Genomic DNA, 46951 nt, shown 5'->3' with positions numbered 1-46951 from the left:
CCCGCTCCCACAGGTACGGTGCTTGCCCCTGAAATAGCAAAGGATGAAACATGAGTGATTCCGCCCGCGCAGATGCGCTGTTGGCTAACCTCCCGCGCACCGGCCGGGGCCGGCTGAAGGTGTTTCTTGGCGCCGCGCCCGGCGTGGGCAAGACCTTCGCCATGCTCCAGGCCGCCCACGCCCAGCAACGCCAGGGCGTGCAGGTACTGGCAGGCGTTGTCGAAACCCACGGCCGCGCGGAAACCGAAGCGCTGCTTGCAGGTCTCCAGCAGCAACCTCTGCTGCGCAGCCAGTACCGCGACGTCACCCTTGAAGAAATGGACCTCGACGGCCTGCTCAAGGCCGCGCCAAAACTGGCCCTGGTGGACGAACTGGCCCACACCAATGCCCCCGGCAGCCGCCACGCCAAGCGCTGGCAGGACGTACAGGAACTGCTGGCCGCTGGCATCGACGTGTACACCACGGTCAACGTCCAGCATCTGGAAAGCCTCAACGACAAGGTGCGTGACATCACTGGCGTACAGGTGCGTGAAACCCTGCCGGACTGGGTGCTGCAGGAAGCCTTCGAACTGGTGCTGATCGACCTGCCACCCCGCGAACTGCTCGAACGCCTGCGTGAAGGCAAGGTTTACGTGCCCGAGCAAGCGCGGGCGGCCATCGATGCGTACTTCTCGCAAACCAACCTCACCGCCTTGCGCGAACTGGCCATGCAAACTGCCGCCGCACAGGTCGATGCCGACCTCGCCGACGGCTATCGCCAGCGTGGCCAAGAGGCCCCGGCCTTGCGCGGGCGGCTTCTGGTAGGCGTGGACGGCGACGACCAGGCCGAACGCCTGGTGCGCCATGCCAGCCGCGTGGCGCAACGCCGTCACCTGCCCTGGAGCCTGGTGCATGTGGACAACGGCCGCTTGCGCGACGAAACCGCGCGTCACCGCTTGCAGGCCGCGCAGCAGCTGGCCGAGCGCCTGGGCGGCGAGGTGGTGCTGCTAAGGGCTGGCGAAGTGGCGCGCACGTTGATCCAGCATGCCGCCGAACGGCGGGCCAGCCTGGTGCTGGTGGGGCAGTCCCGTGACCGCCTGCGTCGTCGCCTGTTCGGTGCCGGTGTGGCTGCGCGGCTGCTGCGCGAAAGCCATGGGCTGGAAATCAACGTGCTGGACCGCGACGTGCAGCCGCAAGCACCGCGGTCGGCGGTGCGGCGGGTGTGGGTGTGGCGCCACTACCTGCTGGCGCTGCTGGCCACGGTCATGGCGGCGGGGCTGGCCTGGGCGGTGTCGAGTGTGTTGGCGCTGCCCAACATCTCGCTGGTGTTTCTGGCTGCGGTGTTGCTGGTGGCGGTGCGCAGCAGCCTGGGGCCTGCGCTGGCGTGCGCCGCGCTATCGTTCCTGACATACGATTTTTTGTTCATTCCACCCAATTTCTCGTTCAGCATCCAGCGCGAAGAAGACGTGCTGACCCTGGTGTTCTTCCTGCTGATGGCCGCGCTTACCGGCAATCTGGCTGCACGCCAGCGCCGGCAGTTGCAGGCGCTACGCGAAACCCAGGCGCAGACCAGCCAGTTGCTCGACCTGTCGCGCCGACTGACCGTGGCCACCGACCGCCAGGCCGTGTTCAGCGCTGCGGGCCAGCACCTGGACGGCTGGCAGGACATGCAGGTGTGCCTGCTGGAGCGCAACCCCGAAGGCCAGCTGCAGGTGGCCAGCGGCGAAGCCCACGCCTTCAGCGACACCGAACGGGCTGCCGCCGATTGGGCCTGGCAGCACGGCCAGGCCGCTGGCCATGGCAGCGACACCTTGCCCAATGGCCGCTGGTGGTGGTGGCCGCTGGCGGTGGACGAACAGCCTTTGGCACTGCTGGGGGTGCGCCCGCGCAACGGGCAGCCGCTCAACGACCCACGCCGGCGCCTGCTGACGGCCCTTGGCCAGCCACTGGCTCAGGCCCTGGCCCGCGCCCGCCTGGCCGAGCAGTTGGAGGCTGCGCGCCTGCATGGCGAAACCGAGCAGCTGCGCAGCGCCTTGCTGGCGTCTGTCTCCCACGACCTGCGCACGCCGTTGACCGCCATGCGCGGCAGTATCGACAGCCTGCTGGCGTTGGGCGAAGCGATCCCGCCTGAAGACCGCCGTGAGCTGTTGGAGGGCACACGCAACGAGGCCGAACGCCTCGACCGCTATATCCAGAACCTGCTGGACATGACCCGCCTGGGCCATGGTGGCCTCAAGCTTGCACGCGACTGGGTAGCCCCGGCCGACATCGTTGGCAGTGCGCTCAACCGCTTGCGCGTGGTGCTGGCGCCGCTGCGGGTGCACACCGACGTGCCGGCCGAGCTGCCCTTGCTGTTCGTGCATGCGGCACTGATCGAACAGGCGCTGGTCAACGTGCTGGAAAACGCCGCACGCTTCTCCCCGGGCAATGGTCGGCTTGAGCTGCAAGTGGCCGTGCATGAAGACCAGTTGCGCTTTACCGTCAGCGACCAGGGCCCTGGCATTCCGGTCGCCGACCGCGAGAAGATCTTCGACATGTTCTATACCGCTGCCCGTGGTGACCGCGGCGGGCAGGGCACAGGCCTGGGCCTGGCAATCTGCCAGGGCATGATCGGCGCCCATGGCGGGCAGATTCTGGTGGGCGAAGGCATCGATGGCCAGGGCACCGGCATCACTTTATGCTTGCCGCTACCCCCTCAACCTGAAGCCGAAAGCGAAACCCCATGAGCCAGTCCGCCACGCTGTTGGTCATCGACGATGAACCGCAGATCCGCAAGTTCCTGCGCATCAGCCTGGCCTCGCAGGGCTACAAGGTGCTCGAAGCTGCTACCGGCCAGGAAGGGCTGGCCCAGGCTGCTCTGGGCAAGCCGGACCTGGTGGTGCTCGACCTGGGCCTGCCGGACATGGACGGCCAGCAGGTGCTGCGAGAGCTGCGCGAATGGAGCGCGGTGCCGGTGATGGTGCTGTCGGTGCGCGCCAGTGAGGTGCAGAAGGTGGATGCGCTGGACGGCGGGGCCAACGATTACGTGACCAAGCCGTTTGGCATCCAGGAATTTTTGGCGCGGGTGCGGGCCTTGCTACGCCAGGTGCCACAGGCCGGGGGCTCGGAAGTGGCAGCCAGCTTTGGGCCGTTGACCGTGGATTTTGCCTTTCGCCGGGTAACCCTCGACGGTGTGGAGGTGGCGTTGACGCGCAAGGAGTATGCCTTGCTGGCGCTATTGGCCGGGCACCCAGGGCGGGTGATTACCCAGCAGCAACTGCTCAAGGATGTCTGGGGGCCTACCCATGTGGAGAATACCCACTACCTTCGGATCGTGGTCGGGCATCTGCGGCAGAAGCTGGGCGATGACCCCACGGCGCCACGGTTTATCATCACCGAGGCAGGGGTGGGGTACAGGTTGGTGGCGCCGCCCATCTAACTCCCCCTTGCGGCAGCATACTGGCTGTGCCGTTGATCGCGGGCAGTTACGTCCGCAAGGGGCGTCAGGCTCTGGGTGGCTCCTTCTCGAAGAGCTGGCGCGTGACCTCCAGGTAACGCCTGGCACCGAGGCCCAGCGGCCGTGACTTGATCCAGATGATGTCCACCCATAAGCGCAGGCGGCTGGCCATGTTGTCGAACCTCACTTCTGCCAGTGCACCCGAAGCAATCAGCGGTTCAACCAACGGCTGCGGCAGGTAGGCCCAGCCCAGCCCGGACTGCACCAGGTCCAACGTGGCCAGGTAGCTGTCGGTCAGCCAGATGCGCCGCGACAGCACCATGCGTGGGTCCGAGCCGGTGGCCTTGCCTGAGGCTACGATGATCTGCCGTTGTTCGGCAAAGGCCTCCTCAGGCAATGGCGTGCCGCTATTCTGCCCGGCCGGATGGCGTGGTGAAGCGACGGCCACCAGCAGTTGGCTACCGGCTTCGAGGAACGACTCACGTTCGTCGATGCCAGGCCGCTCGAACACCAGTGCCAGTTGCACACTGCCGTCATGCAAAAGGCGAATGGCTTCGGTCTGGGTGGCCGAACGTACCTCGATTTCCAGGCTGGGAAACGCTTGGGCGAGGGTCTCCAGTGGCTGGCTCCAGCGGCCGGTCTGCAGCTCGGGCGCCATGGCGATGGTCAGGCGCTTTTCCAGGCCTTGGTGCAATTGCAGGGCTTGGGCATCCAGCAGGTTGAGCTGGCAGATCACCTGCCTGGCCTGGGGCTCCAGCGCCAGGGCGGCGCTGGTGGGCAAGGCTTTGCGTGTGGCCCGGTCGAACAGCGGCAGGTCCAGCTCGGCTTCCAGTTGGGCGATTGCCATGCTCACGGCCGAAGGCACACGGCCCAGCTTGCGCGCTGCGGCGGAGAACGAGCCGGCATCCAGCACCGCGAGGAAAGTTGCCAGGGAGTCGCTGGAGAAGGCCATGGTCGGTGAACCTGATGTTGGGGCGCTGTGAGCGAATAGTAATGGATGGAATTGCCAAGGGTAGGGCTTGAAGTATTCGGTGTTTGTGAGATCGAGCGCCGCCCGCGCGGCGCATCGCGAGCTGCGCTCGCTCCTACGTTTGTTTCGGGCCAATAATACCTGGGGCACTTGCGCGCGAACGCTTTGGTGTATGACTCAGTATTGCGTCGTACGAGCAAGGCGGTCGCGCGCGCTTGTCACAAGCGTTACTGGCCAGAAACTAATGTAGGAGCGAGCACAGCTCGCGATGCGCCGCGCGGGCGGCGCTCGATCTCACAGGCGACGAACTTCCAAGGGCCAACGCTCCAGCCTCACCCAGATCTCTACAGCCCTTCGCCCAGCACCCGGTCAATGCTGTCGACAAAGTAGTCCACGCTCGCCCGGGTGGTGCACATTGGTGGCTTGATCTTGAGGATGTTCAGGTAGTCGCCGGTCGGCTGCATGAAGATGCCCAGGTCACGCAGGCGATTGCACAGCGTCATGGTTTCTGCGGTGGCCGGCTCCAGGGTTGTGCGATCGCGCACCAGCTCCAGCCCCAGGTAGAAGCCCGAGCCATGTGCCGCGCCAGCCAGCGGGTGCTTGTCGACCAGCGCCTGCAGGCGGGCCTTGAAGTAGCGGCCGGTGTCGCGGGCGTTGTCCCACAGGCCTTCTTCCTGCATCACATCCAGCACCGCCATGCCAATGCGGCAGCTGACGGGGCTGCCACCGGCCGAGGAGAAGAAGTAGCCCTCGGCTTCCAGCGCCTCGGCGATTTCACGGCGGGTGATGACCACGCCCAGTGGCTGGCCGTTGCCCATGCCCTTGGCCATGGTGATGATGTCGGGCACCACACCCTGTTCCTCGAAACCCCAGAAGTATTCGCCCAGGCGACCATAACCCACCTGTACTTCGTCGGCGATGCACACCCCGCCACGGGCGCGGACCTTGGCGTAGGCATCGCGCAAGTAGCCGGCCGGTAACGAGATGCCCCCGGCATTGCCGTACACCGGCTCGCAGATGATACCCGCCAGCTGGCGGTTACGGGCATCGAGGTCAGCCAGTTTGGCGTCGACGTCCTGCAGGTAGTCGGCGGCGCTATCGGGCCCGCGGAAGCGGCCGCGGAAGGTGTTCGGCGCTTCGACCGGGTGTACCCAGTCCGGGCGGGTTTCCAGGGCTTGCGGGTTGTCGGCGATCGACGTGGAGATGGCATCGGTGGCCACCGACCAGCCGTGGTAGGCCTCCAGCACACTGAGCAGGTCACGCCCGCCGCTGTAGGCCCAGGCCAGGCGGATGGCCAGGTCGTTGGCTTCGGTACCGCTGTTGACCATGAACACCCGGTCGAAACCTTCGGGGGCCAAGTCCAGCAGCCGTTCGGAGAACTCGGTGATGGCTGCGTAGTGAAACCGCGAGTTGGTGTTCAGCAGTGACCACTGTCGTGCCGACTCGGCGACCATGCGGGGGTGGCCATGGCCCAGTACCGCGACGTTGTTCAGCATGTCGAGGTAAGAGCGGCCCTGCATGTCGATGAGGTAGTTGCGCCAGCCGCGTTCGATGTGGGGTGGCTGCGCGTAGTAGTGCTTCTGCGAACGGGCGAAGCTGGCATCGCGGCGTGCCAGCAGGGCCTGCGGATCAGGCAGCGGATCGGCATCGCAATCGAAGCCCAGCAGTGCGGCTGGTGACGGGCACAGCGCCAGCCAGGCGGCAGCCTGGGACGGGGTGGCGAAGAATGGCGGCTGAATGCTGTTGTCCAGGCACAGCTGCACGCTGAGGAAACCGCAGCTGATGCCCAGCGACTGGCCTTGTTCAACGGCCAGGCCATTTGCCGGGGCATTTTCCAGACCCTGCAGCCACAAGGCCCAGTGCGCGGTGCGCAGGCAGCCACGGCCATCCCCATGGCGATGCCAGGTGCCCGCTGCCGGCGCTTGCACCGCGCTACCGTTGGCTACATGCAGCTCTACGCCAAGGGCGCAGGTGGCTGGCTCCTCGGGGCGGTCGATATGGGTTTGCGACAGGCGATACTGCCCGTGCAGGCTGCAGGCCGGGGCAGGGTGCAGGGTTAGCAGGCGTTGGTCGAAGCCGGGTTGCTCCCAGTTGCCCGCTTCACAATGCTTGCTGAGCACACCGAGGTCGATGCGCGTCACAGGTTGCCCCGCCAGTTCGGGCAGCAGGGGCGTGCAGCCGTTCAGGTCTGGCGTGGCGGGTTGCACGCCGGCAGCCTGCAGGATGGCCGCTTGCATGAGTGCGAAAGGCACGGCGGTAGCGGTGTCGAAAATTTCCCACTCATGGGCCACGTTGTCGCGGGTGTACTGGTTACCCGGGTCCACGGCCAGTTGCTGCGCGCTGCTCAGCACCAACACTGCCGCGCGGTTTAGTACCAGAGGCCACAGGGCACGCAGCTCGGCGTCGGTCAGCGGGTTGAGCGCCTGGTAGGCGCTGACCGCCGGCAGGACCCGCAGCGGGTCGCCTTCGGCGTGGTGCAGCAGTGCTGCACAGGTCACTGACAGGTCGGCGATGCGCCAGGTGCGCAGCAGGTCGCCGAAGTCGATCACCCCTTGCAACTGCCACTGGCGCTCGCCGTCAAGGGCCCACACGGTGTTGTCGTCGGTGATGTCCAGATGCACGGCCTGGCTTGGCAGTTGCTCGGCAAGCGGGGCGAGGTGTTGGGCGGCGACGCCGGTGGCGTGTTCGATGCGGGCGCGTTGCTCGCTGTTGTCCAGTACGGGCAGCAGGTGCTGGATCAACGCCTGGGCGTGTTGCGGGTCCCATTGCAGGGTGCGCGCAAGGCCGGGGTGGTCGAAGTCGGCCAGGGTGCTGTCGAGCCGCGCACACAGCCTGCCCATTTCGGCCATCAGCTGCGCCGGCATGTGCTTGAGGCGCGTCAACGGTTGACCTTCGATGTAGTCGAGCAGGCGCACGCGCAGTGGTTGGCCATCAAGCTCCACGGCCAGCAAGTTTTCGCCGCTGTGCGCCGCACGTACGGCAGGCACCGACAGGCCGTGTTCACGCAAATAGGCGAGGGCGGCATGCTGCGCCTCCAGCTCCAGCTTTGCGTAGCTGCCATGGCAGGCCTTGAGTACGAACTGCCCTTGGGCCGTATCGACCCGGAAGTTCAGGTCCTGCTGGCTGCCCAGTGCCGACAACCCACCGGCAACGCCGTAGTGCATCTGCAACAAGGCATGTGCCTGGGTTTCGCTGAGCGTGGGGCCGGGCAGGCTGGCGCGCTGGATCATCTGCTCAAGGGCAGGGGAGACGTTCTTTTGTGGATGACTGGGCATGGGCTCTACCGTTGAAGCAGGAGTGACAGCAGCGACTGTATGCCCGATCTGACTGATGATGAAAGACGATCGTGATCAGAAATCCTGATAAGTGGCGGCCCTTTGCCACAGCCGCAGGTTGATGTTTGTGTTTGGTAAGCATTACCATTTGCGTTCTGTTTCACATCCTCCGCGCTGTCAGGAATTATCCCATGCCTTCCCGTGTCCCCTCGCGTCCCGCATTACTGGCGATCTGCTGTTCCGTAACCCTGATGGCGCAGGCTGCCGAACCGATCCAGCTGGAGGCGACCGATGTCAGCGCCGATGCCCTGAAAGCGCTCCCCGACGCATTGCCCGACGAGTTTGCCGGCGGCCAGGTGGCCCGTGGCGGGCGAATGGGCGTGCTGGGTAACCAGGACTACATGGATGTGCCCTTTACCATGACCAGCTATACCGCCAAGGTGATCGAAGACCAGCAGGCGGAAGACATCGGTGACGTCCTGGCCAACGACCCCTCGGTGCGTGAATCATTCGGCTTCGGTAACCAGTCCAAGGTCTTCGTGATCCGGGGGTTGCCGCTGGCCGGCGATGATATTTCCTTCAATGGCCTGTACGGCATCTTGCCGCGGCAGATCATGTCCACCGACGGCGTCGAGCGGGTCGAAGTGTTCAAGGGGCCCAATGCCTTCCTCAATGGCGTGAGCCCGACCGGCACGGGCCTGGGCGGCAACGTCAACCTGCAGCCCAAGCGCGCCGGTGATGAGCCGACCCGCCGCTACACCCAGGACATCAGCGCCGATGGCCGTATTGGCGAGCACCTGGATATCGGCCAGCGCTTCGGTGAGGACAACCGTTTCGGCGCGCGCCTGAACCTCAGCCAGCGCGAAGGTGAAACTGCCGTGGATGACCAGGACCAGCGCACCAAGCTGTTCACCGCTGGCCTGGACTACCGTGGCGACAACTTCCGCGTGGCGACTGACATCGGCTACCAGAAACAGCGCATCAACCATTTGCGCAATTCCGTGCGCCTGGGCAGTACCACGACCAAGGCCCCGACCGCGCCGGACGCCAGCCACAACTATGGCCAGAGCTGGAGCTACAGCGAGTCGGAAGATACCTTCGGCATGGTCCGTGGCGAATGGGACCTGAGCGACAACTGGACCGCCTACCTCGCCGGCGGCGCCCGGCACACGCGCGAGCAGGGCACCTACGGTACCCCGGTACTGGTCGGCAACAGCGGTGCAGCGACGATGACCCCTTCGGACATCGTGCACGGTGAAGACAACACCAGCTTCAGTACTGGCCTGAATGGGCGTCTGCAGACCGGGCCGATCAGCCACCAGATCGCCTTGGGGGCCAATACCATGTGGACCCAGGCGGAAAACGCCTACACCTTCTATTCGCCGGTCAGCACCAACATCTACGACGGCGTGCAAAAGGCCAAGCCGGGCACTGTCACCAGCACGGGTGGCGAAATGGGTGACCCCGGTGTTACCGGCAAGACCCGCGCGCGGAGCATCGCCATTTCCGACACCATTGGCGTCTTCGATGATCGCCTGTTGCTGACTTACGGCTTGCGACGGCAGCAGCTGCGGGTGGAAAGCTATACTTACGATGGCACGACCTCTCAAGGGCAGGCCAACCTGGCGAATGACGGCAGCCGCAAAGGCGACCCGTACGAGGAGTCGATCACCACACCGGTGTATGGCATCGTGTTCAAGGCCACCGACAGCATTTCCTTGTATGCCAACCGCATCGAAGGCCTGGCTCAGGGGCCAACGGCGCCAGCCAATGTGTCCAATGCCAACGAGATGTTCCCGCCAGGCCGCACCAAGCAGCTTGAGGCTGGTATCAAGTTCGACCGACAGACCTTTGGTGCGAACCTGGGCGTATTCCGTATCGAGAAGCCTTCAGACGGCTATACGTTGAACAATGTCTTCATTCGCGACGGTGAACAGGTCAACAAAGGCCTGGAGTTGAGCCTGTTCGGCGAGCCGGTCCAGGGTCTGCGCCTGATGGCTGGCGGCACGCGCATGACCTCGGAGCAGAAAAAAACAGCCAACGGCAGCAACGATGGCAACCATGCCATTGGCGTGCCGACGTTCCAGCTCAATGCCAGCGTCGACTGGGACGTGCCTGGTGTACCTGGGCTGGCGCTGAATGCGAGGATGCTGCGCACCGGTGGCCAGTTCGTCGATGCGGCGAACAACGTCAGTTTGCCGACCTGGAACCGTTTCGATGCCGGTGCCCGTTACAAGTTGAAGGTAGCGGAGAAAGACCTGACCCTGCGGGTGAATGTGGAAAACCTGACCAACAAGAACTACTGGGCCTCGGCTAACGGTGGTTACCTGACCCAGGGTGATCCGCGACTGGTGAAGTTCTCCGGCACCATTGACTTCTGATAATCCGGCCGGTGGTGGTGCGGTGTCGCGTAAATCGAGCGCCGCCCGCGCGGCGCTGGATCTGCAACGTGCAACAAGGAGCGAGGCAAACACGCACCCCTACGAAACTTCAACCTCTAAAAACGCCGCCTCCAGCAACTGTCGCGTGTACGGGTGCTGCGGCGCATGGAAGATCGCCTGCGCATCCCCTTGTTCAACCACCTGCCCATGCTTGATCACCATCAACTGGTGGCTCAGCGCCTTGACCACCGCCAGGTCATGGCTGATGAACAGGTAGGTCAGGTTGTACTTCTGCTGCAGACTGCGCAGCAACTCGACCACCTGCCGCTGCACGGTACGGTCCAGCGCTGACGTGGGTTCATCCAGCAGAATCAGTGCTGGTTTCAACACCAGCGCCCGGGCAATGGCGATGCGCTGGCGCTGGCCGCCGGAAAACTCATGGGGGTAGCGGTGGCGTGTGCGGGGGTCCAGGCCTACCTCCTCCAGGGCCGCGATAATCGCTGCTTCCTGTTCCTGCGCGGTGCCAATGCCGTGAATGCGCAGCCCTTCGCCCACAATGTCCGCCACGCACATACGCGGGCTCAGGCTGCCAAACGGATCCTGGAACACCACCTGCATTTCCCGCCGCAGCGGCCGTACGGCCTTCTGGTTCAGCCCTTGCAAGTCCTGCCCATGGAAACGGATGCCTCCCTGGCTGGAAATCAGCCGCAGGATCGCCAGACCGAGCGTTGACTTGCCCGACCCGGACTCCCCGACAATCCCCAGCGTTTGCCCTTGGGGCAAGCTGAAGTTGACCCCGTCCACGGCCTTTACATGGTCAACCGTGCGCCGCAGCAGCCCCTTCTTGATCGGGAACCACACCTTGAGATCATCCACCTCCAGCAGTGGCGCGCCGACCGGGTTGTGGGCCGGCAGCCCGCTGGGCTCAGCATTGATCAGCATCTGTGTGTAGTGGTGCTGTGGCGCGCTGAACAGCGTGGCACATTCGGCTTGCTCGACAATTTTCCCGCGCTGCATCACGCACACGCGGTGGGCGATGCGACGCACCAGGTTCAGGTCATGGCTGATCAGCAGCAGCGCCATGCCCAGGCGCGCCTGCAGTTCCTTGAGCAGGTCGAGAATTTTCAACTGCACGGTCACGTCGAGCGCCGTGGTCGGCTCATCTGCAATCAGCAGTTCAGGCTCGTTGGCCAGTGCCATGGCGATCATCACCCGTTGGCGTTGCCCGCCCGACAGCTCATGGGGCAGGGCCTTCAAGCGCTTGTGCGGCTCGGGAATGCCGACCAGATCCAGTAGCTCCAGGGTGCGAGCGGTCGCTTCCTTGCCGCTCAGGCCCTTGTGCAGCAAAAGGATTTCGTTGATCTGCTTCTCGATGCAGTGCAGCGGGTTGAGCGAGGTCATCGGCTCCTGGAAGATCATCGCGATGCGGTTGCCTCGGATTCGCTGCAAGGTCTTCTCGTTCTGCTGCAGCAGGTCCTTGTCCTGGTAACGGATGCTGCCGCTGGGGTGGCGGGCCAAGGGGTAGGGCAGCAGGCGCAGGATCGAGTGCGCGGTGACCGATTTGCCCGAGCCGCTTTCGCCCACCAGCGCCAGTGTCTCGCCTTTGCGGATATCGAAGCTGATGCCGTCTACCACCCGGTTGATCTGGTCCCCGGTCACGAACTCCACTGCCAGGTCCCGCACTTCGATCAGGTTCTGTTCACTCATGTCACTTCCTCGGGTCGAAGGCATCGCGGGCGGATTCGCCGATGAACACCAGCAGGCTCAGCATCAGCGCCAGCACCGCAAAGGCGCTGATGCCCAGCCATGGCGCTTGCAGGTTGGACTTGCCCTGGGCTACCAGTTCGCCCAGCGATGGCGAACCGGCGGGCAGGCCGAAGCCGAGGAAGTCCAGGGCAGTGAGGGTGCCGATAGCGCCGGTGAGAATGAACGGCATGAAGGTCATGGTCGAGATCATGGCGTTGGGCAGGATATGGCGGTACATGATTGCGCCGTTGCGCATGCCCAGGGCACGGGCGGCGCGCACGTATTCCAGGTTGCGCCCGCGCAGGAACTCGGCGCGGACCACATCCACCAGGCTCATCCACGAGAACAGCAGCATGATACCCAGCAGCCACCAGAAGTTAGGCTGCACAAAGCTGGCCAGGATGATCAGCAGGTACAGCACCGGCAGGCCCGACCAGATTTCCAGGAAGCGCTGCCCGGCCAGGTCGACCCAGCCGCCATAGAAGCCCTGCAAGGCGCCGGCGATGACGCCGACGATGGAGCTGGCCACCGTCAAGATGAGGGCGAACAGTACCGAAATGCGAAAGCCGTAGATTACCCGCGCCAGCACGTCTCGGCCCTGGTCGTCGGTACCCAGCCAGTTATCGGTCGAGGGCGGAGCGGGGGCGGGCACGCGCAGGTCGTAGTTGATGCTTTGATAGCTGAACGGGATTGGCGCCCACAGCACGAAGCTGTCTTTCTTCGCCAGCAGTTCGCGGATGTACGGGCTTTTGTAGTTGGCCTCCAGCGGGAATTCGCCGCCGAAGGTGGTTTCCGGGTAGCGCTTGAACGCCGGGAAGTACCATTCACCGTCGTAACGCACGGCAACGGGCTTGTCATTGGCGATCAGCTCAGCGCCCAGGCTCAGGCCGAACAGGATCAGGAACAGCCACAGCGACCACCAGCCACGGCGGTTTGCCTTGAAACGCTCGAAGCGCCGGCGGTTGAGGGGGGACAAGGCCATGTCAGTGCTCCCGGCTGGCGAAGTCGATGCGTGGATCGACCAGGGTGTAGGTCAGGTCGCCGATCAGTTTCACCACCAGCCCTAACAGGGTGAAGATGAACAGGGTGCCGAAGACCACCGGGTAGTCGCGGTTGATGGCCGCTTCGAAACTCATCAGGCCCAGGCCGTCGAGGCTGAAGATGACCTCGATCAGCAACGACCCGGTGAAGAAGATGCCGATGAACGCCGACGGGAACCCGGCAATCACCAGCAGCATGGCGTTACGGAATACGTGGCCGTACAGCACCCTTGGCCGGCTGAGGCCCTTGGCCTTGGCGGTGACCACATATTGCTTGTTGATCTCGTCGAGGAAGCTGTTTTTGGTCAGCAGGGTCATGGTGGCGAAGTTGCCGATGACCAGTGCGGTGATCGGCAGCACCAGGTGCCAGAAGTAGTCCAGCACCTTGCCGGTGGTGCTCAGTTCGTCGAAGTTGTTGGAGGTGAGGCCACGCAGCGGGAACCAGTCGAAGTAGCTGCCACCGGCGAACAGCACGATCAGCAGGATGGCGAACAGGAACGCCGGGATGGCATAGCCGACGATGATCGCCGAGCTGGTCCACACGTCGAAGTGGCTGCCGTGGCGCACGGCTTTGGCGATGCCCAGCGGGATTGACACCAGGTACATGATCAGCGTGCTCCACAGCCCCAGCGAGATCGACACCGGCATCTTCTCCACGATCAGGTCGATTACCTTGGCATCGCGGAAGAAACTGTCGCCGAAGTCCAGCCGGGCGTAGTTCTTGATCATGATCCACAGGCGCTCGGGCGGCGACTTGTCGAAGCCGTACATGCTCTCGATTTCGGCGATCAGCGCCGGGTCCAGGCCCTGGGCGCCACGGTAGTTGGAGCCGGCCACGGAAACCTCGGCGCCACCTCCGGCAATGCGGCTGGTGGCGCCTTCGAAGCCTTCGAGCTTGGCGATCATCTGCTCGACCGGGCCACCGGGTGCGGCCTGGACGATGATGAAGTTGATGATGAGGATACCGAACAGGGTCGGGATGATCAGCAGCAGGCGGCGCAGGATGTAGGCCAGCATCTTAGTTGGCCTCGTCCGCAGGGGCTTCGCTGACCGCCGGGGTTACCCCGGGCTTGATCCACCAGGTGTCGATGCCGATGTCGTATTTGGGCGACACTTTCGGGTGGCCGATGTGGTTCCAGTAGGCCACGCGCCAGGTCTTGATGTGCCAGTTGGGGATCACGTAGTAGCCCCATAGCAACACGCGGTCGAGGGCACGGCAGTGGTCGATCAGGCTCTGGCGAGAGTCGGCGTTGATCAGTTGTTCCACCAACTGGTCGATGGCCGGATCGCGCAGGCCGATGAAGTTGCGGCTGCCGGGGTTGTCGGCGGCGGCACTGGACCAGAACTCGCGCTGTTCGTTACCCGGCGAGTTGGACTGTGGGTAGCCGCCGACGATCATGTCGTAGTCACGTGAACGCAGGCGGGTGATGTACTGGGAAACGTCGACCCGGCGGATGCTCAGGTCAATGCCGAGGTCGGCGAGGTTCCGCTTGAACGGCAGCAGAATGCGTTCGAACTCGGTCTGCGCCAGCAAGAACTCGATGGTTACCGGCTTGCCTTGGGCGTCGACCATCTTGTCATCGACGATTTTCCAGCCGGCGTCCTGCAGCAGCTTGTAGGCCTGGCGCTGCTGCTCGCGGATCATGCCGCTGCCGTCGCTGACCGGGTTCTTGTAAGCCTCGGTGAATACCTGATCGGGGATTTTGCCCCGCAGCGGCTCGAGGATGTTCAGCTCGTTGGGGCCAGGCAAGCCATGGGCGGCCATTTCCGAATTCTCGAAGTAGCTGCCGGTGCGGGTGTAGGCGCCGTTGAACAGCTGCTTGTTGGTCCACTCGTAGTCCAGCAGAAGGCTCAGTGCCTTTCGCACGCGAATGTCCTGGAACACCGGGCGGCGGATGTTGAAGACGAAACCTTGCATGCCGGTGGGGTTGCCATTGGGCAGCTCTTCCTTGATCAGGCGGCCTTCGCGCACGGCGGGCACGTTGTAGGCGGTGGCCCAGTTCTTCGCGCTGACTTCCAGTGCATAGTCGAACGCCCCGGCCTTGAGTGCTTCCAGGGCGACGGTGGTGTCGCGGTAGGAATCGAAGGTCATGACGTCGAAGTTGTAGAAGCCACGGTTGATCGGCAGGTCCTTCGCCCAGTAGTCCTTGACCCGCTCGTAGCGCACCGAGCGGCCGGCCTTGACCTCGGCGACCTTGTACGGGCCGCTGCCCAGGGGGATTTCCAGGTTGCCACGGTTGAAGTCGCGGTTTTCATACCAGTGCTTGGGCAGCACGGGCAGTTGGCCGAGAATCAGCGGCAGCTCGCGGTTGCCCTTGTGCTTGAACCTGAACAGCACCTTCAGCGGGTCTTCGGCGACCACCTCAGCGACGTCGGCGTAGTACTGGCGGTACAGCGGTGCACCGTCCTTGATCAGGGCGTTGAAAGTGAACACCACGTCCTCGGCGCGCATCGGGTGGCCGTCGTGGAAGCGGGCTTCGGGGCGCAGGTAGAAGCGCACCCAGCTGTTGTCCGGGGCTTTCTCGATTTTGCCGGCCACCAGGCCGTATTCGGTGAACGGCTCGTCCTGGCTCTGGCGCATCAGCGTGTCGTAGATGCTGGCGATGTTCTCGGCCGATACGCCTTTGTTGATGAACGGGTTGAGGCTGTCGAAGCCGCCGAAGCTGGACTGGCGGAAGGTGCCGCCCTTGGGCGCGTCGGGGTTGACGTAGTCGAAGTGCTTGAAGTCGGCAGGGTACTTGGGTGGCTCGTCGTACAGGGTGAGCGCGTGCTGCGGTGCGGCCAGGGTGGGAAGGCTCAGGCAGGCGAGCAACAGGCTGCATGCCAGCCGGCGCAGGCGGTGCGTTGGCGTCATTGGGCTTTCTCCGAAGTCTTGATCCACCAGCTGTTCAGCCCGAGGGTATAGGGCGGCGTGGTGACGAAGGCGAACCGGTTGCGGTAGGCCAGGCGATGGTTGTCGAGGTACCAGTTGGGGATCATGTAGTACTGCCATGAGAGCACGCGGTCCAGGGCGCGGGCGGCGGCGACCTGATCGTCGCGGGTGCGTGCGGCCAGCAGGGTGTCGAGCAGGTGATCGACCACCGGGTCCTTGACCCCAGCATAGTTCTTGCTGCCCTTGGTCGCGGCCTGGCTGGAATGAAAGTACAGCCACTGCTCCAGGCCGGGGCTCAGGGTCTGGTTCAAGGTCATCAGAATCATGTCGAAATCGAACTGGTCCAGACGTTGTTTGTACTGGGCACGGTCCACGGTGCGCAAGCGTGCATCGATGCCGATGCTGGCCAGGTTTTCGACATAAGGTTGCAGGATGCGTTCAAGGTTGGGGTTAACCAGCAGCAGTTCCATGCGCAGTTGCTGGCCCTTGCTGTCGAGCAGGCGCTGGCCGTTCAGCTTCCAGCCAGCCTCGGCAAGCAGGCCCAAGGCCTGGCGCAGGGTCTGGCGGTTGATGCCGCGGCCATCGGTCTGGCTGACCTTGTAGGGTTCGCTGAACAGCTTGGCCGGCAACTGGTCGCGGAACGGCGCCAGTAACAGCCATTCCTTACCGGTAGGCACGCCGCTGGCGGCGAACTCGCTGTTGGGGTAGTAACTGGTCGAGCGGCGGTAGGCGCTGCTGAACAGGGCGCGGTTGGTCCACTCGAAGTCCAGCATCAGGCCCAGCGCCTGGCGTACCCGTGGGTCGCTGAAGGTGGCCCGACGGCTGTTCATGAACAGGCCCTGGGTTTGCGTGGGGATGCGGTGCGGGATCTGCGCCTTGATCACCTCGCCGCGGCGCACGGCCGGGAAGTTGTAGCCGTTGGCCCAGTTCTTCGCCTGGTGCTCGATGTAGATGTCGAATTCGCCAGCCTTGAACGCTTCGAACGCGACCGTGGCGTCGCGGTAGAACTCGTATTCCACGCGCTTGAAGTTGTACTTGCCACGGTTGACCGCGAGGTCCTTGCCCCAATAGTTCTTCACCCGTTCGAACACCAGCCGGCGCCCGGGTTGTACCTGGGTGATGCGGTAGGGGCCGCTGCCCAAGGGTGGCTCGAAGGTAGTGGCTTTGAAGTCGCGCTTTTGCCAGTAGTGCTTGGGCAGCACCGGCATTTCGCCCAGGCGCAGGATCAGCAGCGGGTTGCCGGCGCGCTTGAACACGAAACGGATGCGCAGCGGGCCGAGGATGTCTACCCGCTGCACTTCCTGCAGGTTGGTGCGGTAGATCGGGTGGCCGTCCTTGAGCAACGTGCGATAGGAAAAGGCCACGTCTGCCGAAGTGATCGGCTGGCCGTCATGCCAGCGGGCTTCCGGGCGCAGGTTGAACACCACCCAGCTGCGGTCCTCGCTGTATTCGACCGAACGGGCGATCAGGCCGTAGCTGGAGGTCGGCTCGTCACCCGACGGGTCGTACTGGCCGGTGCCGACCATCAGCGGCTCGTTCAGCTCGCTGATGCCGTACTGCTGGAAATTGGGCGTGGTGATCGGGCTCGACCCCTTGAAGGTGTAGGGGTTGAGGGTATCGAAGGTGCCAAAAGCCATGGCGCGCAAGGTACCGCCCTTGGGCGCTTGCGGGTTGACCCAGTCGAAATGGGTGAATGTGGCTGGGTACTTGAGCGTGCCGAACTGCGCGTATCCGTGGCTTTCGCTCACCATCGCGGCTACGGGAAAGCTCAAGGCCAGGCTGAGTGACAGCAGGAGGGGACGTATCAAGTCGGCATCCGATCCAGAGGCGTTGGGCTTTGATCGGGTACAGTAACAGCTTGGTGAGATTGGAAAAAGAGCGTCCGAATGGACGCTCCATCTTGATCTCAACCTGGATAACGGGCGATGCCGATCAAGTTGGCGTTATCTTCTGAAGTGAATTGGATTTTGTATTCGGTGCCGTGCTGGTCGGTCAGAACCCAGTACGTGTTCGCAACCCAATTGTCCGGCACATCCCGCTCTTGGCGAAAGCGCAGCGCGTTCATCTGCCCAGGTACCTGATTGACGGTTATGTCGGTGTTGAGCACTTTGTGCGTCAGCTGCTTTCCAGCAGGATATACAAAATGAAGATACGAAATGTGAGAGGAGAAAGTACCCCTCATGAAATGGTCTGAATAGGCTACCAGGATAGGCGCCACGGCCGGCTTCAAGCGCCTATGGTCGCCTCTGTCATGTTGCGCAGATTTGGCGATCTGGTACTGGGGATCGATAAAACGCAAGGTATAGAGGTCGAAGTCGCCATCATCGTTGATCAGGTACTCCGCCCGGGTAAAACTGAAGACATCATGAATGTTGGCTTCGAAGCGTTGGAGCTGGCTGTTTTGAGACGGTGCCATGGGTGCAGCCTCTTAGATGGAGTGGAGGCTGCAGCTTCAGCTGTTGGAGGTTGCGCGAGGTATTACCCGATTACCACACCATGGCAGGTGTACCCGGAGCTTCAGATCAATGCGACAAGTAAACGGTCAGTGTCTGCCCGGGCTTCAATGCATGCCCGCTGCGCGGGTTCCAGCGCTTGAGGTGCTGCATCTCAACGTTGAAACGCTTGGCCACCAGGTACAGCGAGTCGCCCTTGCGTACTTTGTACTGGGTAGAGCGCTTGCCGGAAGCAGCAACCCGATTGCCGGCGGCGCTCGGCCCATTCCCACCGCGCAGGGCCAGCACCTGGCCGGCACGCAGGCTGTTGCCGGACAGGCGGTTCCAGCGCTTGATGTCACTGACCGAAACGCGGTTGGCCTTGGCGATGGCGCCCAGGTTGTCGCCACGCTTGACCCGGTAGCTGCGTGCCGCTACCGGCGCCTTGGCTTCGGCCACAGCGCGGGCGAACACGGCCTTGTTTGGTTGCAGGCTGACCAGTTGCTCGGGCTTGAGGTTGGACAGGCTGTCGCTCAGCAACTGCGCTTTGGCGGTTGGTACCAACAGCTGCTGCGGGCCGTCCACGGTCATGCGCTTCTTGAAGGCCGGGTTGAGCTGGATCAGCTCGTCTTCGTCGATATTGGCAAAGGCCGCTACCCGCGACAGGTCCAGGCGATCATTGATGGCTACCGCTTCGAAGTAGGGCTCGTTGGCGATCGGGTTCAGGTTGACGCCATAGGCTTCAGGCGTGAGTACCACCTGCGACAAGGCCAGCAGCTTGGGCACATAGTCGCGGGTTTCCTGCGGCAGCGGCAGGTTCCAGTAGTCGGTTGGCAGGCCGAGCCTTTCGTTGCGTTCCATGGCGCGGCTGACCGTGCCTTCGCCGGCGTTGTAAGCGGCCAGGGCCAGCAGCCAGTCGCCGTTGAACATGTCGTGCAGGCGGGTCAGGTAATCCAGTGCTGCGTTGGTCGACGCGGTGATATCGCGGCGGCCATCGTAGAAGTTGGTCTGGCGCAGGTTGAAGTGGCGACCTGTCGCTGGCATGAACTGCCACATGCCGGCTGCGCTGGCACGTGAATAGGCCATCGGGTTGTAGGCGCTCTCGATGGCGGGCAGCAGCGCCAGCTCCAGCGGCATGTCGCGCTCTTCAAGACGCTCGACAATGTAGTGCAGGTAGAGGCTGCCGCGCTCACCGGCGCTTTCGATGAAGGTGGGGTTGCTGGCGAACCACAGGCGCTGCTGCTCGATGCGCGGGTTGACGTCGATGCTGTCCTGCAGGGCGAAGCCCTGGCGCATGCGCTCCCAAACGTCCTGCGGCGTTTTCTCAACCGGCTTGACCAGCAGCGGTGCAGGCTTGTGCTTGATCCGCGCCTGGTAATTGTGCGCGCGAACGCTTTCGGAGTCGTCAAGCTGACGGGTGCTCTGGCAGCCCACCAGGGTGGCGGCCAGCGCCAACGCACTGATTTGGGCCAGGCGCGTCAAGGCGACTGAATGAGCGGTTCTGCGGCTACGGGAAGACATCGGCTGGGACAGGTATCCGGGCAAAAAATTTCGGCGATTCTAGAAACCGCTCCCGGCCGGGTCAACCGTTGTCAGCGCTTTGCGATATATCTTGAGGTTATCAGAAGGTGTCCTTCCAAGACCTCAAGGCAGCAAAAACAGTGACCTGCGAGTCGTTTGAATGTCCCTTCCATTCGTCTGCTTTTTGTTTAACTAATGTTTCAGAGGTGCGCAGGAAGGGGTTGGTGAGGCGTTCCAGGCCAATCGTTGATGGCAAGGTGATGCGATTGTCGGCGCGCAAACGGGTAACGTCCTCGAACCGCTCAAGAACGTGCGGGTTGGTGGGTTCCACCGCCTTGGCAAAGCGCAGGTTGCTGAGGGTGTATTCGTGGGCGCAGTACACTTCAGTTTGTGGCGGCAGCGCCGCCAGGCGGGCGAGGGCCGGTTGCATCTGTTCGGGTGTACCCTCGAACATTCGCCCGCACCCGGCGGCGAACAGGGTGTCGCCACTGAACAATACTGGCGTCGGCGGCTGATCGCTGAAGAACGCGATATGCCCCAAGGTGTGGCCAGGCACCGCCAGGACCTGAAACGTCACGCCAAGCACCGTCACTGGGTCGCCGTCGTCCAGCGCCAGGTCGCGGCAGGGAATGTGCTCGTTGGCCGGGCCGCAGACCCGTGCGTCGGTCAGTTGCTTGAGCCGTTGCACGCCGCCGACATGGTCGTTGTGGTGGTGGGTAATCAGGATGTCGCTGAGCACCCAGTCTGGGTTGGCCGACAGCCAGCGTTCCACTGGGCCGGCATCTCCGGGGTCGACCACCGCGCAGCGGCGTTTGGCAGTATCCTGTAACAACCAGATGTAGTTGTCGGAGAAAGCGGGGAGAGCATCGATCTGTATCATGGTGCGGATCCGATTCGCCAAGCGTGGCACATGAAGGCATCTTAGCCGCGATGGCGCGGTGGGAGAACCTTCGAGGGAGAGCGCAATGACCGACCAAGCCTTTGCCCAGGCCGACCCGGACTGGGTCAAGCTGATCAGCCTGGCCCGTGAGTGGTTCAATGGCCCGCTCGGCCAGCTGATGCTCAAGGAAGAGGAAAAACTGCTGGAAGAAGAGCTCGGGCGCTTCTTCGGGGGTTACCTCGTGCACTACGGCCCCTGCGCGGAGCCGCCGCCCAGCGCCCCCCAGGTGCAGCGCAACGTGCGCCTTGGGGCGCCGCTACCAGGGGTGGAGATTGCCTGTGAAGAACAGGCCTGGCCATTGAGCGAGCACGCCGCCGATGTGGTGGTGCTGCAACATGGGCTGGATTTCAGCCTGTCGCCTCACGGTTTGCTGCGCGAGGCCGCCAGCGCCGTACGCCCGGGCGGGCACCTGCTGATCGTCGGGATCAACCCGTGGAGCAGTTGGGGCATGCGCCACTTCTTCAGCCATGATGCCCTGCGCAAGGCCCGCTGTATCTCGCCGTCGCGGGTAGGCGACTGGCTCAACCTGCTGGGCTTCGCGCTGGAGAAACGCCGCTTCGGGTGCTATCGTCCGCCGCTTGCCTCACCGGCCTGGCAGCAGCGCCTGGCGGGCTGGGAACGGGTGGCTGGCGGCTGGCAGACCTCTGGTGGCGGGGTGTACCTGCTGGTGGCGCGCAAGATGGTGGTGGGCCTGCGGCCGTTGCGCCCGGAGCGCCGCGAGCCGATGGGCAAGTTGCTGCCGCTGCCGCTGGCCAAGGTGAACCGCACGGCGGCCAACCCTGAAACTGACAAGCACTGAATTCAAGAGTGGTACATGAGCGATAGCGTCGAAATGTTTACCGATGGTGCCTGCAAAGGCAATCCTGGCCCGGGTGGCTGGGGCGTCCTGATGATCTACAAGGGCGTCGAGAAGGAACTGTGGGGCGGCGAACGTGAAACCACCAACAATCGCATGGAACTGATGGCGGCCATCCAGGGGCTGATGTCGCTCAAGCGTGAGTGCGACGTGGTGCTGACCACTGACTCGCAGTACGTGATGAAGGGTATCAACGAGTGGATGGTCAACTGGAAGAAGCGCGGCTGGAAAACCGCAGCCAAAGAGCCGGTGAAAAATGCCGACCTGTGGCAGCAGCTCGATGAACAGGTCAACCGCCACAAGGTGAGCTGGAAGTGGGTGCGCGGCCACATTGGTCACCCCGGGAACGAGCGCGCCGACCAACTGGCCAACCGTGGGGTCGATGAGGTGCGCGCCCAGCGTTGAGCTGGGGTACAATTGCGGCCTTTGTAACTGATGCAAGTTGGAGCGCCCCGCGTGGAGCAGCAGCAAGATAAACGCTTCGTCATTCTCGATACCGAAACCACGGGTATGCCGGTCAGCGAAGGCCACCGCATCATCGAGATTGGCTGTGTCGAGGTCATCGGCCGGCGCCTCACCGGGCGGCACTTCCACGTCTACCTGCAGCCGGACCGCGAGAGTGACGAGGGCGCTATCAACGTCCACGGCATCACCGATACCTTCCTGGTCGGCAAGCCACGCTTTGGCGATGTAGCCGAGGAATTCTTCGAATTCATCCAGGGCGCCACGCTGGTCATCCATAACGCGGCGTTTGACGTTGGCTTCATCAACAACGAATTCGCCTTGCTGGGCCAGCAGCATCGCGCTGACATTTCGCAACATTGCACCATCCTCGACACCCTGTTGCTGGCGCGCTCGCGCCACCCGGGGCAGCGCAACAGCCTCGATGCGCTCTGTAAACGCTACGACATCGACAACTCGGGCCGTGAGTTGCACGGCGCATTGCTCGACTCGGAACTGCTGGCTGACGTCTACCTGGCGATGACCGGTGGCCAGACCAGCCTGTCGCTGGCTGGCCATGGGGCGGATGCCGAAGATGACGGGCAGGGCGCTGGCGGCAGCGAGATCCGCCGCATTGTCGGGCGTACGCCGGGGCGGGTGATCATGGCCAGTACCGAGGAACTGGAGGCGCATGCCGAGCGGCTGGCCGCCGTTGCCAAGTCGGCGGGTGGGCCCTCCATGTGGCAGGTCCTTACCGAGACGTCAACAGGGTAATTTTTTCTGCTTGCCGTGGGTTGTGTGGCGCCTTTGAGATCGAGCGCCGCCCGCGCGGCGCTCGATCTACGCGTCACCTCAACGCTCAAGACCGGCCCGTCAACTACCCTGAAGTGGACGCCATGTCCTTCGGAGGTAGCCACCTGATGTACAAGGACCTCAAGTTCCCGATCCTCATCGTCCACCGCGCCATCAAGGCCGACAGTGTCGCTGGCGAGCGCGTGCGGGGTATCGCCGAGGAACTGCGCCAGGATGGCTTCGCCATTCTCGCCGCCGCTGACCACGCCGAAGCCCGTCTGGTCGCCGCCACTCACCACGGCCTGGCCTGCATGCTGATCGCTGCCGAAGGCGTGGGTGAGAATACCCACCTGCTGCAGAACATGGCCGAACTGATCCGCCTGGCCCGCCTGCGCGCACCCGATCTGCCGATTTTCGCCCTGGGTGAGCAGGTAACCCTGGAAAACGCCCCCGCCGAAGCCATGAGCGAGCTTAACCAGCTGCGTGGCATTCTTTACCTGTTCGAAGACACCGTGCCGTTCCTCGCCCGCCAGGTGGCGCGTGCCGCACATACCTACCTTGACGGCTTGCTGCCGCCGTTTTTCAAAGCCTTGGTGCAGCATACCGCGCAGTCCAACTATTCTTGGCACACCCCGGGCCACGGCGGTGGCGTGGCCTACCACAAAAGCCCGGTGGGCCAGGCGTTTCATCAGTTCTTCGGGGAAAACACCCTGCGCTCGGACCTCTCCGTATCCGTGCCGGAACTCGGCTCGCTGCTCGACCACACCGGCCCCTTGGCCGAGGCTGAAGCCAGGGCGGCGCGTAACTTCGGTGCTGACCACACCTTCTTCGTCATCAATGGTACTTCCACGGCCAACAAGATCGTCTGGCACGCCATGGTCGGCCGTGACGACCTGGTGCTGGTGGACCGCAACTGCCACAAGTCGGTGGTTCACGCAATTATCATGACTGGCGCCGTTCCGCTGTACCTGTGCCCGGAGCGCAACGAGCTGGGTATCATCGGCCCGATCCCGCTCAGCGAATTCAGCCCCGAGGCTATCGAGGCGAAGATCCAGGCCAACCCCCTTGCCCGTGAAAGCGGGCGGCGCATCAAGCTGGCGGTGGTGACCAACTCCACCTACGACGGGCTGTGTTACCACGCCGGGATGATCAAGCAGTGCTTGGGTGCGAGTGTGGAGGTGCTGCACTTCGACGAAGCCTGGTTTGCCTATGCGGCGTTTCATGATTTCTTCAGCGGGCGCTATGCCATGGGCACGGCCTGCACGGCGGGCAGCCCGCTGGTGTTCAGTACCCATTCCACCCACAAATTGCTGGCCGCGTTCAGCCAGGCCTCGATGATCCATGTGCAGGACGGGGCCAGGCGGCAACTGGACCGAGACCGCTTCAACGAAGCGTTCATGATGCATATCTCGACCTCGCCGCAGTACAGCATCCTTGCCTCGCTGGATGTAGCCTCGAGCATGATGGAAGGGCCGGCGGGGCATTCACTGCTGCAAGAGATGTTCGACGAAGCGTTGAGTTTTCGTCGTGCCCTGGCCAACTTGCGGGAGCACATTGCTGCGGATGACTGGTGGTTCAGTATCTGGCAACCGCCGGGCACCGAAGGTATCCAGCGCCTGGCCGCGCAGGACTGGTTGCTGCAACCGGGTGCCGAGTGGCATGGCTTTGGCGAAGTGGTGGACGACTACGTGCTGCTCGACCCGCTCAAGGTCACATTGGTAATGCCGGGCCTGAGTGCGGGTGGTGTGCTGGGCGAGCATGGCATCCCGGCGGCGGTGGTCAGCAAATTTCTCTGGGAGCGGGGGCTGGTGGTGGAGAAAACCGGCCTGTACAGCTTCCTGGTGCTGTTTTCCATGGGCATTACCAAAGGCAAGTGGAGCACTTTGCTGACGGAGTTGCTGGAATTCAAACGCCACTATGATGGCAACACAGCCCTGAGCAGTTGTCTGCCGAGCGTGGTGGCAGCTGATGCTTCACGCTACCAGAGGATGGGGTTGCGCGACCTGTGTGACCAGTTGCATGACTGCTACCGCGCCAATGCCACGGCCAAGCAACTGAAGCGGCTGTTCACGCGTTTGCCGGAGGTGGCCGTGAGCCCGGCCCGTGCCTATGACCAGATGGTGCGTGGGGACGTGGAGGCGGTGCCGATCGAGGCGCTGCTGGGGCGTGTGGCAGCGGTGATGCTGGTGCCGTATCCGCCCGGTATTCCATTGATCATGCCGGGCGAGCGGTTCACCGAGGCGACCCGCTCGATACTCGACTACCTGGCCTTCGCCCGGGCATTCAACCAGGGCTTCCCCGGTTTTGTCGCCGACGTGCATGGCCTGCAGAACGAGAGCGGCCGTTACACCGTGGACTGCATCACGGAATGCGAATGATCTCGACGCCGCTGCGCGCCAGTTCGAAGCGGTTTTCACCGAGGTGGTTGACCTTGTCGCCGATGGCCAGGCGGTAAGTGGTGATGGGGGCGCCCAGCGTGCTGCCGTCAAGTTGCAAGGTGGACTCCTGGAACTCGTGCACGGGGTAGATACGGCCTTCGGCGTCACGGGCGTGGAATTGGCCGACCATTACTGCTGCCATTTGGGTGGAAACCTCTGAATTACGTAGAAAATGTCTGAAGGCATAGACCGTGCAACAGCCTCGGAAGTTTTCACCCTGAGGAAAAAAAACCAAAGCGCCGAGCAACGGTCATCTATAACTACAACGTCCCTTTACCCAGCAAAGGTTGGAAATTGCCATGAGCCAGGTGTATTCGGTAGCGGTTGTCGTGGGTAGCTTGCGCAAGGAGTCGTACAACCGCAAGGTCGCCCGCGCACTTTCGGAGCTGGCGCCGTCCAGCCTTGCCCTGAAGATCGTCGAAATTGGCGATTTGCCGTTGTACAACGAGGACGTCGAGGCCGAAGCGCCGCCAGAGGCGTGGAAGCGTTTTCGCGAGGAGATCCGCCGCAGTGATGCGGTGCTGTTCGTTACCCCGGAATACAACCGCTCGGTGCCTGGTTGCCTGAAAAATGCCATCGACGTGGGTTCGCGGCCCTACGGGCAAAGTGCCTGGGGTGGCAAGCCGACGGCGGTGGTGAGTGTATCGCCCGGGGCCATTGGAGGCTTTGGCGCCAACCATGCCGTGCGCCAGTCGCTGGTGTTTCTGGACATGCCATGCATGCAAATGCCCGAGGCCTACATTGGCGGGGCAGCAAGCCTGTTCGAGGACTCGGGCAAGCTCAACGACAAGACCCGGCCATTCTTGCAGGCGTTTGTCGACAAGTTTGCTTCGTGGGTGAAGTTGAACAGGGCGGTTTGATCCGCAATCATTGGGTGAGCGCGGTCTTTGTAGGAGCAGCACAAGGCTGCTCCTGCAGAAACACTGCGCTGCATGTTCTAGCGGAAGCTGTAGGAAACACCGGCGTAAACGCCAAACCCTTCGCCCGGCGTCGAACGGGCGTTGTCCTGGCCGGCATCGTTGTAGGTGGGTGTCACTGTCGCCGCATAGCGCTTGTTGGTCAGGTTGCGCAGGTCCAGCCACGTCTGCCAGTCCTGTTTGGGTGAATTCCAGCCCAGGCGCGCGCCTAGCAAGGCATATGCATCGGCGTGATAGCTGTTGGCATAGTCCACCTGCACTTTCGACGCCATTTGCGTGTTGACCCCGGCGTAGAAGCCGCTCGGCCAGTCATAGCGCAGTTCGGCCTGGTAGTAGTGCATGGGGATGCCGGGCAGGCGGTTGTCGCCAAACTTGTCGTCATCACGGTAGTGGAAGTCGCTGAAGGTGTAGGCTTGGCGTACGCTCAGCTTGCCGGTACCGGCGCGTTCCCACAGGGTGCTGTCGAGGCCGGCTTCCACGCCTTGATGCACGGTGGCGCTGGCGTTGAACTCCGAGGTGAAGTTCGGCACCACTTCCACGGCCAGCAGTTCGTGGCGCACTTGCGAGTAGTACCAGGCAAGGTCCCAGTGGCCAAACGCCGAGTCGCCACGCGCCCCCAGCTCAAGGGTAGTGGCGGTCTGGTTCTGCATCTCGATCGGCTGGATCTGCTTGCCGCCTGTGCTGGGGGCGCTCCAGATCAGCGACCACGGGTGTGGCGGCTCCACCGAGCGGCTGAGATTGCCATACACCTGCAGGTCCGGGCGGATGTCGTAGCGCAACCCCAGGCGCGGTGCAAAGTCCCAGTCATGCATGCTCACCTTGTCGCCTTCGGCCGGGTAGGTCACGTCACTTTCGCGGCGCGTGTAGATCATGGCCAGGCCGGTGGTCAGCCAGAGGTTGGGCACCAGCTCCAGGTCATTACCTGCATGCACAACGGTGTCCGACCCCTGGTAAGTGAAATCGCGGGTACGTGCGCCGAACACATCGCCATTGCGCGCGAACTGCGAGGCTCCGCTGTTGGGCAGGTGCTTGGTGGTGCGCCAGCCGATGGTGGTCTTGCTCTCATGACCGAACAGGGTGTCGCGGCGGAAATAGTTCAGCGTACCGCTGACATCGGTGTAGGCCACTTTCAGGCGCATCGGGCCTTCGCGCAGGTCCATCGGGTAGTCGTGGTAGACCAGGCCGGCTTCCAGGCGCGTATCGTCGTCGAGGTAGAAGGTGGTTTTGTTGCCCACCCAGGTGCTGCCTGGCTGCGGGCGGCTGTCGTCGCGCGCCAGATAGGCGGGGTTGGCCGCGCGGGGGTGGTGCTTGATCTGGTCTTTGGTCAGGCGCCCGGCCAGTTCGTTTTCGGTCTCCCGGTAACGCAGGTAGAAGCGGGTTTCAAGGTTCGGGTTAAAGCGGTAGCCGACATTGGCGGCAATGCCCTTGGCGCTGCCGCTGCTGTGAGCCTGATAACCGTCATATTCCGAATCGGTCAGGGCCACGTAGTAGTCGAGATTGCCCAGCACTTGACCTGAGCTGATGTGCCGGTGCTGGTAACCGCGGCTGCCGACCTCGTAGCGCACCTGTAGCGGTGCGGCGTCGTAGCCGGTGTGGGTGACATAGTTGATCGCACCGCCCAGCGCAAGGGCTCCCTGGTCGAAACCGTTGGCGCCGCGCAGCACTTCGGCACGGCTCAGCCACAGCGGCTCGAACAGCTCGTAGGGGGTACCGCCCGGGCCCGTCAGGGGCAGGCCGTCGAACATCGTGTAAACCCCGGAGCCGTGGGCCCCCGGAGCGCGGTTGATGCCCGAGCCGCGGATCGACAGTTTGATGCCATCGTTGCCCGCCGATTGGGCAAAAACGCCGGGCTGGTAGGCCAGCACATCCTGGTTGCTGACAACCCGGCCTTGCCCTGCGCGTTGCATGTCTACCAGATTACTGGCGCCTGGCACCTCGCGCAGGCGTTCGCTGGCAGCTGACAGGTCGTTCTGCTCCTCATCGGTGATCAGCACCTGGCCTAATTCGACCGAGGTTGCTGCCAGGGCCGGCTGGGTGGCAGCAAAGGCAGCCAGCAGGCCAAGGCAGTGCGATGGGGGGAAAACGGAACGCATTGTACGACTCCAGGCGAAAAACGGATGGATAACGGCGTTGAGACGAGCGAAATGCCGCTTGGAGCACGCAGGAACTCAGCAAATTTCGTGAAGCCTTCATCAGATGGTTTTGTACGAAAGTTCTTTACAAGCCGCATCGGTGGAGAGGGGGGGCGTGCGCTTCGTAAGGTGGCTGCAAATTGGCAGCGATGCCTCGCTCAACCAGCTGCGGAGTTCAAACATGACTGACAATGCCCGACATTTGCTGCAACACCCCGCTGACGCTCCGGTTCGCTTGACGCCACGTGAACAGCAGGTGCTGTTGTGGTGTGCTTATGGCAAAAGTTCCTGGGAGATAGGCCAGATCCTGGCGTGCAAGGAGTCGACCGTGAACTTTCATGTGTCCAACATCCTGCGCAAGTTCGATGTGCCTACACGGGTGGCGGCAGTGATCAAAGCCATCCGCTACGGCATGCTGGCCGGGCAGTGAGGAGGTGATGCATGGATAACGATCCTCGGCTGCCGCGCTTTGCCGATAGCCACGACCCGTTCTGGCCGCGGGTGGACCTGGGCAGGCTGCGTGAGCGCCTGCAACTGCAAGCGCCTGTCAGTGAGGTTGCACTTGAAGTAGCTGCCCGCTGTGCGGCCATCGACGCGGCACGCGAATTCGCTCGCTGGCGGGCAGTATTGCGAGAGCGCGGCTACAAGCGCCTCGAAGATGTCGCCGGGCATGACCATGGGCGTGCCTTGCGGGTGTGCTACATCCGGTTCGTCGAAGCGGCGGTCATGTACAGCCTGCGTTCGACTGCCTGCCTTTCTGTGCCGCGACGAGGGCAGTCCCATGCCTGAGCAATCTGTGCTGGATAACCTGGCATCGGCCTTCTTGGCGCTGCTCGGTGTGGATGGCAATGTACTGTTCGCTGCGCTGCTGGGGGCATTGCTGGTCAGTGCGGCGCGCGATCGGTTGATTACCAATACAGCCAGGCGCCTGACGCTGAGCAAGAAATTGCTGTTGATATTCATCACCGTGGGTGTGGGCCATTTATTCGAACCACTGGTTTCGTCACTGGTGCCACTGTTGACCCGTGGCATGGCGGCATTCGTGGCTGCCGTGGTGGTGATCCCCATCAGCCTCAAGGTCATGGTGCTGGTGGACACGCTTGACCCGCGTGAGCTGATCCAGCGCTGGCGCCGGCGGGGTTAGCCACCAAGCTCACTCAACTGCCGCTCCAGTTGCTGGATACGCTGCTTGTCCTTGATGAACAGCAGGATGGCCTGGCGATCACTGGGCGATAGCGTACGCAGGCGCTCAAGCATGTCGCATTCCCAGCCTGCTTCATCAGGGCCTGCGGGGTGCTGATCGGCCTGGCCCAGCAACAGCCAGTCCAGTGAGCAGTCATACTGCCTGGCGATATCTATGCAAAGTGAGTATGGAATGCTGTCGCGCGTCTTCCAGCTGCTCAGCGTTTGTGGGCTCACCGAAAGTGCCCGGGACAGCTCGGCATCGGACTCTGAGCCGGTCAGCAGTTTAAGGCGCGTGAGCACCGCAGCAAGTACGTGAGTACTCATAACAAATATCCATGACTGGTTTAATGATATTCCATGGGCTTAAACTACTCGTTATGAATACAGCCCTGCGTTTTAAGGAGCACTTCTGCAATGAGAACCACCCAATTGAAGAATACACCCACAGTTGCAGCCAATACTTACACACAGGCTGGCTTGGGCAATGCTAGCAGGTACTTGCCGTGAGTACTTACAAGCTGGTTTGCCCGCATTGCCACAGCCGGATGCGCATACGTACTAGCGAGGGGCGCCATATTTTCCTGCGTATCGCTTATTTGCAATGCACCACCGAGGCGTGTGGCTGGTCAGTACGTGCCGAATTCGAAATGACCCATGAACTGTCCCCTAGTGGGATGCCCAATCCGGAAGTGTACCTGCCTTCGGCCAATGGTGATTTGCGCCAGGCCGCCCTGCCTGGAGCAGGCCAGCCCAGCCGGGTTGAGTGAGGCGTCACTGGGGGCAGGCCAAAAATACGCCGATAAAAAAACACCCCGCATAGGCGGGGTGTTTTGTGTTGCCGGGGCAATCAGCCTATCAGTTGCAGGCCGGCTTGCTGGACCAGCTCCAGCAGCGGTTGCGGGTAGACGCCGAGTACGAAGGCAAGAATGGCGATGGCCAGCAGCATGACGCCACCGGTGCGCTGTTCCCACTTCAGCGGGGCGTCATGGCGACGCAGGTTCGGCTCGACCAGGTACAGGGTGACCATGACGCGCAGGTAGTAGTAAACGCCGATGGCGCTACCGATCACCAGGGCACCGACCAGCCACCACAGGTGCGACTCTACGCCAGTGGCGATGATGTAGAACTTGCCGATGAAGCCAGCGGTCAGCGGGATGCCCGCCAGCGACAGCATCATCACGGTCAGTACGGCCGTCAGGTACGGACGGCGCCAGAACAGGCCGCGGTACTCATACAGTGCATCGGCGTCACGGCCGCCGTAAGGCGAGGACATCAGGGTGATGACACCGAAGGCACCCAGGCTGGTGATCACGTAGGTGACCAGATAAACGCCCATGGCTTCCAGGGCCAGGCCCTTGCTGGCAACCAGGGCAATGACCAGGTAGCCGAAGTGGGCGATGGACGAGTAACCCAGCAGGCGCTTGAGGTTGCTCTGGGTCAGCGCCAGCAGGTTGCCAATAAGGATCGAGGCCACGGCAATCACCGCCAGTACGGTGCTCAGCGCGCCGCTGCTGGCAGCAGGGGAGAGCATGAACAGGCGCACGACCACAGCGAACACCGCGACCTTGCTGGCGGTGGCCAGGAACGCGGCGACCGGCGCCGGGGCGCCTTCGTACACGTCCGGGGTCCACAGGTGGAACGGTACCAGCGACAGCTTGAAGGCCAGGCCGACCAGCATCATGCCCAGGCCCAGTTGGGCCACCAGGCTTGGCATGCTGGTGGTCGCCAGGGCTTTGCCGATCTGGTCAAAGCTCAGGCTACCTGCATCCGCGTACAGCAGGGCCATGCCGAACAGCAGGAAAGCCGAGCCTGCAGCCGACAGCACCATGTACTTGATGCCGGCTTCCAGTGAACGCTTGTTGAAGAACGCATACGCCACCAGGCCGTAGACCGGTACCGACAGCAGTTCCAGGCCAATGAACAGGCCGGCCAGGTGGTTGGCGCTGACCAGTACCAGGCCACCGAGTGCCGACATCAGCAGCAGCAGGTACAGTTCTTCACGGTTGCCCGGGAAGCCCTTGGAGCCTTCGCCAAGGTAGGCGTGGGCCAAGGTGACGCACGCCAGCGTCGCCACCAGGATGATCGCCATGTACAGGCAGGCGAACTTGTCGATGGTGATCAGCGCGGTGACGGCCAGCGGCGCTACCTTCAGCGCCGGCAGGATCGACAGCAGGGCCAGGTTCAGGCCCACGGTGGACAGCAGGAAGGTCTGCGAGTGGTTGCGCTTCCAGGCGATCGCCAGCATCACCACCACCGTGGTGATGGTGGTGATCAGCATCGGCGCCAATGCGATGAAGTGTTGAGTGGTGAATTCCATAGCGCTCTTACCGGGCCGAAGCGAGTTGAGTGAAAGCGGAACCGAGCCACTGCTGCACACCACTCATGGTGGCGGCAGAGGTGTCGAGGAACGGCTGCGGATACACGCCCAGCAGAATCAGCAGTCCCGCCAGGCCCAGCACCATGATCAGCTCGCGACCATCCATGCCAGCCAGCACGGTGTCGGCCTTGGCCGGGCCGAAGTAGGCGCGGTGGATCATGATCAGCGAGTAGACCGAACCGAATACCAGGCCGGTGGTGGCGATCACGGTGATCCATGGTACATGCGCGAAGCTGCCGATCAGGATCAGGAACTCGCCGACGAAGTTGCCGGTACCTGGCAGACCCAGGGAGGCAGCGGCGAAGAACAGGCTGATCGCCGGGAGGTAGGCGATGCGGTGCCACAGGCCACCCATCTGACGCATGTCACGGGTGTGCAGGCGCTCGTACAGCTGGCCGGACAGGATGAACAGCGCCGCAGCCGACAGGCCGTGGGCCAGCATCTGGATCACCGCGCCTTGCAGGGCCTGCTGGCTGCCGGAGTAGATGCCGATCAGCACGAAGCCCATGTGCGAGACGCTGGAGAAGGCGATCAGGCGCTTGATGTCGGTTTGCGCAAAGGCCAGGAAGGCACCGTAGAAGATACCGATCAGGCCCAGGGTCATGGCGATGGGCGCGAACTCGGCCGAGGCGTTCGGGAACAGCGGCAGGGCGAAGCGCAGCAGGCCGTAGGCCGCGGTCTTCAGCAAGATACCCGCCAGGTCCACGGAACCTGCGGTCGGTGCCTGGGCGTGGGCATCAGGCAGCCAGGAGTGGAACGGTACCACTGGCAGCTTCACCGCGAAGGCGATGAAGAAGCCCAGCATCAGCAGGTACTCGACACCGGCTGGCAGCTCGGCTTTGAGCAGGTCGCTGTAGTTGAAGGTGAGCACGCCGGTGGTGTTGTAGTTGACCAGCACCAGGCCCAGGATCGCCACCAGCATGATCAGGCCGCTGGCCTGGGTGAAGATGAAGAACTTGGTCGCCGCGTAGATCCGGGTCTTCTTGCCGTCTGCCGAGCTATGACCCCAGAGCGCGATGAGGAAGTACATCGGCACCAGCATCATTTCCCAGAAGAAGAAGAACAGGAACAGGTCCAGGGCCAGGAACACACCGACCACGCCGCCGAGAATCCACATCAGGTTGAGGTGGAAGAAGCCGACGTGGCGCTGGATCTCTTTCCAGGAGCACAGTACCGACAGCACACCGAGCAGGCCGGTGAGCAGGATCATCAGCAGCGACAGGCCGTCGAGGGCCAGGTGGATGCTGATGCCGAAGCGCTGGATCCACTGGAGTTTGTATTCCAGGGCCCAGGCAGGTTCGGCGCCCGGAGCGGGGGCGAGGGTGTAGTCGCCGGTCGCCCACAGCCACAGGCCGATGCCGAGCAGCAGGGACATGGTCAGCAGCGCGATCCAGCGCGGCAAGGTGGCGCCGAAGCGCTCACCCAGCCAGCACAGGAAGCCGCCGATGAAGGGGATCAGGATCAGCCAAGGCAAAATCATGACGGGTTGGTTTCCTTTGGCAAAGTCGCAAGATTCATTGTCATACCGCAGCCACTAACACGGCACCGAGCACCAGCACGGCACCCACGGCGATAGAGGCGGTGTACCAGCGCAGTTGGCCAGTCTCGGTCTTGCTCATGGCGACATGACCGCCACGCGCCATCCGAGGAATCAGGCCGATGCTGCGGTCTACCGGGTCCTTGCGCAGGATGTGGCAGATCAACAGGTACGGTTTGACGAAAAGCTTGTCGTAGATCCAGTCGAAGCCCCAGGCGGCGAACCACCAGGCCGACAGGACGCGGCCGATGCCGCTGTTGGCGACTGCGCTGACGAAGCTGCGCTTGCCCAGGAACAGCAGGGCCGACAGCAGGATACCAGCGATGGCGATGGCACCCGAGGTGATCTCCAGCGCATGCTTGGCTTCACCACCGGCGTGGCCGGCGCTCTCAGGCAGCACGCCTGCCAGTGGCGGGGTGATCCAGGCACCCACGAAGGTCGACAGCACGATCAGCACACCCAGCGGCAGCCAGTGGCTGATGCCGTGACCCGCGTGAGCTTCGGTCTTGGCTTCGCCGTGGAAGGCGATGAAGATCAGGCGGAAGGTGTACAGCGAGGTCATGAACGCACCGACCAGGCCGGCGTACAGCAGGCCGGTGTTACCGCTGGCAAACGCTTCCCAGAGGATTTCGTCCTTGGAGTAGAAGCCCACGGTCACGATCGGCAGGGCGGCCAGGGCAGCACCACCGACCACGAAGCTGGCGTAGGCCAGGGGCAGTTTCTTCCACAGGCCGCCCATCTTGAAGATGTTCTGCTCGTGGTGGCAGGCAACGATCACCGCACCGGAGGCAAGGAACAGCAGGGCTTTGAAGAAGGCGTGGGTCATCAGGTGGAAGATCGCCGCATCCCAGGCGCCAACGCCCAAGGCCAGGAACATGTAGCCGATCTGGCTCATGGTCGAGTAGGCGAGGATACGCTTGATGTCGGTCTGTACCAGCGCGGCGAAGCCGGCCAGTACCAGGGTCACGCCACCGACAACACCTACCAGGTGCAGGATGTCCGGTGCCAGCAGGAACAGGCCGTTGGTACGGGCGATCAGGTACACGCCCGCAGTCACCATGGTTGCCGCGTGGATCAGTGCCGAAACCGGGGTTGGGCCCGCCATTGCGTCGGCCAGCCAGGTCTGCAGTGGCAGCTGGGCCGATTTACCGACCGCACCGCCCAGCAGCATCAGCGTTGCCAGCACCATCCAGGTGTCGCCTGCCTGGAACTTCTGCGGTGCCAGCACCAGCAGTTCCTGCACGTTCAGGGTACCCAGCTGGGCGAACAGGATGAACAGGCCGATGGCCAGGAACACGTCGCCGATACGGGTAACGATGAATGCCTTGAGCGCCGCGTTACCGTTATTGCGGTTGCTGTAGTAGAAACCGATCAGCAGGTACGAGCACAGGCCTACACCTTCCCAGCCGAAGTAGATGAACAGCAGGTTATCGCCGAGGATCAGGAACAGCATGCTGGCGATGAACAGGTTGGTGTACGAGAAGAAGCGCGAGTAGCCGGCTTCGCCCCGCATGTACCAGGACGCGAACAGGTGGATCAGGAAGCCGACACCGGTGACCACGCCGAGCATGGTGACCGACAGGCCGTCCAGATACAGGGTGAAGTTCGGCGCAAAGCCGTCCACCGACATCCACTGCCACAGCAGTTGGCTGTACGCGCCACCTTCAGGTGGTGCGACATTGAACTGCCAGATGACATAGGCGGCGGTGGCGGCCGAAAGGCCCACCGAGCCGACGCCGATCAGGGCGGACAGGTTCTCCGAGAACCGCCCGCGCGAGAACGACAGCAGCAGGAAGCCGACGAGGGGGAAGACGAAAGTCAGGAAGAGAAGGTTCATCCGCGCATCTCACTGGCAGCATCGATGTCGAGAGTGTGGAAGCGGCGATACAGCTGCAGCAGGATGGCCAGGCCAATACTGGCCTCGGCGGCTGCCAGGCTGATCACCAGAATGAACATCACCTGGCCGTCGGGCTGGACCCAACGGGCCCCGGCGACGACGAACGCCAGGGCAGAGGCGTTCATCATGACTTCCAGGCTCATGAGCACGAAGAGGATGTTGCGGCGGACCATCAGGCCAACCAGACCTAAGCAGAACAGGATACCGGCGACCGCCAGGCCATGCTCGAGAGGGATAGCACCCATGATTTACTCCTTCGCCTCGTTGCGGCCCAGGTGGAAGGCGGTGACGGCTGCAGCCAGCAGCAGCATCGAGGCCAGTTCGACCACCAGCAGGTACGGCCCGAACAGGCTGATGCCCACTTCTTTCGGGCCCACGGTGGTGCCGCTGATGCCAGCGCCGCTCGGGGCGACGAACAGCACGTACAGCAGTTCCAGCAGCAGCAGGGTGCCGAGGATCACCGGCCCTGCCCAGATGCCGGGCTTGAGCCAGCCCCGTTCCTGGGCGACCGAAGCCGGCCCCAGGTTGAGCATCATCACCACGAACACGAACAGCACCATGATGGCGCCGGCGTAGGCGATCACTTCCAGGGCACCGGCGAACGGCGCACCCAGTGAGAAGAAGATCATGGCCACGGAAATCAGTGAAATGATCAGGTAAAGCAAGGCGTGCACGGGGTTTGTGCCGGTCACCACCCGAAGGGTGGAGACCACGGCGATCCCGGATGCGAAGTAGAAAGCGAATTCCATCTTTCTGTCCTTATGGGAGCAAGCTCTTCACGTTGATCGGCTCGGCTTCGTTCTGCGCAGCGCCTTTCGGCTTGCCAGCGATCGCCATACCCGCAACACGGTAGAAGTTGTAGTCAGGGTTTTTGCCGGGGCCGGAGATCAGCAGATCTTCTTTCTCGTACACCAGGTCCTGACGCTTGAACTCGGCCATTTCGAAATCCGGGGTCAGCTGGATTGCGGTGGTCGGGCACGCTTCTTCACACAGGCCGCAGAAAATGCAACGCGAGAAGTTGATGCGGAAGAACTCCGGGTACCAGCGACCATCCTCGGTCTCGGCCTTCTGCAACGAGATGCAGCCGACCGGGCAGGCCACCGCGCAGAGGTTGCACGCTACGCAGCGCTCCTCGCCATCGGGGTCGCGGGTGAGGACGATGCGGCCGCGGTAGCGCGGCGGCAGGTACACGGGTTCTTCGGGGTATTGCAGGGTGTCGCGCTTGCGGAACCCGTGGGAAAACACCATGGCCAGGCTGCGCAGCTGTGTGCCGGTGCCCTTAACGATGTCGCCGATATACTTGAACATGGGTCAAATCCTCACTGGGCCGCGACGGCTGGCGTGTTGTAGAGCACGATCGCAGCGGTCACCAGCAAATTGATCAGGGTCAGCGGCAGGCAGAACTTCCAGCTGAAGTCCATCACCTGGTCATAACGTGGGCGCGGAATCGAGGCGCGCAGCAGAATGAACAGCATGATGAAGAACGCGGTCTTCAGGGCGAACCACAGGAACGGCAGTTGCGGCAGGATGCCGAACGGGCCGTGCCAGCCACCGAAGAACAGGGTTACCAGCAGCGCCGAGATGAGGATGATGCCGATGTACTCACCGACAAAGAACATGCCCCATTTCATGCCGGCATACTCGATGTGGTAGCCGTCGGCCAGTTCCTGTTCTGCTTCTGGCTGGTCGAACGGGTGACGGTGAGTCACGGCGACGCCAGCGATGAAGAAGGTGCAGAAGCCGAAGAACTGCGGAATGATGAACCACAGGTTCTGCGCCTGGTACTCGACGATGTCGCGCATGTTGAACGAGCCTACCTGCACCACAACGCCCATCAGCGCCAAGCCCAGGAACACTTCGTACGACACCGTCTGTGCCGAAGCACGCAAGCTGCCCAGCAGGGCGTACTTGTTGTTCGACGACCAGCCGGCGAACAGCACCGCGTAGACCGACAGGCCAGCCATGGCGAAGAAGAACAGCAGGCCGATGTTCAGGTCGGCAACGCCCCAGCCCGGTGTGATCGGGATGATCGAGAAGCCGATCAGCAGGGCGCTCATGGCCACGACCGGCGCCAGGGTGAAGATCATCTTGTCGACGAAGGGTGGGTTCCAGTCTTCCTTGAAGAACATCTTCAGCATGTCGGCGGCGATCTGGAACATGCCGAACGGGCCGACACGGTTAGGACCGTAGCGGTCCTGCCACCAGCCCAGCAGGCGGCGCTCGACGAAGCTGAGCAGGGCGCCGCAGACCACTACGGCCAGCAGCACCACGATAGCCTTGACGACCTGGATGATCACATCGATCACTTCGGGGGTGAACCAGCTCATTGTGCTGCCTCCTGCAGACCTTCGACGGGTGCACCGAAGATGGCAGGCGGGATGCCGGCCAGGCCTTTCGGCAGCGCGACCAGGCCAGCGCCCAGCTCTTCATTGATGCGCAGCGGCAGGCGCAGGGCCACACCGGCCACGTTCAGGCTCAGCAGGGCGCCCTCGTTGACACCCAGGCGGTCGGCTTCAGACTTGGCCAGGGCCACGTAGGCAGCCGGGATACGTTCTTGTACCGGCGCGGCCCGCGAGGAGCTTTCTTCGCTGCCGAACAGGTGGAAGAACGGTACCGCGGTCCAGGTGCCACGGGCCGGGTTGAAGGCGCCCGGAATGGCGTTGAACCAGTTCAGGCGATCGCCTTGCGACTCGATCAGGCGTACGCCAGGGTCACCGGCACGCAGGTGGCCACCGACCTCGTCCTGGAACTTGTTCCAGGCTTGCGGCGAGTTCCAGCCCGGCGACCAGGCGAACGGCACCTGCTGGCGCGGTTCGGCGGAGCCCGAGTAACCTTCCATGGAGAAGGCGAACGCGGTGTCCTTGTCTTGCGGGGTGCGCGGTTCGTGCACGCTGATGTTGGCGCGCATGGCAGTACGGCCAGAGTAGCGCAGCGGCTCACGGGCCAGCTTCATGCCCTTGATGCGGAAGGCGGCGCTTGGTGCAGCGTTGACGATGCCGGCCAGTTGCGGGGCGGCTTCGGCGCAGGCGCTGGTAACGTGGTCCAGCTGGGTCCAGTCGACCGGCTTGTTCAGCAGGGTGGCACGCAGGGCGTGCATCCAGCGCCAGCCTTCGTGGATCTGGATGCTGCTGTCCAGGTACTGCGGGTCGAACACCTGGAAGAAGCGCTGGGCGCGGCCTTCCTGGCTGACGAGGGTTCCGTCGCCTTCGGCGAACGAGGCGGCCGGCAGTACCAGGTGGGCGCGGTCGACCGTCGGCGTTTTCGAGTGGTCGGCAACGATCACCACCTTGGCCGCAGCCAGGGCGGCGTCGACCTTGGCGGCCGGCACGCGGGCGTACAGGTCGTTTTCCAGCACGACGATGGCGTCGGCCTTGCCGCTGATGACCGCGTCCAGCGCGGCATCCACGGACTCGCCGCCGAGCATGGCCAGGCCGATGCTGTTGGCCTCAGGTACCACCAGGCTCAGCGAACCGTCCTTCTCGCGCAGCTTCAGGGCCTTGGCGATGTTGGCGGCGGCTTCGATCAGTGCCGGGTCGGCCAGCGAAGTACCGGCGACAACCAGTGGGCGCTTGGCGGCAACCAGCGCGTCGGCGATGCGTTGGGCCAGGGCCTTGGCTTCGTCGTCCAGGCCGGCGACGGCGGGTGCGCTCGGGTCGATGGCGTGAGCCACTGCGAAACCGATGCGGGCCAGGTCGGCAGGCGCGGCGTGCACGCATTCTTCGGCAACGTCGTCCAGCTTGGTTTCAGCCAGCGAGGCAATGAACAGCGGGTACAGCGCGTGCTGGCCGATGTTCTTCACGGCGGCGTCGAGCCATGGCTGCACTTTCATCGCTTCGGCCATGGCCTCGGCCTTGCCCTTGGTGGCCTGGCGCACGGCGAGGGCCACGCGGGCAGCGGTCTGGGTCAGGTCTTCACCGAGCACGAACACGGCGTCGTGGTCTTCGATGTCGCGCAGGGTCGGCACCGGCAGCGGGCTGTTGTTCAGCACGTTCAGGGCCAGGCGCACGCGGGCCAGTTCGCCCGCTTCCATGCCGGAGTAGAAGTACTCGGCACCGACCAGCTCACGCAGGCCGTAGTTGCTTTCAAGGCTGGCGCGTGGCGAGCCGATACCGACGATGGTACGGCCGCGCAGCAGGTCGGCAGCCTTGTCCAGGGCGGCGTCCAGGCCCAGCTTGGTGCCATCGGCCAGGTGTGGCTGGCGTGGGCGATCCTTGCGGTTGACGTAGCCGTAACCGAAGCGGCCGCGGTCGCACAGGAAGTACTGGTTGACCGAGCCGTTGAAGCGGTTTTCGATCCGGCGCAGTTCACCGTAGCGCTCGCCCGGACTGATGTTGCAGCCGCTGGAGCAGCCATGGCAGATGCTTGGGGCAAACTGCATGTCCCACTTGCGGTTGTAGCGCTCGGAGTGGGTCTTGTCGGTGAACACACCGGTCGGGCAGACCTCGGTCAGGTTGCCGGAGAACTCGCTTTCCAGCACGCCGTCTTCGACACGGCCGAAGTACACGTTATCGTGGGCGCCGTAGACGCCCAGGTCGGTACCACCGGCGTAGTCCTTGTAGTAGCGCACGCAGCGATAGCAGGCGATGCAGCGGTTCATCTCATGGGCAATGAACGGGCCGAGGTCCTGGTTCTGGTGGGTACGCTTGGTGAAACGGTAGCGGCGCTCGTTGTGGCCGGTCATCACCGTCATGTCTTGCAGGTGGCAGTGACCGCCTTCCTCGCACACCGGGCAGTCGTGCGGGTGGTTGGTCATCAGCCATTCGACGACGCTGGCGCGAAACGCCTTGGACTCGTCATCTTCGATGGAAATCCAGGTGCCGTCGGAGGCTGGGGTCATGCAGGACATGACGATACGACCACGGGTGTCGTTCTCGTCGGTGTACTGCTTGACCGCGCACTGCCGGCAGGCACCAACGCTACCAAGCGCCGGGTGCCAGCAGAAATAAGGGATGTCGAGGCCTAGCGACAGACACGCCTGTAACAGGTTATCTGCACCGTTGACTTCGAGCGCTTTGCCGTCTACGTGGATAGTGGCCATTGTTCAAAGTTCTTCGTTGGCCCGCGTGAGCGGGCGTGGCTAATGGAAATCTGTATGCCTGCGGCACGCCACACTTCATGCGGGCCGGCCGACAGGCTGGCGGGTGGCACGGACCACCCGCGTTCTATCTTGTTATGCGCCTACCACAATGGGCTTCGCCAGGTTCGGGCGCAGGGTGCCAGCGCTTTCCGGTGCTACACCGGCCTCGAACTCCGAGCGGAAGTATTTGATGGCACTGCCCAACGGCTCCACCGCCCCCGGTGCGTGAGCACAGAAGGTACGGCCGGGGCCGAGGAAGTTGACCAGGCCCAGCAGCGTCTCGATGTCTTCGGCGCGGCCCTGGCCGTTTTCCAGTGCGCGCAGCATCTTCACGCTCCACGGCAGGCCGTCACGGCATGGGGTGCACCAGCCGCAAGACTCGCGGGCGAAGAACTCTTCCATGTTGCGCAGCAGCGACACCATGTTGATGCTGTCGTCCACCGCCATGGCCAGGCCAGTACCCATACGGGTACCGACCTTGGCGATGCCTCCGGCGTACATCTGCGCGTCGAGGTGCTCGGGCAGCAGGAAGCCGGTACCGGCGCCGCCTGGCTGCCAGCACTTGAGCTTGAAGCCATCACGCATGCCACCGGCATAGTCTTCGAACAGCTCGCGGGCGGTGACGCCAAACGGCAGCTCCCACAGGCCTGGGTTCTTCACCTTGCCGGAGAAGCCCATCAGCTTGGTGCCGTGGTCTTCGCTGCCTTCGCGGGCCAGCGACTTGTACCAGTCGTTGCCGTTGGCCACGATGGCTGGCACGTTGCACAGGGTTTCGACGTTGTTCACGCACGTCGGCTTGCCCCACACGCCGACGGCGGCAGGGAAGGGCGGCTTGGAGCGCGGGTTGGCGCGGCGGCCTTCCAGCGAGTTGATCAGTGCAGTTTCTTCACCGCAGATGTAACGGCCGGCACCGGTGTGCACGAACAGCTCGAAATCGAAACCGGAGCCCAGGATGTTCTTGCCCAGCAGGCCGGCGGCCTTGGCTTCATCAATGGCGCGGTTGAGGTTTTTCGCCGCCGTGGTGTATTCGCCACGCAGGAAGATGTAGCCACGGTAGGCCTTCAGGGCGCGGGCGCTGATCAGCATGCCCTCGACCAGCAGATGGGGCTGTTGCTCCATCAGCATGCGGTCCTTCCAGGTGTTGGGCTCCATTTCGTCCGCGTTGCACAGCAGGTAGCGGATGTTCATGGATTCGTCTTTGGGCATCAGGCCCCACTTAACGCCAGTGGGGAAGCCTGCGCCACCACGGCCCTTGAGGCCGGAGTCCTTGACGCTCTGCACGATATCGTCTTGCGACATCTCGCCCAGCGCCTTGCGGGCAGCAGCGTAGCCGTTCTTGGCCTGGTATTCGGCCAGCCAAACAGGCTCGCCGTCGTCACGCAGGCGCCAGGTCAGCGGGTGGGTTTCGGCCGAGCGCGCAATGCGGTTGGCCGGGCCGAAGGAAGTAATGGTCATACGTAACCCTCCAGCAATTGGGTGACGCCAGCGGGCTGCACGTCGCCAAAGGTGTCGTCGTCGATCATCAGCGCCGGGGCCTTGTCGCAGTTGCCCAGGCAGCACACTGGCAGCAGGGTGAAGCGGCCGTCGGCGGTGGTCTGGCCGAGGCCGATGCCCAGCTCGCTCTGGATCTGGCTGACGACCGATTCATGGCCGCCGATGTAGCAGACCATGCTGTCGCACACGCGGATGATGTGGCGGCCAACGGGCTGGCGGAAGATCTGGCTGTAGAAGGTGGCTACACCCTCCACGTCGCTGGCCGGGATGCCCAGCACCTCGCCGATGGCGTGGATGGCGCCGTCCGGCACCCAGCCACGTTCCTTCTGGACGATCTTCAGGGCTTCGATGGACGCCGCGCGCGGGTCTTCGTAGTGATGCATTTCGTGCTCGATGGCCGAGCGCTCTGTTTCGCTCAGGGCGAAACGGTCTGTCTGGATAAGCGTGCTGTTCATGCTTAGCGGTCCACGTCAGCCATAACGAAGTCGATACTGCCCAGGTACGCAATGAGGTCGGCGACCATGCTGCCTTTGATCACCGAAGGGATCTGCTGCAGGTGCGGGTAGCTCGGGGTACGGATCCGGGTGCGGTAGCTCATGGTGCCGCCATCGCTCGTCAGGTAGTAACTGTTGATGCCCTTGGTCGCCTCGATCATCTGGAACGACTCGTTGGCCGGCATGACCGGGCCCCACGAGACTTGCAGGAAGTGCGTGATCAGGGTCTCGATGTGCTGCAGGGTGCGCTCTTTCGGTGGCGGCGTGGTCAGCGGGTGATCCGCCTTGTACGGGCCTTCCGGCATGTTGCGCAGGCACTGGTCGATGATGCGGATACTCTGGCGCATCTCCTCGACACGGACCATGCAGCGATCGTAGGCATCGCCGTTGTGGGCCAGCGGTACTTCGAACTCGAAGTTCTCGTAGCCGGAGTAGGGGCGGGCTTTGCGCAGGTCGAAATCGCAACCGGTGGAGCGCAGGCCGGCACCGGTGGTGCCCCATTCCAGGGCTTCCTTGGTGTTGTATGCAGCAACGCCAATGGTACGGCCCTTGAGGATGCTGTTCTGCAGGGCAGCCTTGGTGTACTCGTCGAGGCGCTTGGGCAGCCATTCAACGAAGTCCTTGACCAGTTTCTCCCAGCCGCGCGGCAGGTCGTGGGCGACGCCGCCGATGCGGTACCAGGCCGGGTGCAGGCGGAAACCGGTGATCGCTTCGATCACGGTGTAGGCGCGCTGGCGGTCGGTGAAGGTGAAGAATACCGGGGTCATGGCGCCAACGTCCTGGATGTAGGTACCCAGGAACAGCAGGTGGCTGGTGATGCGGAAGAACTCGGCCAGCATCACGCGGATAACGTCGACCTTCTGCGGCACCTTGATGCCCGCCAGCTTTTCCACCGCCAGTACGTACGGCAGGTTGTTCATCACCCCGCCGAGGTAGTCGATACGGTCGGTGTAGGGGATGAAGCTGTGCCAGGACTGGCGCTCGGCCATTTTTTCGGCACCACGGTGGTGGTAGCCGATGTCCGGTACGCAGTCGACGATCTCTTCACCGTCCAGCTGCAGAACGATACGGAACGCACCGTGCGCCGAAGGGTGGTTAGGGCCGAGGTTGAGGAACATGTAGTCCTCGTTGGCGCCCTGACGCTTCATGCCCCAGGCTTCCGGGTTGAAGCGCGCCGACTCTTCTTCAAGCTGTTGCTTGGCCAGGGTCAGGCTGTAGGGGTCGAACTCGGTGGCACGGGCCGGGTAGTCCTTGCGCAGCGGGTGACCTTCCCAGGTGGGCGGCATCATGATGCGGCTGAGGTGCGGGTGGCCGGCAAAGTCGATGCCGAACATGTCCCACACTTCGCGCTCGTACCAGTTGGCGTTTGGCCAGATACCGGTCGCGGTCGGCAGGTTCAGGTCGCCTTCGCTCAGCGACACCTTGATCATCACGTCACTGTTACGCTCGATCGACAGCAGGTGGTAGAACACACTGAAGTCGGCGGCCGGCAGGCCACGGCGCTGGGTGCGCAGGCGTTCGTCCACGCCGTGCAGGTCGTACAGCATGCTGTAAGGCTTGGCGACACCGCGCAGGAAGCTGAGCACCTCTTTGAGCTGGGCGCGCTTGACCCACAGCACGGGCATGCCGGTGCGGGTTTCCTGGGCGACGAATGCTTCGGCGCCAAAACGGTTGTTCAGTTCGACGACCACATCCTGGTCGTCAGCCTTGTAGGGCGGAATATAAATAGCGTTGTCCGCTGTCATGGTCTCGGTCGCTTTGGGTCAACGTTAAGAATGAAGCCAGGCCGCCGGCTCCAGGGGGAGCGGGCGGCAGGTTGCTGGATCAGACTTCGTCGGGGCTGCGCAGGTTGGTTACTGCAATGCGCTGCTCACGACGCAGGTCTTTCTGGGCTGGCATCTCGGCACGGTAAATACCTTGATCACCAACAACCCAGGAAAGCGGGCGTCGTTCTTGGCCGATCGACTCCTGCAACAGCATCAAGCCTTGCAGGAAAGCCTCAGGGCGTGGCGGGCAGCCAGGCACATAGACGTCCACAGGGAGGAACTTGTCGACCCCCTGAACGACCGAGTAGATGTCGTACATGCCACCGGAGTTGGCGCACGAACCCATGGAAATGACCCATTTCGGTTCGAGCATCTGCTCATACAGGCGCTGGATGATCGGCGCCATCTTGATGAAGCAGGTGCCGGCGATGACCATGAAGTCGGCCTGACGCGGCGAGGCCCGGATGACTTCGGCGCCGAAGCGGGCGATGTCGTGGGGTGCCGTGAATGCCGTGGTCATTTCCACGTAGCAGCAGGACAGGCCGAAGTTGTACGGCCAGAGGGAGTTCTTGCGACCCCAGTTGACCGCGCCACGCAGCACATCTTCGAGTTTCCCCATGTAGATGTTCTTGTGGACCTGGTCCTCCAGCAGTTGGTCGGTGACGGTTTCCCGTTCACCTACCGGGTACTGCTCGTTAGGCGCATCCGGATCGATTCTGGTGAGATTGTATTGCATTGCCAAAGCCTCATTGTTTCAGCTTCGCTTGCCGCTTGCGGCGACCTTCGGGAGCCCAATCAAGAGCACCGACGCGCCATAGGTAGACAAGACCTGCCAACAGAATTGCTATGAAAACGAGTGCTTCGACGAACCCGGTCCAGCCGCTTTCGCGGACGGACACAGACCATGCAAAGAGAAAGAGGGCTTCGATATCGAAGATCACGAACAGCATCGCGACCAGATAGAATTTGGCGGACAGGCGCAGGCGGGCGCTGCCGACGGGCAGCATGCCGGATTCGAAGGGTTCGTTCTTGGCGCGGCCCCAGGCCTTGCTACCGAGCAGGCTGGACAGGCCGAGCATGAAGGCACACAGGCCGACGACACCCAGGAGGAAGATGGCAAAGCCCCAGTTGTGGGCGATGAGTCCTGCCGAATCGGACATGCTAGAGATCCTTATACAGAGACCCAGCTCTGCAGTCTGAAATAAGTAGAGCGGCGACGTGGTGTCGCAGGTGCAGTGACCAAATGTCGCAGCTGAATCAATCGCGCTGATTTTATGGGTAAACCCGGTGCAAGTAAAATTTCTGTCGCAAATTTATTCGTAGGATTAAGAACAAAAGGCAGTCGTAAATGGCTGAAAGCCTTGATATTCGGGCATTGCGTGCGGTTTTGTTAATTATGTTTCTTGCGACTGGTAACGAATTACAAGTTTCGTAATGATAATTAATATCATTTGACCTGGTGCCATGTAATTTGGCTGTTCTGTGCCTTGTAAAGTTCATCCGGCGATGCCCCCTACTTGCAAATGCGAAAGACTCCTGTTCTAGCAGCTTTCGACAGGGCGCGTACCGCTCTGGGTCAATACTTTATCGGTTGAGCGTTGATTGGCTGATGCCGCAATCGCCCACTGGCCAAGCCAGTAGATGAGGATGATCAGATAGGGCGCGGCGGCGAACGGGCTGACGAAGCGGTCGATGCCGATCAGGCTATCCGAGATCACGAACAGGCCGGCGCCGATTGCGGCCAGCCCGCCACAGGCCAGGGCGCGCCAGAGCATGGCGCTGATGGCCAGGGCGTACAGCGCGACCGGGATCAGCAACGGGCCGAGGCCGTGGCTGGCCAGTACGCCGAGCAGCGCGATGCCGGTGATGGCGCTGAAGATCAGTGCGGGCAGGGTGGGGCGCAGGGTAATGCCGCAATAGCCGCGCAGGTAAGCCAGGTGGGCACAGAGGAAGGCGGCCAGGCCGAACACGAACAGGTCGGCGGGGATGGCCAGCAGTATGTCGCCCAGTACCGAGAAGCCCAGGCCGATCGAGATCCACTTGCGATAAGGTGTGGCCGGGACGCCGCGCAGCCAGGCGACAAGCGCCAGGACGGGAACGGGTTTGGCCAGCAGGGCGAGCAGGGTATTGTCGCTGGCCAGTGCATATATATAGAGGGCGGCGGCGGCCAGGGCCAGAATCATCAGGTGGCTTGGACGAGGCATGGGCGGTCCTTGCTGCTGTGCTGCCTCAAGCATAGACGTGATTGTGGGGTTTGCTGGTGACGCCATTGGATTGTGTTAGGGCTGGCATGGGCCTGGCGAAAGGAATGCGACGCCTGTGAGATCGAGCGCCGCCCGCCTTGTCTGTCCCCTTCGATATTGAAGGTTGCATCACTGCTCTTAATTATTCTCCAGCCATGCACCCAGGGTGCGCGCGCCTATGGCTCAGGAATAATTGGCCCGAAACAAATGTGGGAGCGGCCTTGTGCCGCGAAGCGCCGCGCGGGCGGCGCTCGATTTGAGGAGCGCCGCAACAATCAAGCCGGGCGCTTCGCCGCCCTGACGCAATCGGGCGCAGAACACCTGACAGGCAGCGGGCGGATGGCAGCCAAACAGGAAAGAAAGGAGCGAGTCATGCTGAAAGTTGTCCCCGACCCACCCCACAACCCCCACTCCCTCGAAGACACCCCGATCCAGGCCAGCGACTACGCACTATACGCAGCCACCGTGGTGCATCAGGCGTTGCTGCTTCAGCCCAAGTCCCCAGTTTCGATCCTGATGATGACCTCCATGCACGAGCTGGAGGCGCTACGGGCTTTGCCTGAATCCGCTTTGGTTCAGGTGCAGGCGCCCAGTGAGCGCAGGACTTCGCACTAAGGCTGCTTAATGTGTTGTCAGGGCCGGCCCCTTCGCGGGCACGCCCGCTCCCACAGGATCACCACAGGCTGCAAGACTTGCACAGTACCTGTGAGAGC

At 62.9% G+C, this 46951-nt stretch carries 40 protein-coding genes; 13 read left to right on the top strand and 27 right to left on the bottom strand.

The genetic code is table 11. From position 1 onward, the window contains the following. Positions 1-50: 50 nt before the first annotated feature. Both ACK1VC_RS22155 and ACK1VC_RS22150 read left to right on the top strand, forming a co-directional pair. Entirely contained in the window at positions 51-2705 is a 2655-nt protein-coding gene (locus ACK1VC_RS22155; RefSeq protein WP_016488253.1) for a sensor histidine kinase, read from the top strand. Continuing rightward, on the top strand, positions 2702-3397 hold the full coding sequence (locus tag ACK1VC_RS22150; RefSeq protein ID WP_016488252.1) for a response regulator: 696 nt from the start codon (positions 2702-2704) through the stop codon (positions 3395-3397). The genes ACK1VC_RS22155 and ACK1VC_RS22150 overlap by 4 nt, the downstream gene beginning before the upstream one ends. Positions 3398-3461: 64 nt before the next feature. Here ACK1VC_RS22150 and ACK1VC_RS22145 read toward each other — a convergent pair whose 3' ends face one another. Continuing rightward, positions 3462-4367 carry a LysR family transcriptional regulator gene (locus ACK1VC_RS22145; protein ID WP_023047871.1) on the bottom strand — a complete coding sequence of 302 codons (906 nt, stop codon included), beginning with the start codon at positions 4365-4367 and terminating at the stop codon, positions 3462-3464. A 362-nt stretch (positions 4368-4729) separates the two neighbouring features. Beyond that, positions 4730-7660 carry an aminotransferase gene (locus tag ACK1VC_RS22140; protein WP_191086810.1) on the bottom strand — a complete coding sequence of 977 codons (2931 nt, stop codon included), beginning with the start codon at positions 7658-7660 and terminating at the stop codon, positions 4730-4732. Positions 7661-7851: 191 nt separating this feature from the next. Here ACK1VC_RS22140 and ACK1VC_RS22135 point away from each other — a divergent pair, with 191 nt between their 5' ends. Then, complete coding sequence (locus ACK1VC_RS22135; RefSeq protein WP_191086809.1) at positions 7852-10041, top strand: TonB-dependent receptor; 2190 nt, start codon at positions 7852-7854, stop codon at positions 10039-10041. Positions 10042-10140: 99 nt separating this feature from the next. Here ACK1VC_RS22135 and ACK1VC_RS22130 read toward each other — a convergent pair whose 3' ends face one another. From ACK1VC_RS22130 to gloB, 8 genes are all read right to left on the bottom strand, one after another. Then, positions 10141-11748: an ABC transporter ATP-binding protein gene (locus ACK1VC_RS22130; RefSeq protein ID WP_102689787.1), complete on the bottom strand. Its 1608-nt coding sequence runs from the start codon at positions 11746-11748 to the stop codon at positions 10141-10143. A gap of 1 nt (position 11749) precedes the next feature. Continuing rightward, positions 11750-12769 (bottom strand): ABC transporter permease, encoded by a 1020-nt coding sequence (locus ACK1VC_RS22125; RefSeq protein ID WP_449118045.1) that lies wholly within the window; start codon positions 12767-12769, stop codon positions 11750-11752. A 1-nt stretch (position 12770) separates the two neighbouring features. Beyond that, the gene (locus ACK1VC_RS22120) at positions 12771-13844 is read right to left on the bottom strand and encodes a microcin C ABC transporter permease YejB (RefSeq protein ID WP_191086808.1); all 1074 of its coding nucleotides are present in this window, start codon (positions 13842-13844) and stop codon (positions 12771-12773) included. 1 nt (position 13845) lies between these two features. Then, positions 13846-15681 carry an extracellular solute-binding protein gene (locus ACK1VC_RS22115; RefSeq protein WP_016488244.1) on the bottom strand — a complete coding sequence of 612 codons (1836 nt, stop codon included), beginning with the start codon at positions 15679-15681 and terminating at the stop codon, positions 13846-13848. Then, the gene (locus tag ACK1VC_RS22110) at positions 15678-17507 is read right to left on the bottom strand and encodes an extracellular solute-binding protein (RefSeq protein WP_207268618.1); all 1830 of its coding nucleotides are present in this window, start codon (positions 17505-17507) and stop codon (positions 15678-15680) included. The genes ACK1VC_RS22115 and ACK1VC_RS22110 overlap by 4 nt, the downstream gene beginning before the upstream one ends. Before the next feature lie 98 nt (positions 17508-17605). Continuing rightward, on the bottom strand, positions 17606-18115 hold the full coding sequence (locus tag ACK1VC_RS22105) for a hypothetical protein (protein WP_095115678.1): 510 nt from the start codon (positions 18113-18115) through the stop codon (positions 17606-17608). Between the two features lie 106 nt (positions 18116-18221). Beyond that, positions 18222-19652, bottom strand: a complete 1431-nt coding sequence (locus ACK1VC_RS22100; protein ID WP_016488241.1) for a lytic transglycosylase domain-containing protein — start codon at positions 19650-19652, stop codon at positions 18222-18224. A gap of 100 nt (positions 19653-19752) precedes the next feature. Further along, a complete protein-coding gene (gene gloB / locus ACK1VC_RS22095) occupies positions 19753-20532 on the bottom strand; it encodes a hydroxyacylglutathione hydrolase (protein WP_016488240.1) in 780 nt (259 codons plus the stop codon). 85 nt (positions 20533-20617) lie between these two features. Between gloB and ACK1VC_RS22090 the strand changes: the two genes are divergently transcribed. The 4 genes from ACK1VC_RS22090 (at position 20618) to ACK1VC_RS22075 (ending at position 25059) form a co-directional block, all read left to right on the top strand. Then, entirely contained in the window at positions 20618-21391 is a 774-nt protein-coding gene (locus ACK1VC_RS22090) for a class I SAM-dependent methyltransferase (RefSeq protein ID WP_016488239.1), read from the top strand. A 15-nt stretch (positions 21392-21406) separates the two neighbouring features. After that, a complete protein-coding gene (gene rnhA, locus ACK1VC_RS22085) occupies positions 21407-21853 on the top strand; it encodes a ribonuclease HI (RefSeq protein WP_016488238.1) in 447 nt (148 codons plus the stop codon). Between the two features lie 51 nt (positions 21854-21904). After that, positions 21905-22663 carry a DNA polymerase III subunit epsilon gene (gene dnaQ, locus ACK1VC_RS22080; protein ID WP_191086807.1) on the top strand — a complete coding sequence of 253 codons (759 nt, stop codon included), beginning with the start codon at positions 21905-21907 and terminating at the stop codon, positions 22661-22663. 146 nt (positions 22664-22809) lie between these two features. Next, positions 22810-25059, top strand: coding sequence for an Orn/Lys/Arg family decarboxylase (locus tag ACK1VC_RS22075; RefSeq protein ID WP_191087895.1), 2250 nt, complete (start codon positions 22810-22812; stop codon positions 25057-25059). Here the strand turns inward: ACK1VC_RS22075 and ACK1VC_RS22070 are convergent. Beyond that, a complete protein-coding gene (locus ACK1VC_RS22070) occupies positions 25043-25261 on the bottom strand; it encodes a hypothetical protein (RefSeq protein WP_016488235.1) in 219 nt (72 codons plus the stop codon). The two genes, ACK1VC_RS22075 and ACK1VC_RS22070, sit on opposite strands and share 17 nt — an antisense overlap. 157 nt (positions 25262-25418) lie before the next feature. On the opposite strand from ACK1VC_RS22070, the gene chrR reads away from it, so the two are divergent. Continuing rightward, entirely contained in the window at positions 25419-25979 is a 561-nt protein-coding gene (gene chrR, locus ACK1VC_RS22065; protein ID WP_023047506.1) for a class I chromate reductase ChrR, read from the top strand. Positions 25980-26056: 77 nt separating this feature from the next. On the opposite strand, the gene ACK1VC_RS22060 is transcribed toward chrR, so the two are convergent. Continuing rightward, the gene (locus ACK1VC_RS22060) at positions 26057-28129 is read right to left on the bottom strand and encodes a TonB-dependent receptor family protein (RefSeq protein ID WP_191086806.1); all 2073 of its coding nucleotides are present in this window, start codon (positions 28127-28129) and stop codon (positions 26057-26059) included. Positions 28130-28349: 220 nt separating this feature from the next. On the opposite strand from ACK1VC_RS22060, the gene ACK1VC_RS22055 reads away from it, so the two are divergent. The 3 genes from ACK1VC_RS22055 to ACK1VC_RS22045 are packed head-to-tail and all read left to right on the top strand — an operon-like array spanning position 28350 to position 29312. Next, positions 28350-28598 (top strand): helix-turn-helix domain-containing protein, encoded by a 249-nt coding sequence (locus tag ACK1VC_RS22055; protein ID WP_024717878.1) that lies wholly within the window; start codon positions 28350-28352, stop codon positions 28596-28598. Positions 28599-28609: 11 nt separating this feature from the next. Beyond that, positions 28610-28957, top strand: a complete 348-nt coding sequence (locus tag ACK1VC_RS22050; protein ID WP_016488231.1) for a head completion/stabilization protein — start codon at positions 28610-28612, stop codon at positions 28955-28957. After that, positions 28950-29312 (top strand): hypothetical protein, encoded by a 363-nt coding sequence (locus ACK1VC_RS22045; RefSeq protein ID WP_102689785.1) that lies wholly within the window; start codon positions 28950-28952, stop codon positions 29310-29312. Before ACK1VC_RS22050 ends, ACK1VC_RS22045 begins: the two co-directional genes overlap by 8 nt. Here the strand turns inward: ACK1VC_RS22045 and ACK1VC_RS22040 are convergent. After that, complete coding sequence (locus ACK1VC_RS22040) at positions 29309-29677, bottom strand: helix-turn-helix domain-containing protein (RefSeq protein WP_016488229.1); 369 nt, start codon at positions 29675-29677, stop codon at positions 29309-29311. The genes ACK1VC_RS22045 and ACK1VC_RS22040 overlap by 4 nt on opposite strands. A 179-nt stretch (positions 29678-29856) precedes the next feature. Here ACK1VC_RS22040 and ACK1VC_RS22035 point away from each other — a divergent pair, with 179 nt between their 5' ends. Further along, positions 29857-30120: an ogr/Delta-like zinc finger family protein gene (locus tag ACK1VC_RS22035; protein ID WP_016488228.1), complete on the top strand. Its 264-nt coding sequence runs from the start codon at positions 29857-29859 to the stop codon at positions 30118-30120. A gap of 80 nt (positions 30121-30200) precedes the next feature. Here ACK1VC_RS22035 and nuoN read toward each other — a convergent pair whose 3' ends face one another. From nuoN to ACK1VC_RS21965, 14 genes are all read right to left on the bottom strand, one after another. Further along, a complete protein-coding gene (gene nuoN, locus ACK1VC_RS22030) occupies positions 30201-31670 on the bottom strand; it encodes an NADH-quinone oxidoreductase subunit NuoN (RefSeq protein WP_016488227.1) in 1470 nt (489 codons plus the stop codon). A gap of 7 nt (positions 31671-31677) precedes the next feature. Further along, positions 31678-33210 (bottom strand): NADH-quinone oxidoreductase subunit M, encoded by a 1533-nt coding sequence (gene nuoM, locus ACK1VC_RS22025; RefSeq protein ID WP_016488226.1) that lies wholly within the window; start codon positions 33208-33210, stop codon positions 31678-31680. Positions 33211-33250: 40 nt separating this feature from the next. After that, entirely contained in the window at positions 33251-35104 is a 1854-nt protein-coding gene (gene nuoL / locus ACK1VC_RS22020) for an NADH-quinone oxidoreductase subunit L (protein ID WP_016488225.1), read from the bottom strand. After that, positions 35101-35409, bottom strand: coding sequence for an NADH-quinone oxidoreductase subunit NuoK (nuoK, locus tag ACK1VC_RS22015; RefSeq protein ID WP_003251446.1), 309 nt, complete (start codon positions 35407-35409; stop codon positions 35101-35103). Before nuoK ends, nuoL begins: the two co-directional genes overlap by 4 nt. Positions 35410-35412: 3 nt before the next feature. Then, positions 35413-35913 carry an NADH-quinone oxidoreductase subunit J gene (nuoJ, locus tag ACK1VC_RS22010; protein ID WP_016488224.1) on the bottom strand — a complete coding sequence of 167 codons (501 nt, stop codon included), beginning with the start codon at positions 35911-35913 and terminating at the stop codon, positions 35413-35415. A 10-nt stretch (positions 35914-35923) separates the two neighbouring features. After that, a complete protein-coding gene (gene nuoI, locus ACK1VC_RS22005; protein WP_016488223.1) occupies positions 35924-36472 on the bottom strand; it encodes an NADH-quinone oxidoreductase subunit NuoI in 549 nt (182 codons plus the stop codon). A gap of 11 nt (positions 36473-36483) precedes the next feature. Beyond that, positions 36484-37491, bottom strand: a complete 1008-nt coding sequence (gene nuoH / locus ACK1VC_RS22000; RefSeq protein WP_016488222.1) for an NADH-quinone oxidoreductase subunit NuoH — start codon at positions 37489-37491, stop codon at positions 36484-36486. Next, positions 37488-40202: an NADH-quinone oxidoreductase subunit NuoG gene (gene nuoG, locus ACK1VC_RS21995; RefSeq protein WP_191086805.1), complete on the bottom strand. Its 2715-nt coding sequence runs from the start codon at positions 40200-40202 to the stop codon at positions 37488-37490. Before nuoG ends, nuoH begins: the two co-directional genes overlap by 4 nt. Positions 40203-40334: 132 nt before the next feature. Next, positions 40335-41696, bottom strand: a complete 1362-nt coding sequence (gene nuoF / locus ACK1VC_RS21990; protein WP_016488220.1) for an NADH-quinone oxidoreductase subunit NuoF — start codon at positions 41694-41696, stop codon at positions 40335-40337. Further along, positions 41693-42190, bottom strand: coding sequence for an NADH-quinone oxidoreductase subunit NuoE (nuoE, locus tag ACK1VC_RS21985; protein WP_016488219.1), 498 nt, complete (start codon positions 42188-42190; stop codon positions 41693-41695). The genes nuoF and nuoE overlap by 4 nt, the downstream gene beginning before the upstream one ends. Positions 42191-42192: 2 nt before the next feature. Beyond that, the gene (gene nuoC / locus ACK1VC_RS21980) at positions 42193-43974 is read right to left on the bottom strand and encodes an NADH-quinone oxidoreductase subunit C/D (protein ID WP_191086804.1); all 1782 of its coding nucleotides are present in this window, start codon (positions 43972-43974) and stop codon (positions 42193-42195) included. A gap of 79 nt (positions 43975-44053) precedes the next feature. Further along, complete coding sequence (locus tag ACK1VC_RS21975) at positions 44054-44731, bottom strand: NuoB/complex I 20 kDa subunit family protein (RefSeq protein WP_012313769.1); 678 nt, start codon at positions 44729-44731, stop codon at positions 44054-44056. Positions 44732-44741: 10 nt separating this feature from the next. Then, positions 44742-45155, bottom strand: coding sequence for an NADH-quinone oxidoreductase subunit A (locus tag ACK1VC_RS21970; protein ID WP_003251427.1), 414 nt, complete (start codon positions 45153-45155; stop codon positions 44742-44744). Positions 45156-45536: 381 nt separating this feature from the next. Then, positions 45537-46199: a lysoplasmalogenase gene (locus ACK1VC_RS21965; RefSeq protein ID WP_191086803.1), complete on the bottom strand. Its 663-nt coding sequence runs from the start codon at positions 46197-46199 to the stop codon at positions 45537-45539. Between the two features lie 411 nt (positions 46200-46610). On the opposite strand from ACK1VC_RS21965, the gene ACK1VC_RS21960 reads away from it, so the two are divergent. Beyond that, a complete protein-coding gene (locus tag ACK1VC_RS21960) occupies positions 46611-46853 on the top strand; it encodes a hypothetical protein (RefSeq protein ID WP_024717880.1) in 243 nt (80 codons plus the stop codon). Positions 46854-46951 lie beyond the last annotated feature (98 nt).

The organism is Pseudomonas sp. XP2, assembly GCF_053557975.1.
Note: the sequence above shows the minus strand (reverse complement) of the source record. Positions and strands in the feature narration are given on the sequence as shown.

What these genes read in the sequence shown, in the direction of transcription:
- nuoM (WP_016488226.1), bottom strand. Translation starts at nt 33,210, where the DNA reads ATGATTTTGCCTTGGCTGATCCTGATCCCCTTCATCGGCGGCTTCCTG.
- gloB (WP_016488240.1), bottom strand. Translation starts at nt 20,532, where the DNA reads ATGATACAGATCGATGCTCTCCCCGCTTTCTCCGACAACTACATCTGG.
- ACK1VC_RS21960 (WP_024717880.1), top strand. Translation starts at nt 46,611, where the DNA reads ATGCTGAAAGTTGTCCCCGACCCACCCCACAACCCCCACTCCCTCGAA.
- nuoN (WP_016488227.1), bottom strand. Translation starts at nt 31,670, where the DNA reads ATGGAATTCACCACTCAACACTTCATCGCATTGGCGCCGATGCTGATC.
- nuoI (WP_016488223.1), bottom strand. Translation starts at nt 36,472, where the DNA reads ATGTTCAAGTATATCGGCGACATCGTTAAGGGCACCGGCACACAGCTG.
- ACK1VC_RS22130 (WP_102689787.1), bottom strand. Translation starts at nt 11,748, where the DNA reads ATGAGTGAACAGAACCTGATCGAAGTGCGGGACCTGGCAGTGGAGTTC.
- ACK1VC_RS22100 (WP_016488241.1), bottom strand. Translation starts at nt 19,652, where the DNA reads ATGTCTTCCCGTAGCCGCAGAACCGCTCATTCAGTCGCCTTGACGCGC.
- ACK1VC_RS22120 (WP_191086808.1), bottom strand. Translation starts at nt 13,844, where the DNA reads ATGCTGGCCTACATCCTGCGCCGCCTGCTGCTGATCATCCCGACCCTG.
- ACK1VC_RS22070 (WP_016488235.1), bottom strand. Translation starts at nt 25,261, where the DNA reads ATGGCAGCAGTAATGGTCGGCCAATTCCACGCCCGTGACGCCGAAGGC.
- ACK1VC_RS22105 (WP_095115678.1), bottom strand. Translation starts at nt 18,115, where the DNA reads ATGGCACCGTCTCAAAACAGCCAGCTCCAACGCTTCGAAGCCAACATT.
- nuoF (WP_016488220.1), bottom strand. Translation starts at nt 41,696, where the DNA reads ATGACCATTACTTCCTTCGGCCCGGCCAACCGCATTGCGCGCTCGGCC.
- ACK1VC_RS22115 (WP_016488244.1), bottom strand. Translation starts at nt 15,681, where the DNA reads ATGACGCCAACGCACCGCCTGCGCCGGCTGGCATGCAGCCTGTTGCTC.
- nuoL (WP_016488225.1), bottom strand. Translation starts at nt 35,104, where the DNA reads ATGAACCTTCTCTTCCTGACTTTCGTCTTCCCCCTCGTCGGCTTCCTG.
- ACK1VC_RS21970 (WP_003251427.1), bottom strand. Translation starts at nt 45,155, where the DNA reads ATGTCCGATTCGGCAGGACTCATCGCCCACAACTGGGGCTTTGCCATC.
- rnhA (WP_016488238.1), top strand. Translation starts at nt 21,407, where the DNA reads ATGAGCGATAGCGTCGAAATGTTTACCGATGGTGCCTGCAAAGGCAAT.
- ACK1VC_RS22090 (WP_016488239.1), top strand. Translation starts at nt 20,618, where the DNA reads ATGACCGACCAAGCCTTTGCCCAGGCCGACCCGGACTGGGTCAAGCTG.
- ACK1VC_RS22075 (WP_191087895.1), top strand. Translation starts at nt 22,810, where the DNA reads ATGTACAAGGACCTCAAGTTCCCGATCCTCATCGTCCACCGCGCCATC.
- nuoC (WP_191086804.1), bottom strand. Translation starts at nt 43,974, where the DNA reads ATGACAGCGGACAACGCTATTTATATTCCGCCCTACAAGGCTGACGAC.
- ACK1VC_RS22125 (WP_449118045.1), bottom strand. Translation starts at nt 12,769, where the DNA reads ATGGCCTTGTCCCCCCTCAACCGCCGGCGCTTCGAGCGTTTCAAGGCA.
- ACK1VC_RS22045 (WP_102689785.1), top strand. Translation starts at nt 28,950, where the DNA reads ATGCCTGAGCAATCTGTGCTGGATAACCTGGCATCGGCCTTCTTGGCG.
- ACK1VC_RS21965 (WP_191086803.1), bottom strand. Translation starts at nt 46,199, where the DNA reads ATGCCTCGTCCAAGCCACCTGATGATTCTGGCCCTGGCCGCCGCCGCC.
- ACK1VC_RS22145 (WP_023047871.1), bottom strand. Translation starts at nt 4,367, where the DNA reads ATGGCCTTCTCCAGCGACTCCCTGGCAACTTTCCTCGCGGTGCTGGAT.
- nuoJ (WP_016488224.1), bottom strand. Translation starts at nt 35,913, where the DNA reads ATGGAATTCGCTTTCTACTTCGCATCCGGGATCGCCGTGGTCTCCACC.
- nuoG (WP_191086805.1), bottom strand. Translation starts at nt 40,202, where the DNA reads ATGGCCACTATCCACGTAGACGGCAAAGCGCTCGAAGTCAACGGTGCA.
- ACK1VC_RS22140 (WP_191086810.1), bottom strand. Translation starts at nt 7,660, where the DNA reads ATGCCCAGTCATCCACAAAAGAACGTCTCCCCTGCCCTTGAGCAGATG.
- ACK1VC_RS22040 (WP_016488229.1), bottom strand. Translation starts at nt 29,677, where the DNA reads ATGAGTACTCACGTACTTGCTGCGGTGCTCACGCGCCTTAAACTGCTG.
- nuoH (WP_016488222.1), bottom strand. Translation starts at nt 37,491, where the DNA reads ATGAGCTGGTTCACCCCCGAAGTGATCGATGTGATCATCCAGGTCGTC.
- ACK1VC_RS22060 (WP_191086806.1), bottom strand. Translation starts at nt 28,129, where the DNA reads ATGCGTTCCGTTTTCCCCCCATCGCACTGCCTTGGCCTGCTGGCTGCC.
- ACK1VC_RS22150 (WP_016488252.1), top strand. Translation starts at nt 2,702, where the DNA reads ATGAGCCAGTCCGCCACGCTGTTGGTCATCGACGATGAACCGCAGATC.
- ACK1VC_RS21975 (WP_012313769.1), bottom strand. Translation starts at nt 44,731, where the DNA reads ATGCAATACAATCTCACCAGAATCGATCCGGATGCGCCTAACGAGCAG.
- chrR (WP_023047506.1), top strand. Translation starts at nt 25,419, where the DNA reads ATGAGCCAGGTGTATTCGGTAGCGGTTGTCGTGGGTAGCTTGCGCAAG.
- ACK1VC_RS22155 (WP_016488253.1), top strand. Translation starts at nt 51, where the DNA reads ATGAGTGATTCCGCCCGCGCAGATGCGCTGTTGGCTAACCTCCCGCGC.
- ACK1VC_RS22055 (WP_024717878.1), top strand. Translation starts at nt 28,350, where the DNA reads ATGACTGACAATGCCCGACATTTGCTGCAACACCCCGCTGACGCTCCG.
- ACK1VC_RS22050 (WP_016488231.1), top strand. Translation starts at nt 28,610, where the DNA reads ATGGATAACGATCCTCGGCTGCCGCGCTTTGCCGATAGCCACGACCCG.
- ACK1VC_RS22135 (WP_191086809.1), top strand. Translation starts at nt 7,852, where the DNA reads ATGCCTTCCCGTGTCCCCTCGCGTCCCGCATTACTGGCGATCTGCTGT.
- nuoE (WP_016488219.1), bottom strand. Translation starts at nt 42,190, where the DNA reads ATGAACAGCACGCTTATCCAGACAGACCGTTTCGCCCTGAGCGAAACA.
- nuoK (WP_003251446.1), bottom strand. Translation starts at nt 35,409, where the DNA reads ATGGGTGCTATCCCTCTCGAGCATGGCCTGGCGGTCGCCGGTATCCTG.